We start from the raw sequence: 57,671 nt of genomic DNA on the forward strand, positions 1-57,671 counted from the left end.
TATCGCGGAAATATCGCGCTTTCGTAACCCATCCCTGACCCTTGACCCTTGATCACATACGTTACTGGCCAATAACGCCCATCTAATGTGCTGAGATATAATCAAACTCAACAAATGCAAAGCCAACAATCCGAAGGGACCAACGTGCTAACAATTCACTATGGTGATATGGAAAACGTTATCTACAACACGTCGGTTTACTTCGATAACGTCTATTCGCCCCAGTGGTTTCAAGACTCCTTTGCCCAAAGGGTCATTAAATCCATCGACAAAGGCACCGTGGTAGGCCCCAATGCAATCGATACCAAGATCCTAGGCATCATTCCTCCCGAGAAACTATCCAGCGGCACCAAAACGCTGCTGCTTATGTACTTTATGCCGCAGAATATATATAACGCCTCAAATTGTGGTGATAATTGCGCCTACTGGATTCTGAGGATCGCCGCGCAAAGGGATCTAACAATCAATCTCTACCATTTAATGGATTTCGGAAACGGCAAATTCACGGCTGTCATTGCGAACACGGGTGATGTCGTTCACACGATGTTCGACCTTGTCCCCATAGCTGGAAAATGCCTAAGGGAGAACTCCTGATGCGCGGATCATACAAGGTAATTATTCAAAATAACCGGGTTCAGTTTAAACTGACCATCAATAGAAATCTGACCATCATCCAAGGCAACAGTGCTACAGGCAAGACAACTCTGCTTGATATGGTGGCAGCTCACGAAGAGCTTGGGGCACAAAGCGGCGTAACAGTCAGTTGCAAAGTACCCTGTAAAACAATATCTGGAAAAAATTGGCGCAGAGATCTCCAAGAGATTTCCAGCAGCATTGTTTTTATTGATGAGGGCAATACTTTTGTTCGATCAAGAGAATTTGCTCATGAAGCAAAACGTAGCTCAAACTACTACGTAATCGTCGCCAGAGAGTCACTGCGCCAACTGCCCTATAGCGTTGATGAAATCTACGGTCTTAAGAACACCAACCGAACCACAACGAAGTATCCCGTTTACTCTCGTGTCTACACCTCTACATATCGTATTTACGGTGATACTAAATTTAGAGGCGAGAGGCCCGAGCTTGTCATCGTAGAGGACACAAATTCGGGCTACGAATTCTTCAGTTTGCTATGCAAAAAGAGCAGCATTAAGTGCATCAGCGCGGGAGGAAAATCAAATATTTGCAACTGCATTATGGACGCACCGGAAAACGACATCCTCGTGATTGCCGACGGCGCCGCCTTCGGACCAGAAATTGCGGAAGCAGTTGCTCTATTGCGCCGAAAGAACATCAAGCTATTCCTACCGGAATCGTTTGAATGGCTCGTGTTGAAGTCGGGATTATTCAACAGCAAACACATTAAGGACATGCTGCTTAACCCCGCTGATCATATAGAAAGCTCAAAGTTCTTTAGCTGGGAGAAGTTCTTTACTGCGGAACTCATCGAATGCTCACGAGACACGCGTTTTCGATATGACAAGAGCTGCTTGAACGAGGAGTACTTGAACCCTACCGCTCTTACAGCCCTTGAGCATACTTTGCCGGATCTTGGAATTACTTCGCCCTAAAGCGAGAAGTACTCGCTCTCGAGAGATAGGTTCGGCCCGAGCCACGGGTCACCGTCAAGGAAGAACTCCGGCCAGCGCTGCATGAACAGGGCTTGCTCGCGCTTCCAGCGGCGCAGCTTTTCCTCGTTGGCCTCTTCCCTGCCGCGCGAGGTGAACTCGAAGTGGTACAGCTCGGCATAGGGCGTAAAGATGGTGCGGTAGCCCGCCTCCCACACGCGCAGGCAAAAGTCTGCGTCGTTAAAGCCGACGGCGAATTCCTCGTTATAGCCTCCGACCTGCTCAAATACGTCGCGTCGCACCATCTGACAGGCGCCCGTTATGGCGCTAAAGTTGCCCGGGCGCACAGCGCGGGCAAGATAGCCCTCGCGCTTTGCCGAGAAGTCCTGGTTGGCATGGGCAAGTGCGCCACGCACGCCAACCACAATGCCGGCATGTTGCACCAGATGATCGGCAAAGTAGAGTTTGGCGCCCACCACGCCCGCATCGGGACGCTGCAGATAGCCCATCATCTCTTCGATAAAGTCGGGGCTTATGACCTCGGTATCGTTGTTGAGCAGCAGCAGGTAATCGCCCTTGGCATGCTCAACGCCAAAGTTGATGATCTGGGAGTAATTGAACTCGCCCGGCCAGTACACAACGCGCGCGATGCCCTTGCCTTCGGATGCTGCAGCCACGCGCTCCGGCAGGACTTCGTAATACGCAAACGTCTTCGGGTCTTCGCTGTTGTTCTCCACCAAGACGATCTCGTAGTTGGCATACGTTGCCTTCTGGGCGATCGACATCACACAGGCGTCGAGCGTCTCAATGTGATCCTTGGTAGGAATCACAATACTCACCAGTGGCGCAGGCTCCGGCAGCACATGGCGCATGCGGTAGACAAACGGCGTCTCGGTCTCCTCGACTGTTCCACGAACGCCCAGCGCGTTAAAGTGGCGCTGAAGCGCAAGGCGCCCGGCTTCAATAGCATACGGCTTGCTATCGGCAGAACCGTCGGCGGTCGATCCCGGATGCACGCGCCAGTGATACAGCACGTGCGCGACATGCTCAAACCGCGCGCCCGCCGCAAGGCAGCGAAGCGTAAGATCGTAATCCTGGGCGCCCGCGACGTCTTCTGGGGACGTACCAATGTGATCGATGAGCGCCTTCTCCACCATCAGGAAATGCGTCACGCAGTTATGGCTATAGAGCAGGTCGACGTTGAGTCGCGTCTTAAAGACCGGCTGACCCCACTCCCCCGTTTTCTGGAACATGTCCTCGTCGCAGAACAGGACCTGGGGACGCTCGCCCTCGGCAGCCTTGTTCAACGCGGCAACATAGTGGAATAACGCGTCCGGTTCCAGAATGTCGTCATGGTCCAAGAACGCGATGTAGTCGCCCATCGCTTGCTCGATACCTGCGTTGGTGTTGACCACAATGCCGCCGTTGCCGGACAGCTCGATGCGGCGAACGCGCTCGTCATTGGCGTCCGCCGCAAGGTCGGCCACCGCATCCCATTCGGGCGAGGCATCCATCAACAGCAATTCCCAGTTGTCATAGCTCTGGACTAGCACCGAGTCCAGCAGCTCGCGGAGGTAGACCCGATCAGTCTTGTAGCACGGCACCACAATGCTCACGAGCGGCCTATAGGCAAAGGCCGTCGAAGCGACACGCTGGCACGCCAAATCGCCCGGCTTTGCGCGATGCTGCTCAAACCAACGCCGATAAGCTGCGTCGTCTGCACGCGCGTCCTTCATGCGGCTCCAGCTGTCGTCGACCATGCCGTTGTACAGGCGACCATCCATGGCGCAAAACCCGCTCTGGATCTGCTCTGTGGGATCGCTCGCAATCGCGACAAAATCCCGTATATCCTGAGGTATCTCAACGCTCAGATACGTTTTATTGACACGGCATCCGTTCTGCTGCGGCACATCGGTCTGCGACTCAAACACATGCACGGCAACATCGATGGCATTCATATGCGTATCGAAGATCTGGAACTCAGGTGCGCACTGGGGGTCTCCCGCCCAGGTAACCTCATAGCGCCACACAGCGCCGGCGTCTGCCGGCAAATAGCGAATGGCATCGATCTCGTAGCGGCCGCAGTGTTCGCCACGCTGCGCATCGCGGATAAGCGCACACAGCGCAGGCTTTGCTTTGTAGTTAATCTTGGATTCCAGCTTGGCCACGCGGCTATCGAGGCGGATGGAGCCCAACCTTTGGTCACCGGATGCAAATGTAACATCAATCGTAGAGCCGTCCAAAAAGGGAAGCACCAAGACGGCGAGCTCGCGCTCGTAATCGGAAACGGAAGGGCAAAGCGCCAACACACGGCCATGATCGACCGGGAGCACCAGCGACGGCACACAAGAACCGCTCGTCGTCGCATGGGCAAACGCTTGAGAACCCTCCCGCTCGATAAGCGCGGCGACATCCTGACCGGCAAAACGAAGCAGCACAAACAGACGGCCCTGACTGCGGCAAAGTGCCAAACGCTTGATACTCATCTACACTTCTCGCTTTCCCAGGGCGTTCGCTGCCATGCGCTTGCAGGCACCCAGACGCCCAAACCTCAAGACGTCGTAATCGAACATGAGCTTTTTGCATGCACGGGCATTGGGGGCCTTGCTGGTAAGCGCCGCACGCACCATAGCGGCAACAGAAGGAGCGCATTGTGCGAGCGCGGCATCGCTGCCCACGGCAGAACCGTCAAGCGCCGTGGCAACGGCAGCAACCACCTTGCCGCAGTCCGACCCCAGCAACCTGAGCGCATCGTACAACACCAAATCGCACAGGAAGTACGCCAGGTCCTCGGCATGCTGGGCATCGAGACCATCGCGCTGCCAGTCAGCCAGCACCGCGGAGTAAATCTTCACGTGCTCCAGCAGTCGTGTCTCGTCGTCATAGCGCATGGTGTCCATAAGCGAGCCCTTGCGCGCCACACGGTAGTCGTACAGCTTGTTCGGGATAAGCGCGGTCTTACGCGAACGACCGTACACGGCAAAATCGAAGACCTGGTCCTCGCCATACTTGACGGTTTCGTCGAACACGATACCGTTACCCAGCAAAAACTCACGCTTGCAGGCGGTGCGCCATGCAAAGGGGCGAGATGCTTCCTTAAACAGCAGGTCAGAGCTATAGCCTTCAAACGACACATCGTGCGGGCTCAACACATAGTTAAGCCACGGATACCCCGCCTCCAGCGGATACGGGTTCGCGCCAAAGGTCAAAACGTCGCAGTCCTCGCGCTCAAAGGCATCGACGATCACGCGGCATGCATCGGGCGTAAACCGGTCGTCGGAATCCAAAAACGCAACGATAGGCGCCGTGGACGCAGCAATGCCCGCATTGCGCGCGCTCGACAGGCCACCGTTCTCCTTATCAACCAGCGTAAAGCGCGCGTCCTTTTCGCAATAGGCAGCCGCAATATCGCGCGAGCCGTCCGGCGAGCCATCGTTGACCAGCACGCCTTCCCAATCGGGCATGTCCTGCGCAAGCAGGGAGTCCAGGCACCAGGCCAGGCATTCCTCCACCTTATAGATGGGAACGACAACGGAAATCTTGGGGGTAGCCATAGTCACTCGCTCCTACTGTACGGCCGGAACGTCATCGGGGTGCGGATTATCGCCGTAGGTGCGCTGATACGTCAGCACGCGCCAGACCAGTGGCAGACCGCCAATCTTAAAGTAATGCTTAAACGTATTGAGCTTGCCCGGCTTCTTAAAGTCAAAGCGCGAATCGATATAAGCGCGGGACGACTTGACCATCAGGCGCAAGTCGGTCTCGCCACGCGGATCGAACAGCGACAGGTCAAAGCGACCGGCATCCCAATCGGACTTGAGCTCGGGAGAGGCCTTCTCCCAAAACTGCTCGCGCAACTCATCGACCAGGCGCTCATCATTCCAACGGTACGTATCGACCTTCATACGCATTAAAATGCCCTGAAGCTGAGCCTTAAGCTCGGGGCGTTCATCCAAAAAGCGCTGCATCTCGGCATATTCGTCGCACACGCAAAACACCTTGTTGGGCGAATTAACGGAGCTCTTCTCGTTATCCTGGCGATAGCACAAAATGGGGACCGCGATAAACGCAGCACGCTCGGCGCATGCCCAGACCTTAAAGTTAAAACCCGCATCCTGATACGAAGCACCCGGCGTGGGAAGGAACCGAATCTGATTGTCGTTGAGGAACTCGCGCCGATAGATAGCCGACCAAATGGAAGGTTTGCGGTAGAAGATGCCCGGGCGATCGACGGGGCGATACGCGGCGCCCGTCATATGCTCGTCGATGATCCCAAACAGCTCACGGCGCTCGCTGGGCGTGGACCAATACAGGTAAAAGTCGCCCTTTACCACATCGGCATGCTCGGCATCGGCCTTGGCGACCAGCTTTTGGAGCGAATCCTCAAACATAAAGTCGTCAGACTCAAGGATGCCCACGTACTCACCGCGTGCCATCTCCAGGCCGCGGTTCATCGAGTCGCCGTAGCCGCTGTTGGCCTTGTCGATTATCTTTACACGGGGGTCGCGCTCCATGTACTCGCGAATGATATCCGGCGAGCTATCGATGGAGCCGTCGTTGATACAGATGATCTCGATGTCCTTGAGCGTCTGCGCCACGGCGGAATCGAGGCACTCGCGCAGATAGCGCTCGACATTGCAAATGGGGACAAGCAGCGAAACTTTAGGGGTATCAGAGTTCTGCAAGAGAACCTCCTGTTGAATAGCGTATAACAGGGTTATTTTAGCAGCCGAGTTGCGGCGGGCGGCAGCGCTTGGAATTAGATAAAGCGCTCCAGGCAGGCTTTGAGACCGCGAGTCGAAAGATAGAACAGCGTTGCGTCTGCCATCGAAACGCCCGCGGTCGCCGCAACGAGCTTGTGGGCAACACGGCGAACGGCGCCCTTAGCAGGCATATCCGCCCACTCCGCTCCCAAAAACGTCGTGAAGTCCATGTTAACGCGAGCGGCTACACGGCGGTAGTCATTAGCGTCCAAGCGTGCCAAATCAAACACAATAAGGTCCAGGAACCAGGTGATCAGCTCGCCGGGACACAGGCCCAAAAGACCGTAGGCCGCCCAGCCCTCCAAGACCTCCTCGAGCATCCTCATGTGGGCGTCAAGCTTTTTGGCGCGAGCCTCGGCACTGTTGAACTCATGCGTCGCCGATTCGCCCTCCATCACGTAGTGGTAGAACTTGTCCGGCATGACAACGGTCTTGCGGGCAAGCGCATAAGCCGCAAATTGGAAGACAACGTCCTCGCCCAAAGCCAAACCGGGGGCGAAGCGAATGCCTTCGCGATTGAGCAGCTCGCGCGAAAAAGCCGCACGGCAGGCATAGGGCTGCACATTCGCATGGAACAGCAGTTGGGGATCACGGGCGCCGAAGGTACCAGCTTTGGGGCTCATGAGTTGCTGGACGCGTTTGGGCGCGGCATCAGACGGCTCGCAGACGCCGCCAAAAACGGCGACCTCGGCATCCGATGAAGCTATGGCCTGCAGCACGTGCTCGACCGTCTGGGCGTCGATATAATCATCAGCGTCTACAAAGAAAACGACATCGCCCTCGGCGGCATCGATACCGGCATTTCGAGCGCACGAGACGCCCGCGTTTTCCTGATCAATCACCAGTACGCGATCGTCGGCCTGCGCGACCTGGCGCAACACGTTCAACGAATCATCAGTCGAACCGTCGTTGACGCAGACAACCTGAATCGAGCGCTCGGACTGAGCCAGCAGCGAATCGAGGCATCGCTGAATGGAGCGCGCAGAGTTATAGACGGGGACGACAATGGTAGCTTTAGGACACAAGGCCTCTCCCATGCCGACCTACCCCCTCAGCGATTCGATGAGGAAGGCGGCGACGACGCCTGGGCCTCCAACCGAGGCGTAATACTTAGCACGCCCCAAGGCACCATCCGTCGCAAAACTCGGATGCTCGTCAACCCAGCCCTCAGGATCTTTGAGGATGGCAGCGAGATTCGCGCGCTTCCACGGCTTGAGGTCGTCAAGCGAAAACTCCCCCGCGTCCAAGGCCGCCTGAAATTCCTTGGCCATCTGCACCAGAAACTCCTTATAGAACTTAGGCGCCAGGCGCACGTAGTTCCACATATACGAATCGTACTTAATGAGCTGATTGAACTTGAGCATGCGCGCGACATCGCCGCTTGCGTGGTCGCGGGCATAATCCTCTCGAATCCAACGCTCAATCTCGGCATACTCGGCATTGACGCAAAAGACCTTAGCCGAAGAATTGACCGAGGAATTCTCGTTGTCCTGGCGATACGACAACACGGCATCATGCAGGTAAACAGCTTTTTCGGCGCACGCGATCACCTTAAAGGCAAACGACGTGTCTTGAAAGGATGCCCCCGGAGTCGGCAGGAACGTAATGCCGTTGCGCTCAAGAAAATCGCGACGGTACACAGCCGACCAAATCGACGGCTTTTGCTTAAAGAACTGCGTCGTATCGCTCGGGTGCACCGGCTTGCCGCAATCCTGAGGCCTAAACATCTCGTGCAGCGAACGGCGCTCCTCGGGCTTAGACCAGTAGAAATCAAAGTTCGCCTTCGCAAAGTCGGCATTATTGCTATCGGCGGCCGAGACAAGCTTTTCGAGTGCGTCGGGCGCCATAAAGTCATCGGACTCCAAGATGCCAACGTACTTGCCACGCGCCATCTCCAGACCGTGGTTCATCGAGTCGCCGTAGCCGCTGTTGGCCTTGTCGATCATCTTGACGCGCCCATCGCGCTCCATATACTCGCGGATAATCGCGGGCGAGTTGTCGGTCGACCCGTCGTTAATGCAGATGATCTCAATATCCTCGAGCGTCTGCGCCAGGGCGGAATCAAGACACTCGCGCAGGTAGCGCTGAACATTGTAAATGGGGATAAGCAGCGACAGAACAGGGCTGCCAGAGGCGTTAGTAGACAAATGTGCTCCTTAGGAAATACCTGTCGTTTCATGGTATCAAAGGGTCAGCGCGCCAGCGGGCGTTTATATAATCTATGGAGCCTCTTGCGGGCAAAGTAGCCGCACGTCATGCGGCGGGCCCATGGCAGGTTCCTGCGTTTTATTCAAAGCTTGCCGTCAAGGTGCGCCGAGCCTTTACAATAGGACAGTCCCAAGGACGTATTCGATAGCTTCCGCGCAGCGCTCGCCCGCCGCGCGTGAAAGGATATATTGCCCCATGACTTCAACCCTTCCCGCCCCCATAGATAAGCTCGCCATCGTTGTCGTTACGTACAAGCGCCAGGAACTCCTGGCCAACTTGTTCGACTCCATGACCGAGCTCACGGCAACGCCCTGGCGCATCGTGATTGTCGATAACGAGAATTCGCGCGAGACCGAGGCCATGTGCACCGCATTCAACGAGCGCCTGGCCAACCTGTGGGGCATCGACGCCGAGCAGCCCGACGCGCAGGGCGGCACCGACCGTGTCATCTACGCCCCGCAGCTCGAAAACGGCGGCGGTGCGGGCGGCTTCTCCGCTGGCACTAAATGCGCCTACGATCTGGGAGCCCAGTGGTTCTGGGTGATGGACGACGACGTGCTCGTCATCCCCGAAGGCATCGAGCGCTTGGCCAAGTGGACCGACCGCTACGACGTTATCCAGGGTTCGCGCCTGGACTTTGACGGCGGCGCCTTCTTTTGGCAGTACCAGCTCATCCTTTCGCTCGGCATTCCCAACCCTGTCGCCAAGTGGGACTTGGGACCCAAGGGCTACCGCACCATGAACCAACTGTGCTTTGAGGGCGGCATGTTCTCGCGCCGCGTGGTCGACAAGATTGGCCTGCCCGACGCGCGCTTCTTTATCTACGGCGACGATGCCTGCTACGGCTACGTAGCCAGCCAACACTTCCCCGCTGCCGTGGTCGCCGACGTGGTGCTCAAGCGCGCCCGCGCCGTCTCTAACTGGGATATCGCCGGCAAGCGCCAGCTCAACTCCACGAGCGACACCAACCGTTACTACATCATGCGCAACCGCGGCTTCCTCGCTCGCTATATGCAGATCTACGGTGACTACCACCCCATGCTGTTCCGCCTGGGCAATGCCGCGACCTTCTGCAAGGAGTTCATTCGTCTGGCAGCAGTCGACAAATGCTTTAAGACCGGCATTCCGGCGCTGCGCCGTGGCATGAAGGACGCCCGCAAGATCGTTAAGGATCCCAACTGGAAACCCATGCCGCCCATGAAGGACGCAGAACAGTAAAGGGCTTTCGCCCGCCGCTACAGTCGTTGGCACACCACGGACACACGCTGACCGTCAAAACCAAAGCCCCAACGCATGCGCCCGACGGCGGGGCGCGGCACGCGGATATCATCGATGCCGTCGCGCTCTATGTCGAGCAGCGCCTGAACCGCCAACAGTTCCAGGCCCAGGGCATCGACGCAAGGGTCGTACAACATGTTGATCGTAATGAGCGGTCGCTCATCGAGCATGCCGAGCGTGTCGGCCACGTCAAACACCCGACCGGTGGGAATCACCTGGATATCCCAGCGATCCGAGACGCCGCTTCGCTTGGAGCTGGGATTGCAATAGCCGGGCAGTCCAAAGCAGAGCCCCTGAAGCGCCAGATGATAGGCTGTCGGCATATCTGATTGGCCCACATCGATGCCCAAATCGCCGATAGCACAGCTCAAAGCTTGCTTTACAGCGTCCTCGTCTCCTCGACACAGGCCGTCATGGAACGAGTCGATAACTCCAACGTCCTCAACGGCACACTCAAACCATTCCAGAATTACAAGACGGAGCGCCTGACGCACTTCGTTGTTAGGCAGACGCAGGGAACGAAGGCACGCGCCGTCCTCCGAATGCCCCGTCATATCCGTCGTAAGGAATCCAGACAGATACAGCGCTGTCCAGATATCTTCGGGCTTGGCGACATCGGCCACCTCGGCATGCACATGCACTGGCGCCTCAATAAACCCATGCGGCTCAAGCAAATCGAACAATGCGGACAGGCGCATGAGATTCCAGTCACCGACGCATGCGCTCAGACGGTCGACGTAACCATACAGATCTGCCCGAACGGGCGCGACGCAACCGCGATATGCGTAGTCCACCACACGCTCCGGGATCGAGCAATAAAAACCACCAAACAGATAGCCCTCGAGCCACTCACGCGCGTCATCCAGACAGCCGTTGCGACCGATGCGATCCAACAGCACCTGGACTTCATCGTCCGAAAAACCGAACCATCGATCACACCAACTCGACAGCGGCGTCGCCGATCGGTAGGAAACCCCACGTTGGGACAACGCAAACTCGGCAGGACCGGGGCGCTCGCCCATAAGACACGTCAATCGCAACGAGTCGCCAGCGCTGGCAATGGTGTCGAACAACAATCGGCTGAGCGACTCTAGGGAATCCACGCTCCCGTCGTCCTTAGCGTCCAAACGCTTTGCACATACCGCGTCGTAGTCGTCTATCAGAAGAACAACCCGCTCATCGAAAGCTGTCTGAAGCAGTTTAATGAGCACGCCGAGCGCCGCATCGATCTCCTTATCACTGGCCACCCCACGTGCCGCCCTCTCGATAAGACGAACCTCACGTCTTGACAGATCAGGCGCGGCAAGCAGCGGCAGCAATCGGGCGCACTCGTGCGCGACAGCGCTGCGAATAGCCGCCGCAGCATCAGCGTCGCGCCTCGCAGCGACAGCTGAAAAGTCGAGCATGATGACCGGATAACACACGTACTCATCACGATAGCGACCGCCGCCCGCCTGCCAAATCTGGGTGCCGACGAACGGGCTTCGATCCGGCCGCAGGAGATCAGGTCGTTCCAAATAGCATTTGAGCATCGATAGATTCATGCTCTTGCCAAAACCCTTGGGCCGACAGCAAAGCGCAACAGATGCTTCGCAGTCCAATATATCGGCAATAAACATAGTCTTATCGACGAGTAAACACCGATTGATTGCATCGGAAAAGTCGTGCACATCGACCGGCAGAGCTGCGTTATCCGCATAATTGAGCAACCGTGCGCCAAACGCATGAGCAACACCATAATTCGCCTGTTCAGACACCGTAAACTCTCCCTCTAACGCAGCACGATGCCCATTGTAGCGAGCGGGTAGAGCGCAACAATATCGACATGCAAACGTTTCGGGCAACGGTAGCAACAGACCCCCGAGGGGGCATAACAAATCGTTGCACAACAAAAACGGGGCCCGATGCCGCCGCACCGGACCCCGTCCCAAACTCTTATAGAAAACGATCTGGAAGATTACTCCTCCGAGCCGTCCTCCCCAGAAGCCTTCTTCTGCTGATCGAGCTTATGCTTACCACTTACGATAGACGTAGCGCCCAGCGTGGCCAAGCTCGCACTGGCAAGGCTCGCCATCACAATCAGATCGCCCGTCTTGGGCATGTTACCGCCCGAGGACTTGGTCGTTGTAGTCGTCGTGGTCGTGGTGGTCACCGTTTTGGAGTCATTCTGCTCCTGGACCTGGTTGTCAGCACCGCTCTTGTCGTCGTCTTCGGACTGTTTCTTTTCGCCCTCGGCCTTGCTCTTGTCCTTCTCCTCAGATTCAGACTTCTTATCCTCGTCCTTCTTCTGTTCGGACTTGTCGCTCTTCTCCTCAGAGCTAGAACCCTTATCGGATTCAGCCTTCTCGGAAGCCTCGCCCTTGGAGTCACCCTTTGCGGCTTCGGTCTTTTCCGTGGAAGCTTGACCAGAATTGCCCTTGTTCGAAGTCGAACCGTTATTGACGCCAGCCATCAGCGAAGAGCCCAGCGTAGAACCAAGCTGCACGGAGAAAGAAGGCTTCTTGTCAGGCGAAGCAGAGGGAACGTCCGGCGCCTTATTCGAGTCATCCTTGGAAGTATCGGAATCAGGGGTTGCGTCAGAGCCGGAGCCGTTGTTAGAGCCGGCGCCAACGGACGAATCGCTCGAGCCGGTTGATGAGTTAGAAGTATCAGCGTCGGTCGAACCAGAGGCGGCGCTGTCCGTATTGCCGGAAGAGCTTGAAGACGAATCGCCCGCAGCAGAGCCGTTCGAATCGGAGCCGTTCGAGGTAGAGCCGTTGTTGGTAGTGCCACCAGCAGAGCCATCACCGTCAGCATCGGTCGAGGGCGCATCCATCTTGTCATCGTTGGCATCGTCACTCGAGTCGTCATTCGAATCAGGCGTCGACGAGGGCGCCGGCGTGGGCTCGGGCTGCACGGGCGTCGCGGCGGCAGCCTCGTCCTCAGCGATATAAACCAAGCAGTCCTTCAGCTCATTCTTATAACGATTCTTCCAGCCCTCATGATACTGGGGCTGGCTCGAATACTTGGTCGCCACGTTATTGACCACGCTGTTGGAGAGCGCCGTCACAAACTCGCGGTCGGACATATCATTGGAAAGATTCGCCCAGCGGAAAAAGTCCCTGCAGCCACCGGTGCCGCACATGTTGGTGATGCTCCACACCATGCCCTTAACGCAATCGGCACGGCCCGAAATATCAATACCCAAGCCGCTCTTGAGCCACGCCTCGGTCACCGCATAGTACGAGTTGTACGCATACGCATCCTGCAGAGCCGAAAACTCAGCAGGGTCGGTGTTATAAGCGCCCTGGAAGGCCTCCTGCGCAATACGGCCCAACTCGGTGAGCTGGCCATTCTCGTACATGGCATTGCTCGTGTTGGAAATCTCGCTGCCGCGATCAATCGCATCCTTGAGCATGCTGTATTTTTCGGGGTTGTAGTTGTAGGCCTGCTTCATAAACGGAATGAGCGACCATCGACGGTCGAACTGGTAATAACCCAGCGCGTTATAGCCGTCGCCACACGAAAAGCCCTGGTTATAGTTGCCATGGCTCTCGTACTTGGTAAAGTACTTCATCTCGGGGGTCACGTTAACAAACGAAACGCCCTGGACCGACCTCAGCACGCCCGAGAAGGACTGCTGGGTGTAGAGACCCTTATCGATATCGGTGGCATCCGAGGCAACGCCCGGCGTGGGCTCCTCGGCAGCGGCGGGTGCCGGCACGGAAACGGCGCCAAACGAAAGCGCCAGCGTCAGGCCCGCGACAATAGCAGAATGCTTGGGCTGCATAAGATCCTCCCTGCATTGGTGTAGTTAAAGTGCAGTTTGCAAAGATAACAATAAGTATTGCAGCTCGCCCGTTGTTGCACAACAACCCCTCGGTAAACGGCAACAACCCTCCGCGAAATCTTAAGGAATTAAACAAACTGGTCGTCGGGCACCAGAAGAAGATCGCCGTAGCGCCCCATCAGCCCGTCTCTCAACTGACAGAAAGCGGGGATATAGACGTTCAAGATACGCTGAATCAAATCTTGAGCGAGCTTGTTGTCATAGATATGAACGTTCGTATTGCGATCCCTGAGCATATCTAGCCATGCCGCCTCATCAATAAAATCGTAGAATCGGTAGGCTTCCTTCAAGATGGCACGAGGAGACCCCGATGCAGCAAGCGTGGCGCCCTCATACTCGAGCAGACGTTTAAGGAGCTTCCAGCTCAGTTCAAACTGAAGGTTGAACTTATTAATCAATCCACTCTGAACAAAATCATTGCTAAGATCCTGATTGGGTGCATCCTCAAGATTCGCCAAGGCGCTGGCATAGTTCTCATATTTTTTCATACAGAATCACACCATCCCTGGCAATTTCATCGAGCAATTGCTGCGATAAGGACTCATCCAGATTGACGACGTCTATATCTAAAAGAGTATCAAGACGCTCCTCTATCAGATATGAGAAACGGTCGAAATCCCGGCAACCTGCTACAGCAATATCAATATCGCTCTTAGGCAAATTGTCACCGCGGGCACGAGAACCAAACAGCACAACCTTCTCGGCGTCACATTCCCGAGCAAAAACCTCGATTTGCTTGTACACCTTGTCGAGAGATGCCATTTGAAATCCTACAGCTTAATGTCGAAGTTGATCTCGGGGACGGCAGCAAGGTCGGCCAACGTCACACCGTCGACGTACTTTTCGATCACGTCGTCCAGACCACGCCAGAATTTGACGGTCGAGCAGAGATCGCTGCGGGCGCAGCTGTTGTCGATACCATCGCACGCCACCGGAGCCGTGCTGCCCTCGACGGCGCGCAGGATGTCGCCGGCACGCACCTCGGCCGGGTCCTTGGCCATCATGTAGCCGCCGCCCTTGCCGCGCACGCTCTTAAGTAGGCCCGCCTTCATGAGCGGACGGACCAGCTGTTCCAGATACTTTTGCGAGATACGCTCGCGGTCGGCGACCTCGCGCAGGGCGATCTTGCCCTCGGCGTCACCAAGCGCTGCGATATAGATCATCAGTCGGAGGGCATAGCGGCCCTTAGAAGAAATGAGCATACCTACCCTCCCATCGCATCTGGGACAACATAACCAGGTTTGTTTGTCCCATTTCTTAAGTAAGTGGGACAAACACAACAGGTAATTTTGTCCCAGAATTTGAAAAGTCGAGTGGATTAGTCGGGTTTTCCCTTGACTAACGCCGAACCCATAGTAACTTTATTCCGAGAAGATTCCTAGGGTTTCGTACACCTATGAGTACACCATATACAGAGAGGGACAGCATGAGCGCAAATCCGCTGCTTTCCATCGAAGGTCTGACCGCCTCCGTGGACGAGAAGACCATCCTCCACAACGTCAACCTCAACGTCGCCGCCGGCGAGACCCACGTACTGATGGGGCCCAACGGCGCCGGCAAGTCCACCCTCGGCCACCTGGTCATGGGCGACCCCGTCTACACGGTCAACGACGGCCGCATCGTCTTTGACGGCCAGGACATCACCGAGCTCACCACCGACAAACGCTCGCGCGCCGGCCTATTCCTGAGCTTCCAGGCCCCGGTCGAAATCCCGGGCGTGCCGCTGTCGAGCTTTTTGCGCGCTAGCATCGCCGGCCGCCCCGGCCTGGAAATGAAGGGCAAGGAGTTCCGCCGTCGCGTGAAAGAGCTCGCAGCCGAGCTCAACATGGACACCGCCTACCTCAACCGCGAGCTGGGCGTGGGCTTCTCGGGCGGCGAGAAAAAGAAGGTCGAGATGCTCCAGCTTCTGCTGCTGCAGCCCAAGCTCGCCATCCTGGACGAGACCGACTCCGGCCTGGACGTCGACGCCCTGTCCACCGTCAGCCACGGCATGGACGCCTATCGCAAGAGCTGCGACGGTTCCATGCTCATCATCACGCATAACACGCGCATCCTGGAGCACCTGGATGTAGACCGTGTCCACGTTATGGTCAAGGGCCACATCGTGCGCGAGGACGACGCCTCGCTCATCCCCTGGATCGACAAGAACGGTTTTGAGACCTTCGAGCGCGAGGCCGCCGAGCAGCGCGCCCAGGCCGAGGCCGCCGCTGCCGAGCAGCAGGCGTAAAGGGGCGACGCAATGACCAAGAACCGCACCGAGGTCGCGGACATCGACCGCAGCCTCTACGACTTCACCTATGGCGAGGAGGGATTCGAGCGCCTCGACGCCGGCATCACGCCCGACATCGTGCGCGAGATCAGCGCCAAGAAGGACGAGCCGCAGTGGATGCTCGACCTGCGCTTAAAGTCTCTCGAGATCTTCAACCGCTTCCCCAATCCGACATGGGGCCCCTCCATCGAGGGCCTAGACATGGACAACATCGTCACCTATGTCAAGCCCAACACCGACCAAAAGCACGACTGGGAGTCGGTGCCCGACGACATCAAGAACACCTTTGAGCGCCTGGGCATCCCCGAGGCCGAGCGCAGCTACCTGGCAGGCGTCGGCGCGCAGTACGACTCCGAGCTCGTCTACCACAACATGCAGGACACGGCATCCAAGATGGGCATCGTCTACTCCGGTATTGAGGAAGCCCTGCACGATCCGCAGTGGGAGCCGCTCATCCACGAGAAGTTTATGACGCTCATCCCGCCCACCGACCACAAGTTTGCGGCCCTGCACGGTGCCGTGTGGTCGGGCGGCTCGTTTGTCTACGTGCCCAAGGGCACCAAGTTGGACTTCCCGCTGCAGAGCTACTTCCGCCTTAACGCCAAGGGCGCCGGCCAGTTTGAGCACACGCTCATCATCGTCGAGGACGACGCCGACCTGCACTTTATCGAGGGCTGCTCAGCGCCAAAGTACAACGTGGCCAACCTCCACGCCGGCGCTGTGGAACTCTTTGTGGGCAAGCGTGCGCACCTGCGCTACTCGACCATCGAGAACTGGTCCAAGAACATGTACAACCTCAACACCAAGCGTGCGCGCGTGGACGAGGACGGCGATATCGAGTGGATCAGTGGCTCCTTCGGCAGCCACGTGGGCTACCTCTACCCCATGAGTGTGCTCAACGGTCGCCGCGCCCGCTCAAGCTTTACCGGCATTACCTTTGCCGGCGCCGGTCAGAACCTCGATACCGGCTGCAAGGTCGTGCTCAACGCGCCCGATACCTCGGCAACCGTCGAGACCAAGGGCATTTCCAAAAGCGGCGGCATCCAGACGTTCCGCAGCTCCATTGTGGCCACGCCCAAGGCCGAGGGCTCCAAGGCAACCGTGAGCTGCCAGTCGCTCATGCTCGACGATCAGAGCCGCTCCGACACCATCCCCGCCATGGACATCCGCGCCAAGAATGTCGACATCGGCCATGAGGCCACCATCGGCCGCATCGGCGACGACAAGGTGTTCTACCTGATGAGCCGCGGCATCTCGGAGGAAGAGGCCCGCACCATGATCGTCAACGGCTTTGCCAACCCGGTCTCCAAGGAGCTGCCGCTGGAGTACGCCGTCGAGATGAACAACCTGATAAAGCTCGAGATGGAAGGAGCGATCGGATAATGAACCAGACCACGAACACCGCTGCCACCACGCTCGAGCAGGTCAATGCTATGCCGGCTGCAACTTGGGGCTGGCTGCGCATGAACCAGACTAAGCTTGAGCTTTCGGCCGAGCTTGCCGCCGCACCCGCCGAGACCATTGAGGTCGAGGGCTTGGACGAGCAGTTTACTGGCGTGACAGACGCGTTCGACGCCGCCATGGAGGCCATGGCCGAGTGTTTCCCCGAGCGCCGCGCCTCCGCCCCCGGTGATGCCGCCGACCGCGCCCGCATCACGCCCGAAACCGAGCTCGACGTGCCCGCCACCTCTGTCTACCAGGCCGGTGCCATTAAGCTGGAGGAGGAGCTCTCCCCCGCTGAGGCCTTCGAAACCGGCATGGGCGAGGCTGCCTACACATATCTGGCAGACCACGCCACCAAGCGCATCGTTATTGATGTGCCCGCCTACCAGCACGCCACGGTCACCGTGCGCGTAAGCGGCGTCGACGCTGCCGCGGCCATCGCCGCCATCGACGTCGTCGCCCGTCCGCAGGCAACGCTCGATCTGCATATCGCCCTGGACTCCCCCGTTGCCGGCGAGGGCGTCGTGGGTTCCGTGCTACGCGTGTGCGCCCACGAGTACGCCACCGTCAACGTGGCCTGCACGCAGACGCTCGACGATAGCTGGATCGCGCTCGACGACACCGGTCTGTTCCTAGACGAGGGCGCGCGCGTCAACGTGCAGCACACCGTCTTGGGTGCCGGCGCCAGCGCCACCGGCCTTGCCGGCGACCTGCTGGGCGATACCGCCAAGGTCACCATCGATACTGACTACCTGGGCGCCCGCGAGCAGGTGCGCGACTTTAACTACGAGCTGCGCCACCGCGGTCGCAAGACCGAGTGCGAGATCGACGCCAACGGCGTGCTGACCGGCACGTCCAAGAAGGTCTACCGCGGCACCATCGACCTCGTGCACGGCTGCAAGGGTGCAACCGGCACCGAGCGCGAGACGGTGCTTTTGGCCAACAAGGGTGTCGACAACAAGACCGTCCCCGTCATCTTGTGCGACGAGGACGACGTCGCCGGCAACCACGGCGCCACCATCGGCCACGTCCGCGACGAGCAGCTGTTCTACCTCGCCTGCCGCGGCCTTGACCAAAACGCCGCCGAGGATCTGTTCATCCGCGCCAAGCTGGAGGACGCCGCGCTTTCCGCCACCGATGAGCGCACCCGCGTCGCCGTCGTCCGCTTGGGCAACAACCTGATCGATAACTTTGAAGAGGAGCTCGCATGATCGATACCGAGCACGTTAAATGCGATACCTGCACCGCCCCCGAGCCCATGGAGCTCGACGCCAGCGACGAGGCTTCGCGCGGTTGGCCTACCGTAGACATCGAGACTAATCCCTACAAGGCGCAGTTCCCGTTGTTCCAGCAGCACCCCGAGATCGCCTTTCTCGATAGCGCCGCAACCGCGCAGCGCCCCGCCTGCGTGCTCGACGCCGAGCGCGACTTCTACCAGCGCATGAACGCCAACCCCCTGCGCGGCCTGTACTCGCTGTCCGTCGAAGCCACCGAGGCCATCGCGAAGGTGCGCCAACAGATCGCCGACGTCATCGGCGCCCCCCAGGCCAACGAGGTCGTCTTCACCCGCAACACGAGCGAGTCGCTCAACTTGGTCGCCAAGAGCTTTGCGCCCACGGTCCTCGAGCCCGGCGACGAGGTCGTCATCACCATCATGGAGCATCACTCCAACCTGATTCCGTGGCAGCAGGTCTGCCGCGAGACCGGCGCTAAGCTCGTCTACCTCTACCCCACCAAGACCGGCCAACTCACGACCGAGGAGGTTCTGGCCAAGGTGGGTCCCAAGACCAAGATCCTGGCCGTGGGTCAGGTCTCCAACGTGCTGGGCGTCGAGAACCCCGTCAAGAACCTCGGCAAGCTCGTGCATAAGTACGGCGGCTATCTGGTCGTCGACGGCGCGCAGTCGCTGCCGCATATGCCGGTCGACGTGGCCGACCTAGGCGCCGATTTCTTTGCCTTTAGCGCACACAAGGCCATGGGCCCCATGGGCATTGGCGTGCTGTGGGGCAAGATGGACCTGCTCAACGCCATGCCGCCCATGCTTACCGGTGGCGAGATGATCGACTCGGTCACCGAGCAGGACGCCGTCTGGGCGCCCGTCCCCGAGAAGTTCGAGGCCGGCACGCAGGACGCCGCCGGCATCTTTGCCACAGGTGCTGCCCTCGATTACCTGGTCAACACGGTAGGCTACGAAAACATCCAGGCGCGCGAGCAGGCACTCGTCCACTACCTGATGGGCGAGCTCATGCAGCTCGACTTTGTCCAGATCATCGGCTCCATCTATTGGGACAACCACCACGGCGTCGTGAGCTTTAACGTCAAGGGCATTCACCCGCACGATGTCGCGAGCATCATGGACATGGACGGTGTCTGCATCCGCGCCGGTCACCACTGCGCGCAGCCGCTGCTCACCTGGCTGGGCGTCGAGAACCTTGCCTGCTGCCGCGCCAGCGTGGCCTTCTACAACGACAAGGCCGATATCGACAAGTTCATCGCCGGCCTGCATCACGTTTGGAGCACGTTCAATGGGTAACCTCTACACCTCCACCACGTTTATGGAGCACAACTCGCACCCCGATTATAAGTACGAGATGGATGCCCCCACGCACGAGCACGACGGCATCAACCCCAGCTGCGGCGACGAGCTCACCTTGCAGCTTCGCGTCGAGAACAACGTAATCGAGGAGGCCTCCTTTACCGGCCATGGCTGCGCCATCAGCCAGGCCAGCGCCGACATCATGGCCGACCTCATCACCGGCGAGACAGTCGAGGAGGCACGTCGTCTGGCAGAGCTTTTCCTCGCAATGATCCGTGGCGAGCAGCTCTCCGAGGAGGACCTGGAAGACCTGGACGAGGCCGCCCAGCTCCAGGACATCTCACACATGCCCGCCCGCGTCAAATGCGCCGAGCTCGCCTGGCGCACCCTCGACGGCATGCTCACGGGACAAGATAATCAGTAGTATTTGTCCCAAATCTTAAGAATTTTGTTGGCCGAATCGCTTGACAAGAGTGGTTCGGCCATTTTCTATTCCGAGCCCTCAGCCTGAGCCTTCACCCGCGCATAAGCGCGCACGATACGAGAGACGGTACTCTTGCTGATTCCCGTATACCGTTCAATCTCGCGCACCGTGTAGCCGCCATCGTGCAGGGCGAAAATGATTGCGTCTCGCCGCGACGGTGCTACGGTCTTGAGTTCGTTAAGCGGCACGCCCAGGCGCTTCGCCATCTTGTCGGCAAACGCACGCCGCTCCCACTCCGTCTCATCCATATCGTGAATCACCGGATCGGAACCATCGGGCATCGACAGAGAATAATCCAGAAACCCCTTGGCGGACTCAAAGAGTTCGAGCACACAAGAAGGGTCCGAAAATCCCCTCGTCGTATCGTTGTCATACGCTCGCAGATACTCGGCAAAGCTGCTCCACGGATAGCGCTCGATCAGGGCGATGCCCGCCTCCTGCGGATTAGCGTGAACATAGCGAATCGTGGCCATTAGATGACGGTCGGTATCGAGCGAGCGCCGGTCAAAACGGTTCTGGAACAGATGGCCCGTGCGCCCCGTGCGTTTATTGAACCGCCGCGCGTACGTCAAAAGCAGCCGGTGCATCGCCGCGCTCATCGCGTCCTCGTAGTCTGCAAGCACCAGATGCACGTGATTGCCCATAAGGCACCAGGCGATAACCGTCACGCCCGCCCCGCGGCAGCACTCGCGCATCAGCTCCAAAAACTCCCACCGGTCTTCATCGCCCTCGAAGATGAGCTGCTTGCCCGTACCGCGAGCACAGACATGGTAAAAGCCGGTAACCGTTCTCCAAACGCGCTGCATGGCGCTCCCTTCGCCGGGGTCTGCTTGCCATCCAATACAGCACGATTGAAGCGTGCCATCAAAACATCCACGCAAAACAATAGACTCGCGCGGCCAAAGGCAGTAAATAGGCGGCGAACGGCACCGTTGCAACAGGTCAGCCCCTGCAACGCTTACAAGAGCTGACCAAAAGCTTGCCCAAGACGGACCCCCTCTACGGAAGTTCGCGACCACAGAACATAGGGTTAAACCGTTTCAATTAAAACTTCCGGACTTCTCGCTACGAAAACTGAGCCGTTCACCGAATATTCCGTGCATTTCGCGGTATTATAGGGGCTGCATGTCATGTCCCTTTCGAAGGGTCGCCCGGCAATCGCCAGCCACGACCCCCAGACGGGACGCCAACACGATAGAGAGGAGAGGCATGCAGTACTCACAGGAAGTGGAGAACATGTGCCCCGTTGCCAAGGGTGCATACCACGGCCCCGCACCCATCCCCGAGGAGGGCAAGTGGGTCCAGGCTAAGGAGATTTCCGACATCTCCGGTCTTACGCACGGTGTGGGTTGGTGCGCACCCCAGCAGGGCGCCTGCAAGCTCACGCTGAACGTCAAGGACGGCATCATCGAGGAGGCCCTCGTTGAGACCATCGGCTGCTCGGGCATGACCCACTCTGCCGCCATGGCTTCCGAGATCCTTCCCGGCAAGACCATCCTCGAGGCCCTCAACACCGACCTCGTCTGCGACGCCATCAACGTTGCTATGCGCGAGATCTTCCTGCAGATCGTTTACGGCCGCAGCCAGACCGCATTCTCCGAGGGCGGCCTGCCCGTGGGCGCCTCCCTCGACGACCTCGGCAAGGGCCTTCGCTCTCAGGTCGGCACCATGTTCGGCACCAAGGCCAAGGGCGCTCGTTACCTCGAGCTCGCTCAGGGCTACGTCACCCGCATGGCTCTCAACGACAAGAACGAGATCATCGCATTCGAGTTCCTGAACCTCGGCAAGTTCACCGACGCCGTCAAGGCCGGCAAGACCCCCGAGGAGGCCATCGCTGGCGCTATGGGCCACTATGGTCAGTGGGAGAACGCTGCCAAGTACATCGACCCGCGCACCGACGAGGAGACTCACTCCGTCGCCAGCGTGTTCCCGGTTCACGAGTAGAAAGGGAGGGAAATAACTATGACTGTTACGTTCGAAGGTTACGAGCGCCGCGCTGACAAGATCAACAAGTGCCTCGCCGACAACGGCATCGCCTCCCTCGAGGAAGCTCTGCAGATCTGCACCGACAAGGGCTTCAACCCGCGTGAGATCGTCAACAACACCCAGTCCATCGCCTTCCAGAACGCCGAGTGGGCCTACACCCTCGGCTGCGCTCTCGCTGTCAAGCGTGGCGCCAAGACCGCTTCTGAGGCTGCCGCCATCATCGGCGAGGGCATCCAGGCCTTCACCGTTCCCGGCTCCGTCGCCGAGGACCGCAAGGTCGGTCTGGGCCACGGCAACCTGGGCGCTATGCTGCTCTCCGACGACACCGAGTGCTTCGCCTTCCTGGCTGGCCACGAGTCCTTCGCTGCCGCTGAGGGCGCCATCGGCCTGGCTCTGAACGCCAACAAGGCTCGTAAGAAGCCGCTGCGCGTTATCCTCAACGGTCTGGGCAAGGACGCCGCCCAGATCATCGCCCGCATCAACGGCTTCACCTATGTGAAGACCCAGTTCGACTACTACACGGGCGAGCTCAAGGTCGTCGAGACCATCCCCTACTCGGATGGTCCCCGCGCTGCCGTTAACTGCTACGGCTCCGACGACGTCCGCGAGGGCGTTGCCATCATGTGGCACGAGAACGTCGACATCTCGATCACCGGTAACTCCACCAACCCCACGCGCTTCCAGCACCCCGTCGCTGGCACCTACAAGAAGGAGCGCCTCGAGGCTGGCAAGAAGTACTTCTCCGTCGCTTCTGGTGGCGGCACTGGCCGTACCCTGCACCCGGACAACATGGGCGCCGGCCCTGCCTCTTACGGCATGACCGACACCATGGGCCGTATGCACTCCGACGCCCAGTTCGCCGGTTCCTCCTCCGTGCCTGCGCACGTCGACATGATGGGTCTCATCGGCATGGGCAACAACCCCATGGTCGGTGCCACCGTCGCCTGCGCTGTCGCCGTCGAGGAGGCCCTCAAGGCCTAATCGCGCCCGCGCGATGCTCATATAGTTGAGCTTTAGAGCCGCTACCTTTTGAGGTGGCGGCTCTTTTTGTTTGCGTTGTCGCAGGGTAGCTAATGCCGATATATCAGTTGGGGCGAAATACGAGATGTGATGAGACGGAGCGCCAGAGCGTCCATGACGCCCACCTGCCATATGTGCCCTTTACCGATTTGCCAAGTCTTTGCGGCCCCATTGCCGATCACCCATGCGAAAATACGCCGGACGAGAAAGGAAACCGATGGAATCGACTGATGTACTGGTAATTGGATCTGGCATTGCGGGCCTTTGTGCCGCCATCGCAGCGGCACGCGCGGGCGCGACCGTTGTCATCGCAAGCGCCGGCAAAACCATGAGCGGATCGAGCTTTTTCCCGGGCACCTGGGGCCTCGGTCTTATTGGCCCCGTCGACAAAGACGACGAACAGGACCTCATCGACACCATCCGGACCGTGGGCGGCGGCGTTGCCGACCCTGAACTCGTCCAGACGTTCGTCCACGGCATTCCCCAGGCAATTGAATGGCTCGAGCAAGACTTGGGCGTTGAGCTTCAGCGTCCGCAAAGCGTCGAAAGCGCTCAGCAAAAGCAGTTTATCCCCTGCTTTGACCACAAGACGCGCATGTGGCGCGGCCTCACCCGCAAGCCCCTTGAGGACGCTCTGACGACCCGGATCGAGTCGCTCGGCATTCGCCTGCTCCCCCGCCATGAGCTTATCGACCTTGTTGAAGATACGGACGGAAAGATTGTCGGCGCCACGCTCTACGACCGGACAAACGAGCATCTCGTGCCTATGGCAGTCAAGGCCACTATCATCGCTGCGGGCGGCACGGGTGGCCTGTTCGAGCGCAGCCTCACTTCCGCCGACGTGCTCAGCTCATCACAGGCTATCGCGCTGGCGCACGGTGCGTCCCTTACTAATATAGAGTTCATGCAGATGATGCCCGGCTTTATAGAGCCCAAGCGAAACCTTGTTTTTAACGAGAAGACCTGGCGCTACGTCAAGTTCGATCAGCCGGTCGATATCGCCGACGATAAGCTCGACAATCTGCTCGAGCAACGCTCCGGATATGGTCCCTTCACTTCGCGTCTGGATTCTCGCGCTATCGACCTAGCCATCGACCAAGCGGGAGCCGAAGGCCTGGCGCTCCACTACGACTTCCCCCGCGAGGACGTCCCCGAGTTTGTGCAGACCTTTGCCACCTGGCTACAAGACGAGCACGGCATCGCGCCGACCGACGAGATGCGCGTGGCGATGTATGCCCACGCCGCCAACGGCGGTATCAAAATCGACAAGACCGCGTACACGGGCGTTGAGGGCCTCTACGCCTGCGGTGAGGCAACAGGCGGCATGCACGGCGCCGACCGCATCGGCGGCTTGTCGAGTGCCAATGGCATCGTATTCGGGCGCATCGCGGGCGCATCGGCAGCTCGAGCAGCGCTGGACGCTCCCGAGGCGGCCGCTCCGATGGATATCGCCCTCCCTCAGTATGGCATTGCCACAACAGATGCCGAACGCCTGACACACAGCCTTAAGCACACGATGAGCACCTATTGCATGATCAACAGGACCGAAGCAGGTCTATCCAAGGCCCTGCAACAGCTTGAAAGCCTGAAAGACGAGGCAACGGCGCTGAACAAGCCGCATGCCAATGACAGCGAGATCGCAGCCCTCGCCCGCCTGCAATCGCAGAATCAGCTGGCAACGGAGATGGTCAAAGCCATGCGCAAGCGGACCGAAAGCCTGGGTTCGCACTATCGATCGAATTAAACTGGACACCTATCTAGAGCAGAGCACAACTAATCGATATCTATGGGCCCCGTGACCTCGAAGTGGCACGGGGCCCATTCGTGTCCGCACGGCAGCGTATCCTTATTCTGAGTACAGAGCGGGCAAAGCGCGCATAGACAATAGATCAGCGAGGAGGAGATATGGACAGTAGAGATATCGAGAAGTGGCGTGTCGAACTTGATAGCTACGCCAATGTGGAAGACGGCGTTGAGTATTGGCTCGCACGAGATTTAATGGAACCCATGGGGTACACGCGATGGGAAAACTTCGCCGAAGTTGTTAAGAGGGCAAAAGTCTCGTGCGAAACAAACAAAACTCCAGTTGATTCCCATTTTCGTGACACCACGAAAATGGTAATTGCCGGTGTCGCCGCTCGAGCGGTTAAAGACTACAAACTTACGCGCTATGCATGCTATTTAATCGCCCAGAACGGAGATTCAAACAAGCCAGAGATTGCGCTCGCCCAGGCATACTTTGCCGTGCAGACGCGCCGGTTTTACTGATCCCCAGGGTAGACTCGATCTGTGAAAGCGGCTGTGCCCTTTCGGGTTCGGCCCCATGCGAGGTTAATAAAAAAGACGGCCAACCTTCGCTGACCGTCTTAATCATCTTTGGGTGGGCCGTCAGGGGGTCGAACCCTGGACCTTGGGATTAAGAGTCCCCTGCTCTACCAACTGAGCTAACGACCCAAAGCTAAAGTCCGTTGTAGCGGACTTTAGAGGAGATATCGTGTGGTGGGCCGTCAGGGGGTCGAACCCTGGACCTTGGGATTAAGAGTCCCCTGCTCTACCAACTGAGCTAACGACCCGATATCAACACGAAGCAAGAACTGGGGTGGGTAAAGGGACTCGAACCCTCGACCTACGGGACCACAACCCGTCGCTCTAGCCAACTGAGCTACACCCACCGTGTCCTGTGCGCTTCGCGCTCGACTATTATTGCAAGGAACGCCACTCGATGCAAGCCCCAATTTTCAAGAATTTTGAAAAGAGTTTTTCGAGCCTGTTTCGAGCAAATCCCACCGGTTCGCTAGGAGTAAACTTGCCCCACTGCACATCCTCGAAAGGACCGGCATGAAAGAACTCTCCAACCGCACGGCAACATTTACCGATTCCGTCATCCGTCGCATGACGCGCATCTCCAACAAGTATGGCGCCGTCAACCTGTCACAGGGCTTCCCCGACTTTGATCCCCCTGCGCAGCTGCTCGATAGCCTCAGCACCATCGCCACCGACCCCAAGCCGCTTTACCACCAGTACTCCATCACCTGGGGCTCCCAGGCCATGCGTGAGGCGCTTGCCGCCAAGCAGGAGCACTTTATGGGCATGCCGATCAACCCCAACGAGAATATCGTAGTCACCTGCGGCTCCACCGAGGCCATGATGGCCGCCATGATGACGGTCACGAACCCCGGTGACAAGGTCGTCATCTTCTCGCCATTCTACGAGAACTACGGCGCCGACACGATCCTTTCGGGCGCAGAGCCCATCTACGTGCCGCTCAACCCGCCCACGTTCGACTTTGACCGTGAGGTCCTCGAGGCGGCTTTCCGAGACAACAATCCCAAGGCAATCGTCCTATGCAACCCGTCCAACCCCTGTGGCAAGGTCTTTACCCGCGAGGAGCTCACCTTTATCGCTGACCTGTGCAAAAAGTACGACGCCTACTGCATTACCGACGAAGTCTACGAGCACATCGTCTACACGCCCCACGAGCACGTGTACATGGCCACGTTGCCCGGCATGTTTGAGCGCACCATCAGCTGCAGCTCGCTGTCCAAGACCTACTCCATCACCGGCTGGCGCCTGGGCTACACCATCGCTCCTGCCGAAATCACCGAGCGCATCAAGAAGGTCCACGACTTCCTCACCGTAGGCGCCGCCGCTCCCCTGCAAGAGGCCGTCGTCACCGCCCTCAACTTCGACGACAGTTATTACCAGGAGGTCCTCGACCTCTACACCGCCAAGCGCGACCTATTCTGTCAGGGACTCGACAGCATCGGCCTCACGCACAACGTGCCGCAGGGCGCCTACTACGTGATGATGGACATATCTGAGTTTTGCTATGACAGCGACCTCGACTTCTGCGAGGACCTGGCCTCAAAGGTGGGCGTGGGCGCCGTGCCCGGCTCGAGCTTCTTCCGCGAGCCCGTCAACCATCTGATCCGCTTCCACTTTGCCAAGCGAGACGAAACACTTAACGCGGCGTTGGAGAACCTCAAGTCGCTGCGTGATAAAATCAAGCCGCGCGGGTAAGGACGGCCCGGCAACTAAAGGAACCAAAGAAGTCTCGCACCGCCCGCCGCGATGCGAGACTTCTTTATAGCGCTTTCTTAATTGGTTTAGAGCGCTATACTTTAGGCAAGGAGCAACTCGTCCCGGAGAGAGGAACACTATGGCAGAGCAGCAGCTTATCGGAGCGCTCGAGGCCGGCGGCACCAAAATGGTCTGCGCCACGGGCTATGCAGATGGCACGGTCCTGGAGCGCGAGCAGATCGCGACCACGACCCCACAGGAGACCGTTGAGGCCGTCAACGCATGGTTTGCCAAAAAGGGCATCGCAGCGCTCGGCATCGGCGCCTTTGGCCCCACCGCGGTCAATCCCGCCTCACCCCAATACGGCAAGATCTTGGAGACGCCCAAGACGGCATGGCGCTACTTCGACCTGCTGGGCACCATCCAAAACGAGCTCAATATTCCCTGTGGCTACGACACCGACGTCAACGTTGCCTGCTTGGGCGAGGTCAGCTTTGGTTGCGCCCAGGGCCTCACCGACGTGGTGTATCTGACCATCGGCACCGGCGTGGGCGCCGGTGTGCTCTCGGGCGGCCAGCTCGTGCACGGCATGATGCATCCCGAGGCCGGCCACATCCTGGTCACGCGCGACCCGCGCGACACCATCGGCGAGCACAGCGCCTGCCCCTTCCATGACAACTGCCTGGAGGGTCTCATCGCAGGCCCCGGCGTTAAAAAGCGCTGGGATGGCAAGAGCGCCGGAGAGATGGCCGATGACCCGGAGGCAATGGACCTGCTCGCCGGCTATCTGGCGCAGGCGCTCATGACCTACACGCTGTGCTATGCCCCACAGAAGATTATCGTCGGCGGCGGCGTGGCCGACCACACCCCCATCGTGCCGCTCGCCCGCAAGAAGTGTGCCGAGATGCTCAACGGCTACATCGTCACGCCCGAGATGGCCGACATCGATAGCTATATCGTCAACAACAGCCTCGAGGGCAAACAGGGCATTATGGGCTGCCTGGCTCTTGGTGCACAGGCGCTCCAGTAACAGACGCACCCACGGGGCGTGGCACGCCCGGCAAATCCGACCTACAGAACGACGCCACCACGCCTCATATAAGCCCTCAAATAAAAAAGGCCGCCTAGGACCAAACAATACGTCCTAGGCGGCTTTTTTGGCGCACATCAGCGACCGTAAGAGATATCGGAGCACAACGCCCGTTGCCGCTCCACAGCAGTCGATCATCACATCGGTGATCATGCCAGCGCGTCCCGGCACAAAGAGCTGAATCGTCTCATCGATCGAGGGAATCAGCAGCAGGAACACCGCCGTGGGCAGCAGCACGTCAAAGGTGCGCCGGCCCTCAAAATCAAAGGCGTGCGTTGCCAGGATGCCGAGCACCATATACTCGGTAAAATGCGCGCACTTACGAACAACAAAGTTGGTCACCCATTCATATGGAAGTCCCACGCCGTGCAGGAAACCGCGGATAGCTTCCATGACCGTTAGGCTCAGTGAGCCCGACCCCGAGCCGGGAACCAGCGAATTGCCCCAGATCAAGAACGCCATCAGGCAGGTCGCGACCGCCCATTTTCGATTGATCTTAACCATGCAGAAGTTATGCCTCCGCACGGAGCGGCGCGAAGCTGGCGGTACCGCCCTCGATAACGCTCAGATAAGCACGGCCCGTACGCTTGGCGGTAGAGGATTGCAGGCGCTCGATCTCTTCCTCGAGGATCTGATTGACGCGCTCGTGACGACGATTTTCCATAATGCCGGCGGCAATTGCCTCGGCTCGCTCGATGCTCTCGCGCGAGATACGGGCAGTATCCTCGGGGAACACAGCGCTGTGACGGCCGACATAGGCGGGGGCAGCAGGCTGAGGGGCAGCGACGGGAGCGGGGGCCGTAACAGGAGCAGGCTCGTCGATCTCATCCAGAATCGCGGTGGCGGCGGCCCACATGTCCTCGTGGCCCGAGTAGTCGGCCATGGGGACATCAACCTCGAGCGAGGCGCCCGGAAGGTCGCCGGTGTCGATGCGATCTTGGGCATCAATCGATGCGGTGATGGCTGCAGGCTCATCGAGGTCATCGAGATCGATGTCCGCGGCACCGGAGATGATAGGCATGCTGGCGAGGTTTGCGTTGTACGGCGCAGCCTCAGCCGCCTGCTGCTGGGCAGGAGCGCCCCAAAGCGAGCTTTCGGCGGCACGGCGGGCGGCAACGGCCTCCTCGTCCGCGGTCATGGCTTCATCAACGTACGAATTATCGGCAGAAGCGTTCGCGTCCGCCGAGGTAGCGCTGTAGGCGTTATTGGCTGCCGCGTTGGCAACGAGTGCCACGAAAGCCGCCGTGCTGCCCGCAGGGGCGGCCTGGGAGCCCGACACGGCGCGTGCCGCGGCGGCGATGTCATCGCGATTGAAGGAGCCGGTCTGCCCGCCGTTGGTGAGCTCGTCGATGGCGACTTGATAGACGTCGCGCGAGCGTGCAGGGTCGCAGCTCACCGGCGAATCGTCGTCGAGCATACTGTCGATCATGGACCAAGCCTCGGCCTCGTCCATGGCATCTGCGGCTCGAGCGATGGTAGGGACACCATCATCGGCATGACGGCGCTGGAACGCACCAGTCAGGCCGGAAAGGAATGCCGAGGTAGACTGCTCCGACTGAGCCTGAGAAGCAGAAGCCGCAGCGTATGGAGTCGCATCCTGCTGCTGAGCTGGAATCGAGGCGGTCTTGAACTCGCTTTGATGCTGATTGAGATTGGCGGCACCGCCCATGGCATCGGGCTGGAACAGACGCTCTTCACGCTGCGCACGATACTCGGAGATACCCAGCGAGGCGGCATAGATACCCACGCCCGCCACCGCGCCCACGGCGAAGGGAACCGCACCCGCCACGACCGTCTCGTTCACCGACGAAAACGGCAGCGTCGCGACATACATAACCACGGGAGCGGCAAGGCCGATCCCGCACGAAAGTCCGGCAAGGACTGCTCGTTGTGTTGCATCAGAAGAAGCCATGAGCTCTCCCCATCTTCCAGCACCCAAATCGCATCATTCAGTTGGCTGCGCGAGAGAAGATGAAGCGGGGCTATGCCCCAAAGCAACGGTATATGGTTCGTTTCATCTGCGTTTTCCGTCGCGAAGCTTAAAAGTTATTATGCGAAACCGCCCTGTCGATTGCAAGTGACGATGTCGGATTGAAACGGGAAACCTGCTGCTCGTCGGTCTTACGGTCAAAAATAAGCGCGGAGCGGCGCTATGGAAAAGGGCCGAGGCTCAAAGCCCCGACCCTTTATCGCATTGATGACTATCGCTGCGCGTGGATGACAACCTAGAACGTCTGCTCGTAGTCGCTGTGTTTTTTGGCCGAACGCACCAGGAACTCCTGGTTGGTGTTGGTGCCCTTAAGACCCTTGATAAACGACGCCGCCGCGCGCTCGGTATTGTTCATGCCGGCGAGTATGCGACGCAGGCCAAAGACAAACGGGCGCATCTGCTCGTCGACCAGCAGGTCCTCGTTGCGCGTACCGGAGGCAACGGGATCGATGGCCGGGAAGATGCGACGATCGGCAAGGTCGCGGTCGAGCTTGAGCTCCATGTTACCGGTGCCCTTGAACTCCTCAAAGATGACCTCGTCCATCTTTGAGCCGGTGTCGATGAGGGCGGAGGCAAGAATGGTAAGCGAGCCGCCGTTCTCGATGTTGCGGGCTGCACCCAGGAAGCGCTTGGGCGGATACAGGGCCGCCGAATCGACACCGCCCGAAAGGATACGGCCCGAAGCGGGCGCCGCCAGGTTGTAGGCGCGGGCAAGACGCGTGATGGAGTCGAGCACCACCACGACATCGCCGCCCAGCTCCACGATGCGCTTGGCACGCTCGATGACGAGCTCGGCCACGCGGGTGTGGTTGTCGGCGGGCATATCGAAGGTCGAGGCCACGACCTCGCCCTTGATGGAGCGCTGCATATCGGTGACCTCTTCGGGGCGCTCGTCGACGAGCAGGCAGATCAGGTGCACCTCGGGGTTATTGATCGAGATGGACTGGCAGATCTTCTTGAGGATCGTGGTCTTGCCGGCCTTGGGCGGCGACACGATCAGGCCGCGCTGGCCCTTGCCGATCGGCGACACGATATCGATGGCGCGACCGGTGATGGAGTCCTTGCCGTGCTCCATACGCAGCGGCTCGCTGGGATAGACCGGGGTCAGATCGCCGAACTTGGGGCGGTTGCGGATCTGCTCGGGATCCAGCCCGTTGACGGTCGTGATCTTGGCGAGGCCGGCGCGCTTGTCGCCGCCGCGCGAGGGGCGCAGGGAGCCCTCGATGACATCGCCCGTGCGCAGGCGCGCGGAGCGGATGAGGTAAGCCGGAACGAAGGCGTCGTCGTTGGACTTCATATAGCCATGGGCATGGATGATGCCGGAGCTGTCCGGACGAATCTGCAGGATACCCTTAATGTCGCGGAAGCCCTCGGCCTTCGCGGCGGTGGTGTAGATCTCCTCGACGAGCTCAGCCTTCTTTTTGCCGGTCGTCTCGATCTCGAACTCTTTTGCCTTCTCGCGCAGCTCGGCGACCTTCATGGCCGCAAGCTCCTCGCGCGAAAGCGTGGGCTCGGTGGGGGCGGCGTTACGCTCCTTGTTGCGCTGCTTGCGGTCGCGCTGGCGGTTGCGGCGGTCGTTGTTGCGATCGTCCTTGCGCTCGTTGCGCTCGTCGTTGCGCTTGTGCTGGCGACGGTTGGGACGAGTGCCGTCTTCGCCCTCGGCGGGCGCGGCGCCATCGGTTGCGGCGGCGTCAACATTGGCCGCAGCGGCGTCATTGGCCTCGGCGCCGGTATCGACCTGCGCTTCGACGCCAGCCTGCTGCTCGGCGGCCTTGGCCTTAGCGGACTTCTTACGGCCGCGCTTGGGTTTCTCGGACGCAGGCTGTTCGACGTCCTGGGGCTCGGCGGCATCAGCCGATGCATCGGCGGTCGTCTCGGCGGAATCCTCGGACGCGCCCTTCTTGGAGGCCTTAGCCTTGGACGTGCGCTTAGCAGCGGTGCGACGGCTGCGACCGGGACGGATGTCGGCGGGCTCGGCATCGGCGGGAGCGGCCTCGGAAGTCGTAACATCCTGGACGGGTGCATCGGCAGCGGTTGCAGACTCGGCGGTCGCCGCAGCATCCCGAGCGGCGGCGGCTGCGGCTGCGGCCTTCTCTGCCTCGACGAAGGCCTTGGGCTTGCGACCGCGACGGTGCGGGCGCAAAGCCGGATCGACAACGGGAACTTCGCTGGCCTCGACAGGCACAGCGGGCTCAGCAGGCGATGCGCCCTCCCCTGCCGCGGAACGGACCGAAGCCTCAGTGAGCTCGGGGGTTACCTGTTCCGCAACCTGATCGGCCTTAGCAGCCGTGCGGCGGCGTGTGCGCGGTGCCGGCTTCTCGGTCGGCTGGTCGGCGGCAGGAACATCGGTGGCGGCAGGGGTCTCGAGTACAGACGGAGCTGCAAGCTCGGTCAGAGCCGCGGCCTCGCGCTCGGCAGCACGACGGCGGGCGCGCACCACCTGAGCCTCGCTAATCTGCGCCAACGCACGTGCCTGCGCGACCTCATCGGAAATCGGCGCCGAGGAGTCAGCTGCAACGGTGAGCTTGGCGCACGTCGTGCGCGTGGTACGGCGCTTTGGCTTGGTGACCTCCTCGCCGTCAGCGGCAGGCTTGGCCGTGCGGCGCGTGCGCTTGGGCTTTGCCGGAGCAGCCTCCTCACCAGTTGCAGGCACGGCCTTCTCAGCCGCTACAGGCATAGGCGTCGAAGCAGCCTTAGGCGTCTCAGGAGCCGAGGCTTGCGCGGGCGCCGCGACCTGGTCCGACGCAACCGGTGCAGCGGGAGCGGCCTGCGTCGTCGTTATTTCGTTTTCTTGCTGTTGATCAGACACAGTGTTTGCTCAACTTTCTTTTCAAGCCCTGTGATCACATGCTCCCTGCATAAACCTTCAGGGCGGCTAAACAGTCTAGTTCCGTTCAAAACGACGGACATCATTGATCTGTATCGAGATGATTGCGTCAACTACGCAGCGTTAGTGTAACACAACCGCCGCCACCTGCAACTTAGTCATTGGGGACGTTCTTAAACGACTAGTCAAAAGGGACACTCTTTGGTTTGCCACCCACAAATCTGACTGCCTCCGCCAAAACTGTGCCGGTTTACTACGATGAATCGCTCAACCGCGACTACTCCGAAACCGGTTGAACTAAAACCGCAGGTAGATGCCTTGCACTTTTTAGCGAAAAGCCGGCGTGGTTGGAATTCCTCAATTCATCGTAGTAAACCGGCATAGTTTCGTATTTCCAGCAGTTCCAAATTCATCAATACGTCGGCGTTTGCGAAAAAAGCCCGACCTCCGCAGGAGATCGGGCTTATAGGGCTCAGTTAAACCAAACCTACACGGTCAAATGACCCGCAGGTTACATCTGCTCGGGCGCGGAAACGCCAACGAGGGTGAGCACCAGGGCGAGCGTCACGCGAACGGCGTCGCAAGCGGCCAGACGGGCGCGCGAGAGCTCGGGGTCCACAGGACGGCCCTCGCTCGGCAGAACCTGGCAGGCAGCATAGAAGCTGTGGAAGTCGCCGGCGAGTTCCTCGGCAAAGTGGGTCAGACGGAACGGGGCGCGATCGCGAGCGCAGCTGGCGATCAGGTCGGTGAGCTCGTTAAGCTTGCGCGAAAGGGCGAGCTCGGTCGGGTCGGTCAGCAGCGAGTAATCGACGTTCTCACCGATGGCCTTGGCGGCAACGGCCTTCATGCCCATCTCGTCGGCCTGCTCAGGCGTTACGTCAGCGGCGCGACGCAGGATGGAGCACACGCGGGCGTGAGCGTACTGCACGTAGTACACCGGGTTGGAGTTGTCGCGCTTCTTAACGGCCTCGATGTCGAAGTCGACCATCTGGTTGGAGCTCTTGGAGATGAGCGTGTAGCGGGCGGCATCGGAGCCGACCTCGTCGACGAGCTCCTGCAGGGTCACCATGGTGCCCTTGCGCTTGGACATACGGACGGGCTTACCGTTACGCAGCAGGTTGACGAGCTGGCCCAGCAGAACCTCAAACTTGCCGGGGTAACCCAGAGCGTCGCAGACGCAGCGGACGCGCTCGATGTAGCCGTGGTGGTCGGCACCCCAGATGTCGATGACGTGGTCGACGCGCTGGAACTTGTCCCAGTGATAGGCAACGTCGGAGGCGAAGTAGGTGTACTCGCCATCGGACTTGATCAGGACGCGGTCCTTGTCGTCGCCCAGGTCGGTGGAACGGAACCACAGGGCGCCGTCCTTGGTGTAGAGATAGCCCATCTTGTCGAGCTTCTCAAAAGCGCGGTCGACGGCGGAGGTGCCGGCGGTCTCGCCCTCGGTGTCCTTCACATACAGCGAGCGCTCGGAGTACCAGCGGTCAAAGTCGCAGTTAACGGCGTGGCAAAGGTCGCGCATGTTGTCGACCATCTTCACGTAGCCACGCTCGCGGAAGCTCTCCATGCGCTCCTGCGGATCGGCCTCGACCCACTTATCGCCATCGGTGCGCCAGAACTCGGCGGCCTCGTCGATGATGTAGTCACCGCCGTAGGAGTCCTTGCCCAGAGTCTCGGCAAAGTTGTCCTGATACGGATGGGTCTCGGGATGCTCGTCGTTCTCATCGGCAACGAAGGCGTCACGGTCGGCGATCAGCAGCTTGTGAGCCTCGTCGATATCAACGCCCTGCTTGGCGATGATGTCGGCAAGCTGCATATAGCGCGTGCTGATGGAGTTGCCGAAGGTGTTCATCTGAGAGCCGTGGTCGTTGATGTAGAACTCACGCTGGATGTCGTAACCGGCGTGGTCCATGACGCGGCAAAGGGAGTCGCCCAGAGCGGCCCAGCGGCCGTGACCAATGTGCATGGGGCCGACGGGGTTGGCGGAAACGAATTCGACCTGGGTCTTCAGGCCACCACCGACGTTGGACTTAGCGAAGTCCATGCCCTTCTCGCGAGCCTCGCCAAAGATGGCATTCTTGACGGCAACGGAGAGGTAGAAGTTGATGAAACCGGGGCCTGCGATCTCGACCTTCTCGATCGCGGGATCCTCGGGCATATGGGCAACGATGGCCTCGGCGATCTTGCGCGGGGCGCAGTGGGCCAGCTTGGCGGACTTCAGGGCCATGGTAGAGGTCCACTCGCCATGAGAAGTGTCAGCCGGTCGCTCGATAGCGCAATCGTCAAGTTCAAATGCGGAAAGGTCGCCGGCCTCCTGGGCCGCAGCAAGCGCAGCGCGTACCAGCTCTTCAATCTTCTCGGGCATAGATCCTCCTTGTGTTAAAGCCCCCGAGCTCTTGGTCACTCGTAGGGCAAAAGCCAGAGTTTGTAGCACTCTATCACAAGCGACGGGCACTGTCGCAGGGTAAAGCCAATCGAAATTGCATATGCACAAAATTGACTACAGCTTGCATGGACTCACTCAAAGATGCCGGTCTGCCTGCAGATTATGCACGCGTTGAAAATGCATAAAGGTGTGAATGAGCTGTGTCTTTTATCGAATACTCTTACCTATCAGAGTTGTGTGCTTTTCCTGCATAAAGTGAGGATTTGCGCACGTCAGCGTGTTATTCTAGACATACGTAAATTCGTATAAGTTGGAGGTAGCATGTTCTCAATCGGTCAACACGTCATTCATCCGGGTCAGGGAGTCTGCACCGTCGTCGGTTTTAGGGACGACACACCGCAGCCCATGCTGCTGCTCGAGACCAAGCAGGGGCATGCGCAGACGATCCTTATGTACCCCGTGGCGCAGGCCGACCGTTTGCACGCCGCTATCTCGCAGCAAGATGCCGAGCACCTGCTGAGCCACTACGACGAGCTGGAGTGCGACACCTTTACCGAGCGCAACAGCTCGCTTGAGGAGACGCACTTTAAGCAGCAGCTCAAGCTGGGCGCGCCCGAGACGGTCCGCGTGGCAAAGACCATGATGCACCGCATTCGTCAGGCCGAGGAAGCCGATAAAAAGCCCAGCTCTTACTATATGCGTGTACTCAAGGAAGCCAAGCGCCGCTCCATCGAGGAGTTCGCCGTGGCATTGGGCGTCACCGAGGAGGCCGCCGAAGCCCGCCTAGCCCAAGCCGCCCTCAACTAACCCATCCGCGCCAAAAACCACCACAAAGGGGACAGGCACCTTTGTGGTGGTTTTTTCGTTCTAGTCGTTCTAGTAGTATTCATTCTTAGCGATACCTGCGAGCACAAGGAGTCTTTTATGGCAGAGCCACTTTCCGCCGGAATCACCCGCGACCGTGCGTTCGAATTGCTCAACGAGCACAATAAGGACCCGTTCCACATCACCCACGGCGAAACGGTCGAGGGCACCATGCGCTACTTTGCGCGCGAGTTCGACCCCGAGAACGAGGAGTTTTGGGGCATCGTCGGTCTGCTGCACGACCTAGATTGGGAGGAGCATGAGGACGACCCCATGAACCACACCATCTATGCGGCCGAGATCCTTGAAGGCGAGGGCGCCTCTCCCGATCTCATTCGCGCCATTCAGACGCACACGTCGGACTTCAACACCTCGCTGCCCAAGCCCGAGCTGCAGATGGAAAAGATCCTGTTTGCCTGCGACGAGCTCACCGGCTTGATCGGTGCTGCCGTCATCATGCGTCCGAGTAAGAGCGTCATGGACTTTACGACCAAGTCGCTCAAGAAAAAGTTCAAGGACAAGCGCTTTGCCGCCGGCTGCTCGCGCGACGTGATTACGCAGGGTGCCGAGATGCTGGGCTGGGAGCTCCCCGAGCTCTTCGACCGTACCATCGCGGCCATGCAGTCCTTCGCCCCCGACCGCGACACCTTTCAGGCTTAATTCCAAAACCACCACAAAGGGGACAGGCACCTTTGTGGCGGTTTTCGTTTACGAGGGGTTTAGGGGCGGACCTGGCCGGTGCCTCGGAGCTTGTATTTGTAGGTGGTGAGGGCCTCGGCGGCAAAGGGGCCGCGGGCGTGGAGCTTTTGGGTCGAGATGCCAATCTCGGCGCCCAGGCCAAACTCGCCGCCGTCGGTAAAGCGCGTGCTGGCGTTGGCATACACGGCCGAGGCATCGACCTCGTCCAGGAAGCGCTCGCAAGCATCCGTGTCCTCTGCAACGATGGCCTCGGAGTGCATCGTGCCGTAGCGGTTGATGTGCGCGATGGCCTCGTCCTCGTTCGCCACGACCTTCACGCTCATCTCGAGCGCCAGATACTCGCGACCCCAGTCCTCCTCAGTCGCGGCAACGTAGTCATCGCCCTCGGCAAGCCCGGCGTCGGCGCATGCGGCGCACGTGGCCTCGTCGCCGTGAATGAGCACGCCGTGGTCATGCAGCACGGCCACGACCGCGGGCAAAAACGCATCGGCCACGGCACGGTCGACCAGCAGCGACTCGGCGGCATTGCACACGCCCACGCGCTGGGTCTTGGCATTAACGATAATGTTGAGCGCCTTATCAAAGTCGGCGGACTCATGCACGTAGATATGACAGTTGCCCGTGCCCGTCTCGATCACCGGCACAAGCGACTCGCGCACGCAGCGCTGGATCAGGCCTGCACCGCCGCGCGGAATGAGTACGTCGACAATACCGCGGAGCTTCATGAGCTCGCCAGTGGCCTCGCGGTCGGTGGACTCGATCATCGAGATAGCCTCGCGCGGGAAGCCCTTGGTCTCGAGCGCATCGGCCAGCAGCTCAGAAATCATGGCACACGAGTGATAGGCCAGCGAGCCGCCGCGCAGAATGCAGGCGTTGCCGGTGCGGATGCAGATGCCCGCGGCGTCGGCCGTCACGTTGGGGCGCGCCTCGTACACCATGGCGACCAGGCCCAACGGCACGCTCACGCGGGTGAGGTCCACGCCGCTTGCGAGCACGCGGTGGTCGAGCACGCGGCCGACAGGATCGGGCAGCTCGGCGAGCTTCTCCAGGCCGGCGGCCATACCCTCAACGCGCTCGGGCGTCAGCAGCAGACGGTCGAGGAGCCCCGCCGAGGTCCCCGCATCGCGCGCGGCGGACATATCGAGCTCGTTGGCGGCAACGATGGAGTCGACACCGTTGCGCAGTGCTGCGGCCATGGCGCGCACGGCCTCCTGGCGCTGCTCGTCGCTCGCCGTGGCAAGCGAGGCCGACGCTGCCTTAGCGGCAACGGCAAGATCGTGGACATACGTGGCTATATCGACCGACATGGGCGGCCCTTTCTCCTAGAAGTTTGCAACCATGGTAGCCGATTTGCGCATGGCCTCGCCCGCGGCGGTAGAATTGGTCAACCCGAAACACCGCAACGAACGGAAGACTCACATGGCCCTCATCACTTCGTACCACGTCCCCGGCCTGTATGTCGAGGACCACAGCATCGACGTCCCCCTCGACTGGCGCGGCCTGGAGCCGATGCTCCTGGCCGTCGGCAGCACCATGCGCCGCGGCGCCATGCCAGCGCCCATCGCAGGTGCGCCCGAGAGCATCAAGCTCTTCTACCGTGTGGTTTGCGCGCCCGACCGCATCAACGACGATCTGCCACTGCTCCTGTTTTTGCAGGGCGGCCCCGGCGGCGAGAGCCCGCGTCCGCTGTCACCCACCAGCGATGGCTGGATCGAGGAGGCCGTCAAGCACTTCCGCGTCGTCCTGCCCGACCAGCGCGGCACCGGACGCAGCAGCTGTGTAGACGGGCGCACGATTGCCGCACTGGGCGAGCGTGCCGACGCAGCCGGCGCCGATGCGGACCGCTCGCAGGCGGACTTCCTCAAGCGCCACCTCGCCAGCTCCATCGTGCGCGATTTTGAGTACCTGCGCCTGGTGGGCTTTGGCGGCAGGCCCTGGGTCACGCTCGGGCAGAGCTACGGCGGCTTTTTGACGCTGAGCTACCTGTCGCTCTTCCCCGAGGGCGTGGCGGCAAGCTTTACCTGCGGCGGCATCCCCCACGTACCGGCGAGCGCAAGCGAGGTCTACGCGCACACCTTCCCGCGCATGGCTGCCAAGACGCAGCAGTATTACAACCGCTACCCCGCCGACGTCGAGCGCGTGGCGGCCCTGGCAGATGCCCTCGAGGAGCAAAAGCCCGTGCTACCCGACGGCTCGCCGATGACGGTCGAACGCCTGCAGCTCATGGGCAGCGACCTTGGCATGAAGCCGAGCTTTGAGCGCATGCATTGGATTATCGATCATGCTTTTGTTGACGGCGACGGCACGCTGGCCTGCGGCGCCTCGGTATCCGACAGCTTTTTGATGCGCGCCTTCGAGCGCACCAACACGCGCACGAATCCGCTGTACTGGACGCTTCAGGAGTTCATCTACGCCGACGGCGACACCATGCCCATTCGCTGGGCCGCGGCAGAAGAGAAGGCCCATCGTGCCGAGTTCGACACGCTCACGCGACCGCTCATGTTTACCGGCGAGGCCATGTTCCCGTGGATGTTTGAGCAGATGCCCGAACTTAAGCCCTTCAAGCCGGCGATGGATCTGCTTATGGAAGACACAAGCTGGGACAAGATCTACGACCCGCAGCGCCTGGCGTGCAACGAGGTGCCCCTGCAGGCCGCGGTGTACTTCGATGACATGTACGTCGATTCGGGCATGCAGCTCGATACGCTCAGCCGCGTGGGCAACTCGCATGCCTGGGTGACCAACGAGTTCGAGCACGACGGCTTGCACGGCAGCGTGGTGTTCAAGCACCTCTTCGACGAAGCCCTCAACCGCGGAGACCTGCGCCAGATCTTCTAGCAAAGGAGTGTCCCCGTCTGCCGGCACAATAGGAACGTCCCCAAGTGCCGGCAACGACAATGCCGCTGGTAGAGGACAGAAAGCGAAAACGCCCCTAAGCGAGCAAGGTGACGTGAAAGAGGAGGGCATTGACCTTTTGGTCATGCCCGACGATTGAACGTCAGATTGCCGCTTAGGGGCGTTTGCAGCGTCAATTGGTTAGGCGAACACTATCAAGTTGTCCCTATGGATTGCGGGCTTCTCGGCCAGGTCTGCGAGCAGGCGGTTGCTGGCAATCTGGTCCTGGCGGCGGCCGGCTGCAAGCTCCAGCACGTCCGAATCGGCCTCGGCGATACCACGGGCGACAACCATGCCGCTCGGGTCGCACACGTCGAGCACATCGCCCTCGGCAAACTGGCCATCGACCTCGCGAATACCCACCGCGAGCAGCGACGATCCGCGGCTGACCAGCGCCTTCGCGGCGCCATCATCGACCGTCACCGAGCCATGCGCCTTGTCACCCAGTGCGATCCACAACTTGCGCGGCGCAATGTCCAGGCGCTCCGCCGGCGGATCGAACAGCGTACCCACGCTCTCGCCGCGGGCCAGACGCACGAGCGCATCGGGCTCCTCGCCCGAGCAAATCACGCTTTGAATGCCCGCCGTCATGAGAATGCGGCTCGCGCGAATCTTGGTGATCATGCCGCCCGTACCCACCGATGTGGAAGAATCGCCCGCCGAGGCAATGATCTTGGCATCGATCTTTCGCACGACCGGAACAAACTCAGCCGTGGGGTCCTCGTGCGGATTGGCGGTGTAAAGGCCGTCGATGTCCGAGAGCGTCACGCACAGATCGGCAGAAACCAGGCAGCTCACAAGCGCCGCCAGCGTGTCGTTGTCACCAAACTTGATCTCATCGACGGTGACGGTATCGTTCTCGTTGACGACCGGCACCACACCCAGCTCCACGAGGCGCAGCAGGGCGTCGCGCGCGTGCAGGTAGGACGTGCGGCGCGCCGTGTCGTGACGCGTGAGCAGCACGAGCGAGGTGAGCAGGTCGCGCGCATGGAACTCCTCGTCGTAGGCCGACGAGATGATGCACTGACCGGCCGAGGCGCAGGCCTGCAGGCTCGGCAGGTCACCGACCGGCTTACGGTCGAAGCCCAGCACGGGATAGCCGCAGGCAATGGCGCCCGAGCTCACCACGACCAGGCGCCAGCCAAGCTCGCGCAGGGCTGCGGCCTGATCGGCAAGCCCGCCGATAAAGGCGCGGTTGACCTTGCCATCGGCGCCCACCACCGTGGACGAACCGATCTTTACCACCATCGTTTTATAAGAAGTCGTCATACGTCAAACCAATCAACTGTTCAGCGAACGGCCGAGCCGGCGGCCAGGGAAGCGTGACTCGCCCCTACCGCCCAAGGAATTAGTGAGCCCAGGGAAAGGCAGAGGCCGCGGCCATGTTCTTACGCACGAGCTCGTCGCGCACCTGAGCCAGGCCCTGCTCCATACCCACCACATAGGTCTGCGGGTACAGGAAGCGCTTGAAAGCTGCGTCCAGATGGTCGAGCGCCCAAGCACAGCGCTCGCGCGCGTCCTGGATGCTCTCACGCGGAGCCACCGCACTGCCATCGCGCACGATCGGCACCAGCAGCTCGCGATACTCGAGTTCGGACACGTCGGTCACCAGGGCGGCATCGTTCACGGCCACAAGGGTATTGCCGCGCGCGGCGCCCTCCCCCGCCAGATGGTCCTCGTCGTAGATCATGTCGCAGACCGGGCCGCCAAAGCCGTCGTAATAACGGCGCACGCGTTGCACACCCGGGATCGTGCGCTTGTATGGCTGCTCAGAGAGCTTGACCACCGGCGTCCATGGATCTGCCTCGCTCGCACGGCGGGCGGAAAGCTTGTACACGCCGCCCAGCGCCGGCTGGTCATAGCAGGTCGCAAGCTTGGTACCCACGCCAAAGCTATCGATGGGCGCGCCCTGGTCGAGCAGTGACTGAATCGTGTACTCATCCAGATCGTTAGAAACCGAGATCCCCACATAGGGCAGGCCCTCGGCATCAAAACGGCCACGAACATACTTGGAGAGCTTGGCGAGGTCGCCCGAGTCAATGCGAATAGCCGACAGGCGCTCACCAGCCGCCTCCATCTCCTTGGCAACCGTAATGGCATGCTCGCAGCCCTCGCGCACGTCGTAGGTATCGATGAGCAGCGTGCAGTTCTTGGGGCTCGACTTGGCAAACGCACGGAAGGCCTCGAGCTCGGAGTCAAAGCTCATCACCCAGCTGTGCGCGTGCGTGCCAAAGACGGGGATGCCGTAACGGCGCCCGGCAAGCACGTTAGACGTGGACGAGCAGCCGGCCACATAGCTTGCGCGGGCGACGGCCAGACCGCCATCGGGACCCTGGGCGCGGCGCAGGCCAAACTCGGCGACGGGACGGCCGTCTGCCGCCAACACCACACGCGCCGTCTTGGTGGCGACGAGCGTCTGGAAGCCGACGATGTTGAGCAGCGCCGTCTCGAGCAGCTGGCACTCCAGCGCCGGACCGGTGACGCGCACCATGGGCTCGCGCGGAAAAACAAGCTCGCCCTCGGGCACGGCGTCAATGTTCACGTGCGCGCGGAAGTTGCGCAGGTAGTCGAGGAATGCGGGCTTAAACATCGCACCGCCGGCGGGAGCCTGAAGCGAGGCGAGGTACTCGATATCCTCGGACGTAAAGCGCAAATTCTCGACGAGCTCGGGAAGCTCGGCGGTGCCGCACATGACGGCGTACGCGCTGCCAAACGGATGGTCACGGTAAAACGCCGTAAAACAACCTTGCTCATTGGCTTTGCCGCTCTCCCACAGGCCCTGGGCCATAGTGAGCTCGTACAGATCGGTGAGCATTGCGATGTCGGTGGGATGCGAGATGTCGGTCAAAGCCATGGGGCGACCTTTCGAATACGTTGTGTAGAGGTTGAGGGTTGGGCGGGGCGGAATACGCGAGCGGGGCGCCGGGTGCGGTTCGCTTAGTGCAGCCCCATACTGCCCGTGATCGTGTAGCCCATAAAGACGATAAACCCAATCAGGGCAAGCGCGATGATGAGCTTTTGAGCCGGCGGCATGCCGGGGATATCGTCCTCGTCCACAGGCTCTTTAGAGGTGACCATACGCTGGGCAAACGTCATCTCGTCACGGCTCGGCTTGGAATCGACGGGCTTGGGACGAGCTGCCTTTTTAGGCAGAGGTTTGGGCGCGGCAGGTGCAGGCTTCGCAGCAGCGGGCTTGGGTGCGGGCGCGGGCTTGGGCTCGGATGCAACCTTCGCAGCGGCCTCCTCGGCCTTCTCGCGCTCGGCACGCAGGGCGGCCAACTCCTCACGCTCGCGGCGTGCCTCTTCCTGGGCCTCGCGACGAGCTTTCTCGGCGCGGAGCTCTTCCAACTCGGCGCGCTCCTCGGCAGACAGTGGTTGGGACTCAAGCTCGGCCATGGTACAGCCCTTTCTTTTAAAAAAAGCCGCCGACACAATGTCAGCGGCTTATCAAATCCAAGGGTGGAGACGAAGGGAGTCGAACCCTCGGCCTCTGCCATGCGACGGCAGCGCTCTCCCAACTGAGCTACGTCCCCAGGACAAGTCGATATTTTACCTACGGCTCGCCAACTGTCAACGCCCAATAATCAGTCTTTTTGGGGCGCGGCTATTTTGACAACTTTTCGAGCAGGCGATCCTCTCGATGATTTTTCTGGGACGGGGATTAAAAAACATTGTGTACCGAATGATTTTTTAATCCCCGTCCCAGAAAAATCATCGGCGAACGCGCTACTCTGCGCTGGTGAGGACGCCGGTGGTGTCGAACGCCGGGGTAAAGCTCTCGTCTACCGCGCCGCCTTCTTGCCAAAACATCGTCGTAAAGCCCAGGTCGTCGGCATGGTCGAGCACCTGCTCGTACTCCTCGCGCGTCACGGCGCGCGCCAGGTCGCCGCCTTGTTCGCGCATGAGGGCATTGGGCGTGTACTGGTTCATGACCGAAATCGGCACGTCGCCCACCGTCTGCCACACCAGGTCCAACACGCGGCACGAATCGTCCGCATGCCCCGGCAGCACCAGATGACGCACGATTATGCCGCGCCTCATGAGCCCGTCCTCGTCTACCAGCTCTCCCCCGCGGCGCTCAATCTCGCGCGCCATCTGGGCCAGACCCGACACGGCCACGCGCGGGTAGTCCTTAATATGAGAAAGCAACTGCGCAAGCCCGGCATCGGCATATTTAAAGTCCGTAAGCCACACGTCGACCAGGTCGCCCAGCGCCGCCACGGCACTCGCGCGCTCGTAACCACTCGTGTTGTAGACAATTGGGATGACCAACCCGCGCGTCCGTGCCGCGGCAATCGCGGCAGGCAACAGATGCGCATAGTGCGTCGCCGTCACCAGGTTGATGTTATTGGCGCCCTGGTCCTGCAGCTCCAGCATAATCTCGACCAAACGCTCGGGCGAAATCTCAAGACCGAAATTGCCCGTCGAGATCTCGTGGTTTTGGCAGTAGATACATTTGAGCGAACAGCCGCTAAAGAAAATCGTACCCGAGCCGGCCTCGCCCGAAATGGGCGGCTCCTCCCACATATGGAGCGCCGCGCGGGCGACCTTAAGCGTGTTGTCGGCGCCGCACACGCCACGCGCGCCCTCGTCGCGCGCCGCACCGCAACGGCGCGGACACAAATGGCAGGCGGGCGAAAAAAGTTCGGTCAACGACGTCGGCATAAAAACATGCTCCAAAACAATGATTCAGCAGCTCAAACGTAAAGGGACCAACCGCACAGACGGCTCGAGCCCAAGGCGCCGTAATCGTCCGACACGATTTTTATAATGTCAAGACTGGAATCGACAAAGTGCCGCTTTATGATGTAGGTATTCCGCCCCCCGCGGAGCAACTGGGTGAACCGTCGCGTTTATTTAGGGAGCCCACACAGTCGTACCTAGTACAGGTATCCTTCGTTGTTAAGGACGCTGGAACAGTCGATGAGGGCACCCACCTGTTTTAGGTGGGTTCATTTTCGTAACGTGGGGGGTGGTTTTCATTTGCCGAAAACCACCATTACAGCCCATATGGATCCCCGCCGGTATCCCGACAAGCCATCGACAATACCCTAATATCTGGTAAGCGCGTGATTATCGCTGCGTGCAATTCCATGCACCCCCCTTGGTCGAGTATCATGGTTCGGCTATGCCCTTTGCGCTTAGCAACCTTTGACCTTTTCCTTCGACGCTTGGCGGTTTTTAGATTCATGGCTTCATCCCCGAGCTACATACCGTATCTATGCGTGGCAGCGGCGGCCTTTATCACGACCTTCCTCACGGTGCCCCTGGTCAAGCGCTTGGCAATTAAGCTCGACGCCGTCGACTATCCTTCTAAGCGCCGCATCAACACCAAGCCCATCCCGCGTTTGGGCGGAACGGCGGTGTTTTTGGGCCTGGTCGTTGCCGGTATTGTGCAAATCCTAGGCACCTGGTACCTGGGTTGGCCGCCCGTTTTGGTGCCCCACCCCCGTCTGCACATCAGCTACCCCATACTTGCGCTTTCTTTTACCGTCATCTTTGCGACCGGCGCTATCGACGACGTCTTCCAGCTCAAGCCCAAGCAAAAGCTAGCCGGACAGGTCCTCGCCGCGCTTATCGCCTGTATCGGCGGCCTGCGGATCGGCGTCATTGTCAACCCGTTTGCCCCCGGCGAGATCATGCTCGGATGGCTCGCCTACCCCATCACCGTGATCTATCTGGTGGCATTCACCAACATCATTAACCTCATCGACGGCCTCGACGGCTTAGCCACGGGCATCTGCGGCATCGCGTCGTTCACCATGTTTTCGATGGCCGTTCTCTCGGGCCGCATCGACGCCGCCGCGCTCTCCATTGCGCTCTTTGGCGCTTGCCTGGCCTTTTTGCGCTACAACTTCAACCCCGCAAGCATCTTCTTGGGCGACTCGGGGTCGTTGCTTCTGGGCTTTGCACTGGGCTCCATCTCGCTGCTCAACGTGAGCCGCACCGCCGCGCTCACCTCGCTTATCATCCCGCTCATCGTTGCCGGCGTGCCCATCATCGACACGTTTAGCGCCATCGTGCGCCGCAAAGGCGCCCACATTAGCATCGGGCAGGCCGACAAGGGCCACATCCACCACCGCCTGATCCAAGAGGGCTACAACCAAAAGCAGGCAGTGCTCCTCATCTACGCCTGGTGCATCATGCTTTCGGCCGGCGCCGCCGCGATTAACCAGGTCGAGGTGCCCATGCGCGTGCTCATCTTTACCGTACTCGCCATTGGCTCGGCGGCCTTTGCCAAGCACCTGCACCTGTTTGAGCCCGTGTTGCGTCACCATTACAACAAGCGCACGCACGAGGACGAGCTCGTCACCCCCGACGATCCCGCCTTTAAGCAGGAGGAACAGGCAGCCGAGGAACGTAAGGAAGAGCGCCACCACAAGCGCTAGGGTAAGCTGCCGAGGATGCGTCCAGACGCCGCCGGCCAAACGTGCAGCCACGCCGCGCCCATCGCACAAGCCGCCGCTCTCCCGTCCCTCGCCTACTTACGACCCGCCCCTCCAATAAACGCGTTATCATCTTGACCCATGAACATACGTTAGGAGCAATCATGCCAAACGAGAACAGCTACGAAGTCGCGCTGCAAAAGAGCAACGCCATTCGCGAGGGCCTGGCCAAAACGCCCGAGAAGTTCACCATGCTCACCGGCGACCGCCCCACCGGCCGTCTGCACCTGGGTCACTACTTCGGCACCCTCAAGGGCCGTGTTGAGCTGCAGAACATGGGCGCCAAGACCAACGTGCTCATCGCCGACTATCAAGTCATCACTGACCGCGATACGACCGAGCACATCCAGGACAACGTGTACAACATGGTCATGGACTACCTTGCCTGCGGCATCGACCCCGACAAGACCATGATCTACGCGCACTCCGCCGTACCCGCCGCAAACCAGCTCATGCTGCCGTTCCTGTCGCTGGTCTCCGAGGCCGAGCTGGCGCGCAACCCCACGGTCAAGGCCGAGATGGAGGCCTCGGGCCACGAGCTCACCGGCCTTCTGCTCACCTACCCGGTGCACCAGGCCTGCGACATCCTGTTCTGCAAGGGCAATGTGGTGCCCGTCGGTCGCGACCAGCTGCCGCACATCGAGCTCACCCGCACCATCGCCCGCCGCTTTAACAACCGTTACGGCAAGGTGTTCCCCGAGGTCGACGCGCTGCTGTCCGAGACCCCGCTGCTGCCCGGCCTGGACGGGCGCAAGATGAGCAAGAGCTACGGCAACGCCATCAACATCTCGATGACCGCCGAGGAGACGGCCAAGCGCATCAAGAAGAGCCAGACCGACTCCGAGCGCATGATCACGTTCGATCCCGAGAATCGCCCCGGCGTGTCCGGCCTGCTTTCAACCGCCGCCATCTGCACCGGCCGTTCCGAGGTCGAGATTGCCGAGGAGATTGGCATGGGCGGCTCCGGCCAGCTCAAGAAGTACGTGACCGAGGCCGTCAACGCGTACTTCGCGCCGATCCGCGAGCGTCGTCAGCGCTATGAGAACGATCTGGACTATGTGAAGGACGTGCTGCACGAGGGCAACCGTCGCGCCAACGAGATTGCCGAGCAGACCCTGGCCGAGGTTCAGGACGCCATGGGCATGGTGTACTAGGCAAAGCGCCTTCGCACAACATAGACGGTGAGGCTGAATCCTCACCGAAACAGGAACAGGCCCGCTGGCAGATAGTTGCCAGCGGGCCTGTTCCCGAAGTACACCGTTGAATCGCACAGAGGGGAGGAATGCGAATCAAACTCAACAGGGCAGGCTTTTTCATCGCCTATTGCCTGCTCCGTCGCTGAAACCAATATAGTTCACCGTGGTTTACTTTGCTGCATCAATATCGCCCGCCATAGCTTCTCCATAAGTTAGCCCCAGTAAACTAAACCACCACAAAGGGGACAGGCACCTTTGTGGTGGTTTTCGCCACGGCAGAGCCGCTAGAGCCCCACTGGCCAGCGACAGACGGCCAAGTCGACGTGCATGTCATCCTTAAACGCCACACCCTCCCCTAGCAAAAGCTCACGTTGAGCATCGGGACCGCCAAAAGCAAAACCCTCGCATATGTGCCCGTCGGCAAACACCACACGATGGCAGGGAATCTGACCAGGGCGCGGATTGCTATGCAGGGCATACCCCACGTACCGCGCACTCCGCGGACGACCGGCGAGCAGCGCCACCTGACCGTAGGTGGCGACCATCCCCTCGGGAATCTGCTCGACCACCTCGTACACCCGCTCAAAAAAGCCCTCAGACGCCATTGCTCGCTCCCTTCCACCCGGAATAGCCTAAACCACCACAAAGGTGCCTGTCCCCTTTGTGGTGGTTTATAGCAAGTCGGTTAGTTGACGGGCTGGAAGAAGGCTACGGCTACGGCGCCGGGACCTACGTGGGTGCCGATGGTGGCGCCAATGGTGTGGACAGGCAGTTCGCCCTCGGTGTGGCCAGCCCACAGTGCCGCGCTGTCCTCGATATACTTCTTGAGCACCGCATCCGAAAGGCCCGTATAGCCGAGCGCCAGCGGCATGGAAAAGTCGATGCCGCCCGCCTTTTCGACCTTCTGGTTGAGCAGGTTACGTCCGTTCTTGGAACCGCGCGCCTTGCCCAGCTGCACGATCAGACCGTCCTCGGCAGCCACCACGGGCTTTACGTTGAGCAGCGTACCCACGGCACCGGCCGCAGCAGACAGGCGACCGCCGCGCACCAGGTACTCCAACGTCTCGAGCAGGCCGATGACGACCACGCGGTCGCGCACGGCCTCGACAGCCGCCGCAACCTGAGCCGCGCCCTGGCCCTCGTCCACCAGGCGCAGCGCATACTCGACCAGCACGCGCTCGCCCAAGGTCACGTTATTGCTGTCCACGACGAACATGTCGCCGCCCGGCGCCTCGGCAAGTGCCGTACGAGCACTCTGGTTGGTGCCCGAGAGCTTGGCACCCACGGTAATAATCACGGCCTCATCGCCGGCCTCACGCGCTTCGGCAATCGCCTGCGAAAAGGCGTACGGGTTGACCTGACCGGTCTTGGGCAGTTCATCGCGCTCCACAAGCATCTCGTAAAAGCGCTGGTGATCGATGTCGACGCCATCCATATACACATCGGTGCCAAAGGTGACGGACAGCGGCAGAACACGCAGAGCGGGGTGCTCCGCCGGCGACATATCGCTTGCGGAATCGGTAATAATGCGGACGGACATAACGAATCCTTTCTTGCGCAGGTCCCGCGCGGGGAATTTTGACAGCAATGCCCCGGCACGGCATACGCGCTCAAACGGGACTATGCAGTTTTTAATGGGAAGCAAATGCCTTGGCGGCCTTAGATCTCACGCAGGGTGTTGAGAATCGTACGCAGCGACGCATACATCTGCTCGCGCTGCTCCACACCCATAGCCTTACCGGTGGTGTCGAGCACCTCGCGAATGATGCGGTCCGCCTCGCTCATGCTCTCGCCGCCCAGAGCGGTCAGGCGCACCGGGGCACGATACTTAACGGCCGCATCACCCGAGTCGTCGACCTCGACGTAGCCGCCCTCCTCCAGATGCGCGAGCGTGCGCGAGACGGCGGCACGGGTCACGCCTGCCATGCGAGCCAGGTCAGCGCCAGTCAGGCCGTCCTTGCTGCGCTCAAGATAGTACAGGCACATAACGTCGGAGCCCTTGAGGCCCAGCCTTGCGCCCTCGGATGTCTTAATGCGCTGGATCTCCTTGTAGAGCCCGCTGATCAGTCCGACAAAGTCCTCGAAACGTGTCTCGTCGTTCTGCTGCATGGGAGACGACCGCCTTTCGCTTGCATAATGCTTACGGGTAAACATCTTAGCCGCACAAGGTAATATCTGTACCCAAATATCCCATTTGTTAACCCATCAACATAAAAACCACCACAAAGGGGACAGGCACCTTTGTGGTGGTTTGGGGCATCGAGTTTGATCCGCAGACTTCGCTACAGCCCCACGCAAGGATTGTCGCGGGTCACAAGCGTTTTAACGACAACCGTCGCTCCCAGATAGCGCTCGAGCAGCTCGGCTAAGCGATCGATCGCGGCCTGGCAATCCCCCATCCGCTCCGGCTCCACGCACTCAATCGCCAGGAAAGCATCGGCCGAATCATCGGACAACGCCGTTCGAACGCCATCGCGCCAGTTCCAGCAGCGGCATACGGCGCCCGCATCATCGATGTAGGCGAGCTCGCCGGGAAGCGTCGGGTCATCTGTCTCCTCGCCAAGCGGCAGAAATGAATCGCCACCGTCGGTCACCTTCAGGCAAAGGTCTCCCTCAATCGCGTGCAAATCCTCGCCGCCTACGGGCAGCGCGTAGGACAGCGACACCGTGTTGTAGATGTCCACCGCGGGCGTAATGTGGCCCACCGGCTTGCCTTTGAGCACGCGCTTGAGCAGGTTCTCAATTGAGCAACGCGCGCCCTTCTTGGTCTTGAATAGGCGATATGCCTCGCGCCATGCCTTAACCGGCGCATTCTCGCTGATGGTATCACTCGTCAGGTGACGCTCCGCATCGATATTGGCGCGGTCGAGCAACGCGGCAATCGCATCAACGTCCTCTTGAGGAATCTGAGCCGCGGGCTTCATGCCCTTTACGACCACAACACCGACAGCCGCCTGCGGGAATAGCTCCCAAAACGAATCCTCGGCAATAAAGCCCTTCATACGTGCTCCCTTCACGATTCGCCCCACGCGAGCGTCTAAACAAAAAGCGCTCTTACAGCGGCCACCTTCAAAGTCCTACGGTGCCGCCACAAGAGCGCTTACGCTGCCCCCATCCGGAGAAGGGGGCAATATGTCAGGCGTATTGTAACCCGAGTCATTCGCCCAAGCAAAACCGCCACAAAGGTGCCTGTCCCCTTTGTGGCGGATATGGACTCGCGGCGACGCTAGTGGCGGAGTCCCAACAGGCCGCGGCCGCGATGACGGGCGTCGACGTGCACCTGAGCGTGCGGACCGGCGGCCTTGACGGAATCGGGCAGGTGCGAGTACTTCTTCTCGAAGTTCTCCTCGAACATGACGGCCAGGTTGTGCGCGGCCTCGTCGTAGCGAGCGGTGCTCTGCCAGTACTGGCGCGGCACCAGGATGCCGTCGGGTACACCGTGGCACGTGGTGGGAATGTCGACGTTAAAGATATCGTCGTGGACGAATTCGCTGTCCTCGATGGTGCCGTCGAGGGCGCGCGCGACTAGGGCGCGCGTGTAGGCCAGCTCAATGCGATGGCCCACGCCGTAGCCGCCGCCGATCCAGCCGGTGTTGACCAGGTACACACGCGTGCGGCCGTCGGCGATGCGCTCACCGAGCATCTTGGCATAGACCATGGGGTCGAGCGGCATAAACGGCTCGCCAAACAGCGAAGAGAACGTGGGCGTGGGCTCGGTGACGCCGACCTCGGTGCCGGGGATCTTGGCCGTAAAGCCCGTCACAAAGTGATACATGGCGGCGTCGGCCGTCAGGCGCGAGATGGGCGGCAGCACGCCAAAGGCATCGCAGGTCAGGAAGAGCACGACGCTTGGAGTGGTGCCCATGCCCTTGGTCCACGCGTTGGGAATGTGCTCCACAGGGTATGCCACGCGCGTGTTGTGCGTGATCGAGATGTCGTCGTAGTTGGGCTTGCGGTTCTCGTCGAGCACCACGTTTTCGCAGATCGCGCCAAAGCGGACAGCGTTGAAGATCTCGGGCTCGTGGAACGCGTCCAGGCCCTCGCATTTGGCGTAGCAGCCACCTTCGATGTTGAAGATGCCCATGTCGGACCAACCGTGCTCGTCGTCGCCGATCAGCAGCCGCGTGGGGTTGGCCGAAAGCGTGGTCTTGCCCGTGCCCGAAAGGCCAAAGAACACGGCGGTCTCGTGCGTGACGGGATCCATGCTGGCCGAGCAGTGCATGGGTAGCACGTCGTCCTCGACGGGCAGCAGGTAATTCATGACGCTGAAGATGGACTTTTTGATTTCGCCGGAGTAACCGGTGCCGGCAACCAAAATCACGCGCTCCTGGAAGTTGATGACCACGGCGGCGCTGGAGTTGAGGCCCTTAATGGCGGGATCGCACTGGTAGCCGGGAGCGGCGAGCACGCGGAAGTCCGGCTCGCCGGTGCGTGCGATTTCACGGGCAAGCGGGCGGGCGAGCATCTGCTTAATAAAGAGCGCTTGGCTGGCACGCTCGCAGGCGACAAGCAGGCGACGCGTATGGTTGCGATCGGCACCGGCCATACCGCGAGTGACGAACACATCGCGCTCGTTGAGGTAGTTGACGATACCGGCCTTGATGGCCTCGTAGCTCTCGGCAGAAAGCGGGCGGTTGACGGCGCCCCAGGCGATCTTGTCGTGCACGTCGGGCGTGTCGACGATAAAGCGGTCGTTGGGCGAACGGCCGGTACGCTCCCCCGTCTCGATCACCAGCGCGCCGTTGGAGGCCATACGACCTTCGTTGCGACGGATGGCGTGCTCGACGAGCTCGGCTGCCGGCAGGTCGACCAGCAGGCGGGGCTGGTTCTCGGCAGGATCTTCGACCAGCGTAATGCCAAAGTTGGACAGAACTTCTGCAGGGGTAACACCTGGCATGGGGCCTCCTTTAAAAGCGCGACACGTGGACGAGGCGCGCACTTTACTCACGTAAAGCCCGTTGTACCCGATATGCAAAAACGTTTTTGCGGCAACGGCGAAGCGCCCGCCCAACGGTCAAAAATCGCAGGCAAGCGGCCTAGTCGTTAGGGACACTCTTGAACAGGCAACAACCAAGGAGCGACCCCGGATGCCGGCACTTAGGGACGTTCCCAAAGTGCCGGCACATAAGGAACGTCCCCAAATGCCGTCTACTGAATGGCGCCGCCGAAATTATCGAACAACCTGTTCAAAAACACGACCGAACACCGTCGCGTCTATACTAGAGCGTAGCAATAGAAAGGACTCCGCTTTGAGCATCACGCCCATCGATAGCATTCGCCGCGCCATCGCCCGCCGCAATGGCGTCGCCGACCCCACCGTATCGGACGGGGCGCACGGGCAGGGCGGACGCATCGAGAACGGCCTGTTCCCCGCATCGCACACCGCCGAGGAGCTCGCACGAATCCAAGAGCTAAGCCAGCGTAACGCCGGCGGTCCCGACAGCAGCCAGGCCACACGCCGTCGCCGCGAGCGCGATCGCCAGCCCGGCCCCATCCACCGCATGGTCAATGCCTGGTGGAACCGCCTGCTCGGAGCCGTCTACGGCGGCGGCTTCTCCACGCAAGAAGCCGAGTACGAAGATCACGCCACCCGTCGCGACTACCTTTGGAATACCCTGGGCACCGCCGTGTGGGGCATGGTGTTTCCGTTGCTCACCATCGTGTCCACACAGCTCGTGGGCGCCGAGGAGGCTGGCAAATTCTCCATCGCCTTTGTCACCGGCACGCTCATCATGATCGCGTGCAACTACGGCGTGCGCAATTTCCAGGTCTCGGACATCGACGAAAAGACGTCCTTTGCCTCTTACCAGCTCAACCGCTGGATCTGCGGAGCGCTCGCGCTGGCATGCGGCCTGGTATACAGCAGCGCCCGCGGCTACGATGCGCAGATGGCCACAATCGGCCTGGGCGTCTACCTGTATAAGGTGATCGACGGCATTGCCGACGTGTACGAGGGCCGCCTGCAGCAGGCCGACAAACTCTACCTGGCCGGCATGAGCCAAACGCTACGATCCGTCGGCGTCATCGCGGTCTTTAGCGTGGCACTGTTCCTCACGCGCAGCATGCCCATCGCCGCCATGGCCATGGGCATCGCCGCGATTGCCTCGCTCGTGCTGGTCACCGCCCCGCTCGCCCTGCTCGAAACCGAAAAATCACGCCGTATGAGTCTGCGCGAGGCTGGTCACCTGTTTATCCAGTGCGCCCCGCTCTTTGGTGCGCTGTTCCTGTTCAACCTCATCGAGAGCATGCCCAAGTTCGTGATGGAAGGCACACTGGCCTACAAATACCAGCTGTACTTTAATGCACTGTTCTTTCCAGCGCAGGCTATTTTGTTGAGCATTGGATTTATCTATAAACCGCAGCTCCTACGTCTGTCGAGCATTTGGGCGAATCCGCGCAAGCGTCGCCGCTTTGACTTGATTATTGTTGCCGTTATGGCACTGATCGTGGTCATTACCGGAGCGTGCGCCGCATTTATGGCAGGCCCCGGCATCCCCATCATGAGCTTTATGTACGGCCTCAACTTTGAGCGCTACCGCACGCTGGCGCTGCTAATGGTTGTCGCCGGCGGCGTCACCGCGGCAATCGACTTTATCTACGCCATCATCACGGTGTTGCGCCACGCCGGCGATGTCACCAAGATCTACCTGATCTGCTTCGCCGTAAGCGTGGTGCTGCCGGTGATCCTGATTAAGCTGCTGGGTCTGATGGGCGCCGTGGTGAGCTACCTAGCCATCATGGCCCTACTCCTGGTGCTGCTGATAATCGAGTACGCCCACATCCGCCAGCGCATCGAGCGCGACCGCAACCCCTACGGCGCCTAATTAGCTGCCCCGGTCACCGGAATTTGCGATGGAATCGCCCCGGCTGGGGTCTCGTTGAAGACAATATGCATCACGTAAAACTAAGTGAGTAGATTTTTACCGAATCCCTGACCACACCGACAGAGCACAAGTCTGTGACCTGCGGTTTTATTGAGGCAAATATGTTGGGTGCTCGGCATTTCCAAAAAAGTCTACTCACTTAGCCAGCGGGCAGCCAAATGATTATTTAATCCCCGTCCCAGAGAAATCAATTAGCGGGCAGAAGGGCAAGAGTAGTCAAAAAAGCCCCGTCCCAAATTAGCTACCACTTGCACCGATTATTCGCCCGGGTTGATGTTCGCGTAGAACTCCGCCCCATCATCGAGCCGCAGGATGCCCACGCGACCGAACTCGGAGCCGGTGGCGGCGGCGCAGTCGATGTCGATGCGATCGGGCACGCCGGCGGTATCCTCGCCACCCAGGCGCACAATCTGCCCGCGGCCCGACTCCTCATCGAGCCCCGCCAGGCCGCCAACCTCGCAATAGCGCCCAAGCGACACCGTGGGCGTGTGGCCGCTCACCACGACCGGGCCCTCGCCCTCGGCAGAAAGCAGTCCCGTCGGCGCATCCCAATAGCCGTGACGAATCCACAGCAGGTCATCGGACGACTGCACGGCGAGCATTTGCCGCAGCAGCTCGCTATCGGCATCGACCGCTCCCCTGCCGTCACCGCAATCGACACCATGCTCAAGCAAAAACGCGCGCGCCGCCTCGGTCTGGATGCCGGCATGCACCAGCAGGTACGGGCGCTCCTCGGTCTCGGCCACCGCGTAGAGCGGCAGCGCGGCCATCCATCGCACGAGCTCCTCGTATGCCTCAAATTCCATGTCGTTGAGCTGCTCGCTCGTCGTCCAGCCACCGTTGATATCCCAGGTCTCGGCATCGAGCGGGTCCTGGCCAATGATGGCATCGAGCATGATCTGCTCGTGATTGCCCTTGAGCACGTGGGCGTTGGGCAGCGAGCGCACGAGCTTAATAACGCCGACCGGATCGGGCCCGCGATCGATCATGTCGCCCAGCACGTACAGCGTGTCGTCGGACGTCAACGAGATCTTAGACAGGGCCTCGTCAAGCGCACGCACGTGCCCGTGAGCATCAGATGTCACATAGATCGCCATGGTACGCCTCTCCTTGCATTGCGGTCTAAGCCCGGCGCCGCAACTAAAACTTCAAGTTGAACTTAAACGTTACCCATTGTACTCCGTTGCAATAAAGCTGGAAAGGGTTTCCGAGCAGAGGCAAAGACGGCAGCCGTCTATGACGATATCGCGCACGCCCGCAATCCAACCCCATAAACCCACCACCTTTGGGTACAAATAACCGCAGACAACTGACCGTGCCACGCCAACCACCCAGGAGCGGACACCATCCATGAACCAGATCCTTCTCTTTATCGGCCTCGTCATCATTTTGTGCCTGACCATCAAACCCGTCGGCAAAAAACTCCCCTTCCCCACCCTGCTCATCTTTATTGCGCTCGGCATGCTGCTCGGCGTCAACGGCCCGGCGCACATCGACTTTAGCGACTACGCACTCACCGAAACCGTCTGCAGCACGGCGCTGCTGTTCATCATGTTCTACGGCGGCTTTAACACCAACATAGACCGCGCCAAGCCCGTCGCCGCGCCGGCGGTGCTGCTGAGCACGCTCGGCGTCGTCATCACCGCAGGCATCACCGGCGTGTTCGCCCACTTTGTGCTGGGCTTCGACTGGATCGGCGGCCTGCTGCTGGGATCGGTCGTGGCGTCCACCGACGCGGCCAGCGTCTTTAGCGTTCTGCGCGAGCACAGCCTTTCGCTGAGGGGCGGCACCGACTCGCTGCTCGAGGTCGAATCGGGCTCCAACGACCCCGTCGCCTACATGCTCACCGCCGTGCTCGCGACCCTCGCGGCGGGCGGCAATATCGACATTCCCGTGCTGCTGACCAAGCAGATCATCCTGGGCGTGGGGTTGGGCCTTGCCATCGGCTGGACATCCAGCCGTCTGATTGAGCGCGCACACGCAACGGCCGAAGGCGCGCAGACCATCTTCTTGTTCGCCGTGGCCATCGTCGCCTACGCGCTGCCGAGCTACCTGGGCGGCAACGGCTTTTTGGCCGTATACCTTGCAGGCATTGTGCTGGGCGCAAGCGACATCACCGGCAAGGTCGAGATGGCGCACTTCTTCGACACCCTCACCGAGATGGCAGAGATGACCATCTTCTTCTTGCTCGGCCTGCTCGTCACGCCCGCACGCCTGCCGCAGATGCTGCTGCCGGGCCTGGCGCTCATGGCGTTCATGCTCTTCGTGAGCCGCCCCATCGCCGTCGGCGTGCTCCTAGCGCCCTTTAAGACGAATCCCAGCCAGGTCGCGCTCGTAAGCTGGGCGGGCCTGCGCGGAGCAGCTTCGGTCGTCTTTAGCCTCTTTGCCGTGGTGGCCGGCGTTCCCGGCGGACACGACCTATTTGACCTGGTGTTTGTGATTGCCGCGTCGAGCATCGTGGTGCAGGGCTCGCTGCTGCCGGCGGTGGCGAAGAAGCTCGATATGATCGATGCGACCGGCGACGTGCGCCGCACCTTTAACGACTACCGCGACGAGGACGGCATGTCGTTTGTAAAGCTCAAGGTGGGCGCTGGCCATCCGTTTGCCGGACGCTCGCTCGCGGACATTGGCAGCGCGACGGACATGCTCGTGGTCCTGGTGCTGCGCGACGGGGCGCACCCGGTACTGCCCAACGGCGACACCGTGATCCAGGAAGGCGACCTTCTGGTGATGGCCGCCCCAACGTTCGAAGAGCGTGCCGAGGTTACGCTGCGCGAGGTCACCGTGACTCCCCACGGTCGCCTGGCCGGTCAGCGCCTGCGCGACGTGCCGCAAGGCAAGCACCCGTTTATCGTGGTGATGCTCAAGCGCGACGGCCAAACGATCATCCCCGACGGCGACACCCTAATATACGCCGGCGACGAAGCCGTCATCGCCACGCTGGCGTCGTAGCGACCAGGGGGGGGTAGCTAATTTGGGACGCTCTTCTT

General features: G+C 60.2%; 48 protein-coding genes and 4 tRNA genes (1 of these 52 running past the window's edge). 21 read left to right on the forward strand and 31 right to left on the reverse strand.

Annotation, left to right across the window (positions count from 1 at the left end; all coding sequences use genetic code 11):
• Positions 1-168 precede the first annotated feature (168 nt).
• Together AAAV21_RS04725 and AAAV21_RS04730 are read left to right on the forward strand one after the other, a co-directional pair.
• Entirely contained in the window at positions 169-594 is a 426-nt protein-coding gene (locus AAAV21_RS04725) for a DUF4869 domain-containing protein (RefSeq protein WP_199408725.1), read from the forward strand.
• A complete protein-coding gene (locus AAAV21_RS04730) occupies positions 594-1,571 on the forward strand; it encodes a translation initiation factor 2 (RefSeq protein WP_349107813.1) in 978 nt (325 codons plus the stop codon). The genes AAAV21_RS04725 and AAAV21_RS04730 overlap by 1 nt, the downstream gene beginning before the upstream one ends.
• Here the strand turns inward: AAAV21_RS04730 and AAAV21_RS04735 are convergent.
• The 5 genes from AAAV21_RS04735 to AAAV21_RS04755 form a co-directional block, all read right to left on the reverse strand.
• On the reverse strand, positions 1,568-4,054 hold the full coding sequence (locus AAAV21_RS04735; RefSeq protein ID WP_349107815.1) for a glycosyltransferase: 2,487 nt from the start codon (positions 4,052-4,054) through the stop codon (positions 1,568-1,570). The genes AAAV21_RS04730 and AAAV21_RS04735 overlap by 4 nt on opposite strands.
• Positions 4,055-5,122: a glycosyltransferase family 2 protein gene (locus tag AAAV21_RS04740; RefSeq protein ID WP_349107816.1), complete on the reverse strand. Its 1,068-nt coding sequence runs from the start codon at positions 5,120-5,122 to the stop codon at positions 4,055-4,057.
• A gap of 12 nt (positions 5,123-5,134) precedes the next feature.
• Positions 5,135-6,253, reverse strand: a complete 1,119-nt coding sequence (locus AAAV21_RS04745) for a glycosyltransferase family 2 protein (protein WP_349107819.1) — start codon at positions 6,251-6,253, stop codon at positions 5,135-5,137.
• Between the two features lie 74 nt (positions 6,254-6,327).
• The gene (locus tag AAAV21_RS04750; protein ID WP_349107821.1) at positions 6,328-7,368 is read right to left on the reverse strand and encodes a glycosyltransferase; all 1,041 of its coding nucleotides are present in this window, start codon (positions 7,366-7,368) and stop codon (positions 6,328-6,330) included.
• Positions 7,369-7,374: 6 nt separating this feature from the next.
• A complete protein-coding gene (locus AAAV21_RS04755) occupies positions 7,375-8,478 on the reverse strand; it encodes a glycosyltransferase (RefSeq protein ID WP_349107824.1) in 1,104 nt (367 codons plus the stop codon).
• A gap of 256 nt (positions 8,479-8,734) precedes the next feature.
• Between AAAV21_RS04755 and AAAV21_RS04760 the strand changes: the two genes are divergently transcribed.
• Positions 8,735-9,757, forward strand: a complete 1,023-nt coding sequence (locus AAAV21_RS04760; RefSeq protein ID WP_349107826.1) for a glycosyltransferase — start codon at positions 8,735-8,737, stop codon at positions 9,755-9,757.
• A 17-nt stretch (positions 9,758-9,774) separates the two neighbouring features.
• Here the strand turns inward: AAAV21_RS04760 and AAAV21_RS04765 are convergent, their stop codons facing one another.
• From AAAV21_RS04765 to AAAV21_RS04785, 5 genes are all read right to left on the reverse strand, one after another.
• Positions 9,775-11,733 (reverse strand): AAA family ATPase, encoded by a 1,959-nt coding sequence (locus tag AAAV21_RS04765; protein ID WP_349107828.1) that lies wholly within the window; start codon positions 11,731-11,733, stop codon positions 9,775-9,777.
• Between the two features lie 41 nt (positions 11,734-11,774).
• Positions 11,775-13,586, reverse strand: coding sequence for a hypothetical protein (locus tag AAAV21_RS04770; RefSeq protein ID WP_349107829.1), 1,812 nt, complete (start codon positions 13,584-13,586; stop codon positions 11,775-11,777).
• A 128-nt stretch (positions 13,587-13,714) separates the two neighbouring features.
• A complete protein-coding gene (locus tag AAAV21_RS04775; protein WP_349107831.1) occupies positions 13,715-14,134 on the reverse strand; it encodes an HI0074 family nucleotidyltransferase substrate-binding subunit in 420 nt (139 codons plus the stop codon).
• Positions 14,121-14,408, reverse strand: a complete 288-nt coding sequence (locus AAAV21_RS04780; RefSeq protein ID WP_117635060.1) for a nucleotidyltransferase domain-containing protein — start codon at positions 14,406-14,408, stop codon at positions 14,121-14,123. The genes AAAV21_RS04775 and AAAV21_RS04780 overlap by 14 nt, the downstream gene beginning before the upstream one ends.
• An 8-nt stretch (positions 14,409-14,416) precedes the next feature.
• Complete coding sequence (locus tag AAAV21_RS04785; protein WP_099431873.1) at positions 14,417-14,848, reverse strand: Rrf2 family transcriptional regulator; 432 nt, start codon at positions 14,846-14,848, stop codon at positions 14,417-14,419.
• A 224-nt stretch (positions 14,849-15,072) separates the two neighbouring features.
• On the opposite strand from AAAV21_RS04785, the gene sufC reads away from it, so the two are divergent.
• Genes sufC through sufU form a run of 5 tightly spaced genes read left to right on the forward strand, consistent with a single transcriptional unit; the run spans position 15,073 to position 20,318 of the window.
• Complete coding sequence (gene sufC, locus AAAV21_RS04790) at positions 15,073-15,873, forward strand: Fe-S cluster assembly ATPase SufC (RefSeq protein ID WP_006235561.1); 801 nt, start codon at positions 15,073-15,075, stop codon at positions 15,871-15,873.
• Positions 15,874-15,885: 12 nt separating this feature from the next.
• Positions 15,886-17,298 carry a Fe-S cluster assembly protein SufB gene (gene sufB, locus AAAV21_RS04795; protein ID WP_349107833.1) on the forward strand — a complete coding sequence of 471 codons (1,413 nt, stop codon included), beginning with the start codon at positions 15,886-15,888 and terminating at the stop codon, positions 17,296-17,298.
• Positions 17,298-18,569 (forward strand): SufD family Fe-S cluster assembly protein, encoded by a 1,272-nt coding sequence (locus AAAV21_RS04800; protein WP_349107834.1) that lies wholly within the window; start codon positions 17,298-17,300, stop codon positions 18,567-18,569. Before sufB ends, AAAV21_RS04800 begins: the two co-directional genes overlap by 1 nt.
• The gene (locus AAAV21_RS04805) at positions 18,566-19,891 is read left to right on the forward strand and encodes a SufS family cysteine desulfurase (RefSeq protein WP_204986374.1); all 1,326 of its coding nucleotides are present in this window, start codon (positions 18,566-18,568) and stop codon (positions 19,889-19,891) included. Before AAAV21_RS04800 ends, AAAV21_RS04805 begins: the two co-directional genes overlap by 4 nt.
• Entirely contained in the window at positions 19,884-20,318 is a 435-nt protein-coding gene (sufU, locus tag AAAV21_RS04810; protein ID WP_349107835.1) for a Fe-S cluster assembly sulfur transfer protein SufU, read from the forward strand. The genes AAAV21_RS04805 and sufU overlap by 8 nt, the downstream gene beginning before the upstream one ends.
• 65 nt (positions 20,319-20,383) lie before the next feature.
• Here the strand turns inward: sufU and AAAV21_RS04815 are convergent, their stop codons facing one another.
• Positions 20,384-21,184, reverse strand: a complete 801-nt coding sequence (locus tag AAAV21_RS04815) for a transposase (protein WP_349107837.1) — start codon at positions 21,182-21,184, stop codon at positions 20,384-20,386.
• A 403-nt stretch (positions 21,185-21,587) separates the two neighbouring features.
• Here AAAV21_RS04815 and AAAV21_RS04820 point away from each other — a divergent pair, with 403 nt between their 5' ends.
• From AAAV21_RS04820 to AAAV21_RS04835, 4 genes are all read left to right on the forward strand, one after another.
• Positions 21,588-22,322 (forward strand): nitrogen-fixing protein NifU, encoded by a 735-nt coding sequence (locus AAAV21_RS04820; RefSeq protein WP_006235554.1) that lies wholly within the window; start codon positions 21,588-21,590, stop codon positions 22,320-22,322.
• 18 nt (positions 22,323-22,340) lie between these two features.
• Complete coding sequence (locus AAAV21_RS04825) at positions 22,341-23,345, forward strand: GGGtGRT protein (RefSeq protein ID WP_055252290.1); 1,005 nt, start codon at positions 22,341-22,343, stop codon at positions 23,343-23,345.
• Between the two features lie 256 nt (positions 23,346-23,601).
• Positions 23,602-25,128: an FAD-binding protein gene (locus tag AAAV21_RS04830; protein ID WP_349107839.1), complete on the forward strand. Its 1,527-nt coding sequence runs from the start codon at positions 23,602-23,604 to the stop codon at positions 25,126-25,128.
• A gap of 161 nt (positions 25,129-25,289) precedes the next feature.
• Entirely contained in the window at positions 25,290-25,652 is a 363-nt protein-coding gene (locus AAAV21_RS04835) for a BRO family protein (protein ID WP_349107841.1), read from the forward strand.
• A 113-nt stretch (positions 25,653-25,765) separates the two neighbouring features.
• On the opposite strand, the gene AAAV21_RS04840 is transcribed toward AAAV21_RS04835, so the two are convergent.
• The 3 genes from AAAV21_RS04840 to AAAV21_RS04850 form a co-directional block, all read right to left on the reverse strand.
• A tRNA-Lys gene (locus AAAV21_RS04840) sits at positions 25,766-25,838 on the reverse strand.
• A 43-nt stretch (positions 25,839-25,881) separates the two neighbouring features.
• Positions 25,882-25,957: transfer RNA gene (locus tag AAAV21_RS04845), tRNA-Lys, on the reverse strand.
• Positions 25,958-25,979: 22 nt separating this feature from the next.
• Positions 25,980-26,056: transfer RNA gene (locus AAAV21_RS04850), tRNA-His, on the reverse strand.
• A gap of 166 nt (positions 26,057-26,222) precedes the next feature.
• Here AAAV21_RS04850 and AAAV21_RS04855 point away from each other — a divergent pair.
• Together AAAV21_RS04855 and AAAV21_RS04860 are read left to right on the forward strand one after the other, a co-directional pair.
• Positions 26,223-27,404, forward strand: coding sequence for an aminotransferase class I/II-fold pyridoxal phosphate-dependent enzyme (locus AAAV21_RS04855; RefSeq protein ID WP_349107842.1), 1,182 nt, complete (start codon positions 26,223-26,225; stop codon positions 27,402-27,404).
• A gap of 139 nt (positions 27,405-27,543) precedes the next feature.
• On the forward strand, positions 27,544-28,434 hold the full coding sequence (locus AAAV21_RS04860; protein ID WP_349107844.1) for an ROK family protein: 891 nt from the start codon (positions 27,544-27,546) through the stop codon (positions 28,432-28,434).
• A gap of 114 nt (positions 28,435-28,548) precedes the next feature.
• On the opposite strand, the gene AAAV21_RS04865 is transcribed toward AAAV21_RS04860, so the two are convergent.
• From AAAV21_RS04865 to argS, 4 genes are all read right to left on the reverse strand, one after another.
• Positions 28,549-28,998 (reverse strand): VanZ family protein, encoded by a 450-nt coding sequence (locus AAAV21_RS04865; RefSeq protein ID WP_349107846.1) that lies wholly within the window; start codon positions 28,996-28,998, stop codon positions 28,549-28,551.
• Positions 28,999-29,005: 7 nt separating this feature from the next.
• On the reverse strand, positions 29,006-30,406 hold the full coding sequence (locus tag AAAV21_RS04870; protein ID WP_349107847.1) for a hypothetical protein: 1,401 nt from the start codon (positions 30,404-30,406) through the stop codon (positions 29,006-29,008).
• A 313-nt stretch (positions 30,407-30,719) separates the two neighbouring features.
• Positions 30,720-33,293, reverse strand: coding sequence for a transcription termination factor Rho (gene rho, locus AAAV21_RS04875; RefSeq protein WP_349107849.1), 2,574 nt, complete (start codon positions 33,291-33,293; stop codon positions 30,720-30,722).
• 529 nt (positions 33,294-33,822) lie between these two features.
• Positions 33,823-35,676, reverse strand: coding sequence for an arginine--tRNA ligase (gene argS, locus AAAV21_RS04880; protein ID WP_118206450.1), 1,854 nt, complete (start codon positions 35,674-35,676; stop codon positions 33,823-33,825).
• A gap of 342 nt (positions 35,677-36,018) precedes the next feature.
• On the opposite strand from argS, the gene AAAV21_RS04885 reads away from it, so the two are divergent.
• Both AAAV21_RS04885 and AAAV21_RS04890 read left to right on the forward strand, forming a co-directional pair.
• Entirely contained in the window at positions 36,019-36,504 is a 486-nt protein-coding gene (locus AAAV21_RS04885) for a CarD family transcriptional regulator (protein ID WP_006235480.1), read from the forward strand.
• A 117-nt stretch (positions 36,505-36,621) separates the two neighbouring features.
• Positions 36,622-37,221, forward strand: coding sequence for an HD domain-containing protein (locus AAAV21_RS04890; RefSeq protein ID WP_055252329.1), 600 nt, complete (start codon positions 36,622-36,624; stop codon positions 37,219-37,221).
• Between the two features lie 59 nt (positions 37,222-37,280).
• Here the strand turns inward: AAAV21_RS04890 and AAAV21_RS04895 are convergent, their stop codons facing one another.
• Positions 37,281-38,567, reverse strand: a complete 1,287-nt coding sequence (locus AAAV21_RS04895; protein WP_349107851.1) for a glutamate-5-semialdehyde dehydrogenase — start codon at positions 38,565-38,567, stop codon at positions 37,281-37,283.
• Positions 38,568-38,679: 112 nt separating this feature from the next.
• Here AAAV21_RS04895 and AAAV21_RS04900 point away from each other — a divergent pair, with 112 nt between their 5' ends.
• Complete coding sequence (locus AAAV21_RS04900; protein WP_349107854.1) at positions 38,680-40,098, forward strand: alpha/beta fold hydrolase; 1,419 nt, start codon at positions 38,680-38,682, stop codon at positions 40,096-40,098.
• 198 nt (positions 40,099-40,296) lie between these two features.
• Here AAAV21_RS04900 and proB read toward each other — a convergent pair whose 3' ends face one another.
• The 5 genes from proB to AAAV21_RS04925 all read right to left on the reverse strand — a co-directional run bounded on the left by proB (position 40,297) and on the right by AAAV21_RS04925 (position 44,820).
• Complete coding sequence (gene proB, locus AAAV21_RS04905) at positions 40,297-41,424, reverse strand: glutamate 5-kinase (RefSeq protein WP_349107856.1); 1,128 nt, start codon at positions 41,422-41,424, stop codon at positions 40,297-40,299.
• Positions 41,425-41,503: 79 nt separating this feature from the next.
• The gene (locus AAAV21_RS04910; protein WP_349107858.1) at positions 41,504-43,009 is read right to left on the reverse strand and encodes a nicotinate phosphoribosyltransferase; all 1,506 of its coding nucleotides are present in this window, start codon (positions 43,007-43,009) and stop codon (positions 41,504-41,506) included.
• Between the two features lie 83 nt (positions 43,010-43,092).
• The gene (locus tag AAAV21_RS04915) at positions 43,093-43,551 is read right to left on the reverse strand and encodes a hypothetical protein (RefSeq protein ID WP_349107860.1); all 459 of its coding nucleotides are present in this window, start codon (positions 43,549-43,551) and stop codon (positions 43,093-43,095) included.
• Positions 43,552-43,615: 64 nt separating this feature from the next.
• Positions 43,616-43,688 (reverse strand) — tRNA-Ala (locus AAAV21_RS04920).
• Between the two features lie 193 nt (positions 43,689-43,881).
• Positions 43,882-44,820 (reverse strand): radical SAM protein, encoded by a 939-nt coding sequence (locus AAAV21_RS04925; protein ID WP_349107861.1) that lies wholly within the window; start codon positions 44,818-44,820, stop codon positions 43,882-43,884.
• Between the two features lie 524 nt (positions 44,821-45,344).
• Between AAAV21_RS04925 and AAAV21_RS04930 the strand changes: the two genes are divergently transcribed.
• Positions 45,345-46,544 carry an MraY family glycosyltransferase gene (locus AAAV21_RS04930; RefSeq protein WP_349107863.1) on the forward strand — a complete coding sequence of 400 codons (1,200 nt, stop codon included), beginning with the start codon at positions 45,345-45,347 and terminating at the stop codon, positions 46,542-46,544.
• Positions 46,545-46,705: 161 nt separating this feature from the next.
• Complete coding sequence (gene trpS, locus AAAV21_RS04935; RefSeq protein WP_349107866.1) at positions 46,706-47,755, forward strand: tryptophan--tRNA ligase; 1,050 nt, start codon at positions 46,706-46,708, stop codon at positions 47,753-47,755.
• A 326-nt stretch (positions 47,756-48,081) separates the two neighbouring features.
• Here the strand turns inward: trpS and AAAV21_RS04940 are convergent, their stop codons facing one another.
• The 5 genes from AAAV21_RS04940 to pckA all read right to left on the reverse strand — a co-directional run bounded on the left by AAAV21_RS04940 (position 48,082) and on the right by pckA (position 52,694).
• A complete protein-coding gene (locus AAAV21_RS04940) occupies positions 48,082-48,402 on the reverse strand; it encodes an MGMT family protein (protein ID WP_349107867.1) in 321 nt (106 codons plus the stop codon).
• 80 nt (positions 48,403-48,482) lie between these two features.
• Complete coding sequence (locus tag AAAV21_RS04945; protein WP_117641033.1) at positions 48,483-49,337, reverse strand: DegV family protein; 855 nt, start codon at positions 49,335-49,337, stop codon at positions 48,483-48,485.
• Between the two features lie 119 nt (positions 49,338-49,456).
• Positions 49,457-49,906: a MarR family transcriptional regulator gene (locus AAAV21_RS04950; RefSeq protein WP_022093866.1), complete on the reverse strand. Its 450-nt coding sequence runs from the start codon at positions 49,904-49,906 to the stop codon at positions 49,457-49,459.
• A 173-nt stretch (positions 49,907-50,079) separates the two neighbouring features.
• A complete protein-coding gene (locus tag AAAV21_RS04955; RefSeq protein ID WP_117803081.1) occupies positions 50,080-50,799 on the reverse strand; it encodes a phenylalanine--tRNA ligase beta subunit-related protein in 720 nt (239 codons plus the stop codon).
• A gap of 224 nt (positions 50,800-51,023) precedes the next feature.
• The gene (gene pckA, locus AAAV21_RS04960) at positions 51,024-52,694 is read right to left on the reverse strand and encodes a phosphoenolpyruvate carboxykinase (ATP) (RefSeq protein ID WP_349107868.1); all 1,671 of its coding nucleotides are present in this window, start codon (positions 52,692-52,694) and stop codon (positions 51,024-51,026) included.
• A 352-nt stretch (positions 52,695-53,046) separates the two neighbouring features.
• Here pckA and AAAV21_RS04965 point away from each other — a divergent pair, with 352 nt between their 5' ends.
• Positions 53,047-54,621 carry a lipopolysaccharide biosynthesis protein gene (locus tag AAAV21_RS04965; protein ID WP_229071747.1) on the forward strand — a complete coding sequence of 525 codons (1,575 nt, stop codon included), beginning with the start codon at positions 53,047-53,049 and terminating at the stop codon, positions 54,619-54,621.
• Between the two features lie 317 nt (positions 54,622-54,938).
• On the opposite strand, the gene AAAV21_RS04970 is transcribed toward AAAV21_RS04965, so the two are convergent.
• Positions 54,939-55,778: a metallophosphoesterase family protein gene (locus AAAV21_RS04970; protein WP_055252016.1), complete on the reverse strand. Its 840-nt coding sequence runs from the start codon at positions 55,776-55,778 to the stop codon at positions 54,939-54,941.
• A 253-nt stretch (positions 55,779-56,031) separates the two neighbouring features.
• Here AAAV21_RS04970 and AAAV21_RS04975 point away from each other — a divergent pair, with 253 nt between their 5' ends.
• Complete coding sequence (locus tag AAAV21_RS04975) at positions 56,032-57,633, forward strand: potassium/proton antiporter (RefSeq protein ID WP_349107870.1); 1,602 nt, start codon at positions 56,032-56,034, stop codon at positions 57,631-57,633.
• Between the two features lie 17 nt (positions 57,634-57,650).
• Here the strand turns inward: AAAV21_RS04975 and AAAV21_RS04980 are convergent, their stop codons facing one another.
• Positions 57,651-57,671: the end of a DUF3800 domain-containing protein gene (locus AAAV21_RS04980; protein ID WP_349107871.1), read on the reverse strand. The gene runs 657 nt beyond the window's last position; only the last 21 of its 678 coding nucleotides appear in the window; its start codon lies off the right edge, out of view; its stop codon occupies positions 57,651-57,653.

Origin of the sequence: Collinsella sp. CLA-AA-H302, assembly GCF_040093305.1 — a bacterium.
Classification (GTDB): Bacteria; Actinomycetota; Coriobacteriia; order Coriobacteriales; family Coriobacteriaceae; genus Collinsella.

Bases quoted from the DNA above. Each gene is read 5' to 3' on its own strand.
- AAAV21_RS04725 (WP_199408725.1), top strand. From the start codon at position 169: ATGGAAAACGTTATCTACAACACGTCGGTTTACTTCGATAACGTCTAT.
- AAAV21_RS04730 (WP_349107813.1), top strand. From the start codon at position 594: ATGCGCGGATCATACAAGGTAATTATTCAAAATAACCGGGTTCAGTTT.
- AAAV21_RS04735 (WP_349107815.1), bottom strand. From the start codon at position 4,054: ATGAGTATCAAGCGTTTGGCACTTTGCCGCAGTCAGGGCCGTCTGTTT.
- AAAV21_RS04740 (WP_349107816.1), bottom strand. From the start codon at position 5,122: ATGGCTACCCCCAAGATTTCCGTTGTCGTTCCCATCTATAAGGTGGAG.
- AAAV21_RS04750 (WP_349107821.1), bottom strand. From the start codon at position 7,368: ATGGGAGAGGCCTTGTGTCCTAAAGCTACCATTGTCGTCCCCGTCTAT.
- AAAV21_RS04760 (WP_349107826.1), top strand. From the start codon at position 8,735: ATGACTTCAACCCTTCCCGCCCCCATAGATAAGCTCGCCATCGTTGTC.
- AAAV21_RS04770 (WP_349107829.1), bottom strand. From the start codon at position 13,586: ATGCAGCCCAAGCATTCTGCTATTGTCGCGGGCCTGACGCTGGCGCTT.
- AAAV21_RS04775 (WP_349107831.1), bottom strand. From the start codon at position 14,134: ATGAAAAAATATGAGAACTATGCCAGCGCCTTGGCGAATCTTGAGGAT.
- AAAV21_RS04780 (WP_117635060.1), bottom strand. From the start codon at position 14,408: ATGGCATCTCTCGACAAGGTGTACAAGCAAATCGAGGTTTTTGCTCGG.
- AAAV21_RS04785 (WP_099431873.1), bottom strand. From the start codon at position 14,848: ATGCTCATTTCTTCTAAGGGCCGCTATGCCCTCCGACTGATGATCTAT.
- sufC (WP_006235561.1), top strand. From the start codon at position 15,073: ATGAGCGCAAATCCGCTGCTTTCCATCGAAGGTCTGACCGCCTCCGTG.
- sufB (WP_349107833.1), top strand. From the start codon at position 15,886: ATGACCAAGAACCGCACCGAGGTCGCGGACATCGACCGCAGCCTCTAC.
- AAAV21_RS04800 (WP_349107834.1), top strand. From the start codon at position 17,298: ATGAACCAGACCACGAACACCGCTGCCACCACGCTCGAGCAGGTCAAT.
- AAAV21_RS04805 (WP_204986374.1), top strand. From the start codon at position 18,566: ATGATCGATACCGAGCACGTTAAATGCGATACCTGCACCGCCCCCGAG.
- sufU (WP_349107835.1), top strand. From the start codon at position 19,884: ATGGGTAACCTCTACACCTCCACCACGTTTATGGAGCACAACTCGCAC.
- AAAV21_RS04815 (WP_349107837.1), bottom strand. From the start codon at position 21,184: ATGCAGCGCGTTTGGAGAACGGTTACCGGCTTTTACCATGTCTGTGCT.
- AAAV21_RS04820 (WP_006235554.1), top strand. From the start codon at position 21,588: ATGCAGTACTCACAGGAAGTGGAGAACATGTGCCCCGTTGCCAAGGGT.
- AAAV21_RS04825 (WP_055252290.1), top strand. From the start codon at position 22,341: ATGACTGTTACGTTCGAAGGTTACGAGCGCCGCGCTGACAAGATCAAC.
- AAAV21_RS04830 (WP_349107839.1), top strand. From the start codon at position 23,602: ATGGAATCGACTGATGTACTGGTAATTGGATCTGGCATTGCGGGCCTT.
- AAAV21_RS04835 (WP_349107841.1), top strand. From the start codon at position 25,290: ATGGACAGTAGAGATATCGAGAAGTGGCGTGTCGAACTTGATAGCTAC.
- AAAV21_RS04855 (WP_349107842.1), top strand. From the start codon at position 26,223: ATGAAAGAACTCTCCAACCGCACGGCAACATTTACCGATTCCGTCATC.
- AAAV21_RS04860 (WP_349107844.1), top strand. From the start codon at position 27,544: ATGGCAGAGCAGCAGCTTATCGGAGCGCTCGAGGCCGGCGGCACCAAA.
- AAAV21_RS04865 (WP_349107846.1), bottom strand. From the start codon at position 28,998: ATGGTTAAGATCAATCGAAAATGGGCGGTCGCGACCTGCCTGATGGCG.
- AAAV21_RS04870 (WP_349107847.1), bottom strand. From the start codon at position 30,406: ATGGCTTCTTCTGATGCAACACAACGAGCAGTCCTTGCCGGACTTTCG.
- argS (WP_118206450.1), bottom strand. From the start codon at position 35,676: ATGCCCGAGAAGATTGAAGAGCTGGTACGCGCTGCGCTTGCTGCGGCC.
- AAAV21_RS04885 (WP_006235480.1), top strand. From the start codon at position 36,019: ATGTTCTCAATCGGTCAACACGTCATTCATCCGGGTCAGGGAGTCTGC.
- AAAV21_RS04890 (WP_055252329.1), top strand. From the start codon at position 36,622: ATGGCAGAGCCACTTTCCGCCGGAATCACCCGCGACCGTGCGTTCGAA.
- AAAV21_RS04895 (WP_349107851.1), bottom strand. From the start codon at position 38,567: ATGTCGGTCGATATAGCCACGTATGTCCACGATCTTGCCGTTGCCGCT.
- AAAV21_RS04900 (WP_349107854.1), top strand. From the start codon at position 38,680: ATGGCCCTCATCACTTCGTACCACGTCCCCGGCCTGTATGTCGAGGAC.
- proB (WP_349107856.1), bottom strand. From the start codon at position 41,424: ATGACGACTTCTTATAAAACGATGGTGGTAAAGATCGGTTCGTCCACG.
- AAAV21_RS04910 (WP_349107858.1), bottom strand. From the start codon at position 43,009: ATGGCTTTGACCGACATCTCGCATCCCACCGACATCGCAATGCTCACC.
- AAAV21_RS04915 (WP_349107860.1), bottom strand. From the start codon at position 43,551: ATGGCCGAGCTTGAGTCCCAACCACTGTCTGCCGAGGAGCGCGCCGAG.
- AAAV21_RS04925 (WP_349107861.1), bottom strand. From the start codon at position 44,820: ATGCCGACGTCGTTGACCGAACTTTTTTCGCCCGCCTGCCATTTGTGT.
- AAAV21_RS04930 (WP_349107863.1), top strand. From the start codon at position 45,345: ATGGCTTCATCCCCGAGCTACATACCGTATCTATGCGTGGCAGCGGCG.
- trpS (WP_349107866.1), top strand. From the start codon at position 46,706: ATGCCAAACGAGAACAGCTACGAAGTCGCGCTGCAAAAGAGCAACGCC.
- AAAV21_RS04940 (WP_349107867.1), bottom strand. From the start codon at position 48,402: ATGGCGTCTGAGGGCTTTTTTGAGCGGGTGTACGAGGTGGTCGAGCAG.
- AAAV21_RS04945 (WP_117641033.1), bottom strand. From the start codon at position 49,337: ATGTCCGTCCGCATTATTACCGATTCCGCAAGCGATATGTCGCCGGCG.
- AAAV21_RS04950 (WP_022093866.1), bottom strand. From the start codon at position 49,906: ATGCAGCAGAACGACGAGACACGTTTCGAGGACTTTGTCGGACTGATC.
- AAAV21_RS04955 (WP_117803081.1), bottom strand. From the start codon at position 50,799: ATGAAGGGCTTTATTGCCGAGGATTCGTTTTGGGAGCTATTCCCGCAG.
- pckA (WP_349107868.1), bottom strand. From the start codon at position 52,694: ATGCCAGGTGTTACCCCTGCAGAAGTTCTGTCCAACTTTGGCATTACG.
- AAAV21_RS04970 (WP_055252016.1), bottom strand. From the start codon at position 55,778: ATGGCGATCTATGTGACATCTGATGCTCACGGGCACGTGCGTGCGCTT.
- AAAV21_RS04975 (WP_349107870.1), top strand. From the start codon at position 56,032: ATGAACCAGATCCTTCTCTTTATCGGCCTCGTCATCATTTTGTGCCTG.